Source organism: Caballeronia sp. 11_S32 (assembly GCF_056930355.1).
The window spans coordinates 963,521-1,018,474 of record NZ_JBXOWH010000004.1; the positions used below are offsets into that span (position 1 = coordinate 963,521).

59 protein-coding genes (2 of these 59 only partly in view) are annotated in these 54,954 nt (G+C 63.9%); 30 read left to right on the forward strand and 29 right to left on the reverse strand.

Annotated features, from left to right (window positions below; all coding sequences use genetic code 11):
• The 5 genes in view from AC1Z32_RS30530 to AC1Z32_RS30550 are tightly spaced (at most 58 nt apart) and all read right to left on the reverse strand, a layout consistent with a single transcriptional unit that may run on beyond the window.
• On the reverse strand, positions 1 to 525 hold the beginning of the coding sequence (locus AC1Z32_RS30530) for a cbb3-type cytochrome c oxidase subunit I (RefSeq protein WP_483482561.1). The gene continues 1,101 nt to the left of window position 1, outside the view; only the first 525 of its 1,626 coding nucleotides appear in the window; it begins with the start codon at positions 523 to 525; its stop codon lies off the left edge, out of view.
• On the reverse strand, positions 515 to 1,081 hold the full coding sequence (locus tag AC1Z32_RS30535; RefSeq protein WP_483482562.1) for a cupredoxin domain-containing protein: 567 nt from the start codon (positions 1,079 to 1,081) through the stop codon (positions 515 to 517). The genes AC1Z32_RS30530 and AC1Z32_RS30535 overlap by 11 nt, the downstream gene beginning before the upstream one ends.
• A 19-nt stretch (positions 1,082 to 1,100) precedes the next feature.
• Complete coding sequence (locus tag AC1Z32_RS30540) at positions 1,101 to 1,271, reverse strand: hypothetical protein (protein ID WP_483482563.1); 171 nt, start codon at positions 1,269 to 1,271, stop codon at positions 1,101 to 1,103.
• A gap of 13 nt (positions 1,272 to 1,284) precedes the next feature.
• A complete protein-coding gene (locus AC1Z32_RS30545) occupies positions 1,285 to 2,502 on the reverse strand; it encodes a c-type cytochrome (RefSeq protein ID WP_483483350.1) in 1,218 nt (405 codons plus the stop codon).
• 58 nt (positions 2,503 to 2,560) lie between these two features.
• Positions 2,561 to 3,172, reverse strand: a complete 612-nt coding sequence (locus AC1Z32_RS30550; RefSeq protein WP_483483351.1) for a c-type cytochrome — start codon at positions 3,170 to 3,172, stop codon at positions 2,561 to 2,563.
• Positions 3,173 to 3,475: 303 nt separating this feature from the next.
• Here AC1Z32_RS30550 and AC1Z32_RS30555 point away from each other — a divergent pair, with 303 nt between their 5' ends.
• A complete protein-coding gene (locus tag AC1Z32_RS30555; RefSeq protein ID WP_483482564.1) occupies positions 3,476 to 3,664 on the forward strand; it encodes a hypothetical protein in 189 nt (62 codons plus the stop codon).
• Here the strand turns inward: AC1Z32_RS30555 and norR are convergent.
• Positions 3,657 to 5,249: a nitric oxide reductase transcriptional regulator NorR gene (norR, locus tag AC1Z32_RS30560; protein ID WP_483482565.1), complete on the reverse strand. Its 1,593-nt coding sequence runs from the start codon at positions 5,247 to 5,249 to the stop codon at positions 3,657 to 3,659. The two genes, AC1Z32_RS30555 and norR, sit on opposite strands and share 8 nt — an antisense overlap.
• Before the next feature lie 124 nt (positions 5,250 to 5,373).
• Here norR and hmpA point away from each other — a divergent pair, with 124 nt between their 5' ends.
• The 7 genes from hmpA to AC1Z32_RS30595 all read left to right on the forward strand — a co-directional run bounded on the left by hmpA (position 5,374) and on the right by AC1Z32_RS30595 (position 10,385).
• Positions 5,374 to 6,555, forward strand: a complete 1,182-nt coding sequence (hmpA, locus tag AC1Z32_RS30565; protein WP_483482566.1) for an NO-inducible flavohemoprotein — start codon at positions 5,374 to 5,376, stop codon at positions 6,553 to 6,555.
• 215 nt (positions 6,556 to 6,770) lie between these two features.
• The gene (locus AC1Z32_RS30570) at positions 6,771 to 7,208 is read left to right on the forward strand and encodes a carboxymuconolactone decarboxylase family protein (protein WP_483482567.1); all 438 of its coding nucleotides are present in this window, start codon (positions 6,771 to 6,773) and stop codon (positions 7,206 to 7,208) included.
• Positions 7,209 to 7,218: 10 nt separating this feature from the next.
• Positions 7,219 to 7,629, forward strand: a complete 411-nt coding sequence (locus tag AC1Z32_RS30575; protein WP_483482568.1) for a cupin domain-containing protein — start codon at positions 7,219 to 7,221, stop codon at positions 7,627 to 7,629.
• A gap of 16 nt (positions 7,630 to 7,645) precedes the next feature.
• Entirely contained in the window at positions 7,646 to 8,590 is a 945-nt protein-coding gene (gene tehA / locus AC1Z32_RS30580; RefSeq protein ID WP_483482569.1) for a dicarboxylate transporter/tellurite-resistance protein TehA, read from the forward strand.
• Between the two features lie 7 nt (positions 8,591 to 8,597).
• Positions 8,598 to 9,827, forward strand: a complete 1,230-nt coding sequence (locus tag AC1Z32_RS30585; protein WP_483482570.1) for an NnrS family protein — start codon at positions 8,598 to 8,600, stop codon at positions 9,825 to 9,827.
• A 77-nt stretch (positions 9,828 to 9,904) separates the two neighbouring features.
• Positions 9,905 to 10,048: a hypothetical protein gene (locus AC1Z32_RS30590; protein ID WP_483482572.1), complete on the forward strand. Its 144-nt coding sequence runs from the start codon at positions 9,905 to 9,907 to the stop codon at positions 10,046 to 10,048.
• A gap of 160 nt (positions 10,049 to 10,208) precedes the next feature.
• Positions 10,209 to 10,385, forward strand: coding sequence for a hypothetical protein (locus AC1Z32_RS30595; RefSeq protein ID WP_483482573.1), 177 nt, complete (start codon positions 10,209 to 10,211; stop codon positions 10,383 to 10,385).
• 205 nt (positions 10,386 to 10,590) lie between these two features.
• On the opposite strand, the gene oxlT is transcribed toward AC1Z32_RS30595, so the two are convergent.
• The 7 genes from oxlT to AC1Z32_RS30630 all read right to left on the reverse strand — a co-directional run bounded on the left by oxlT (position 10,591) and on the right by AC1Z32_RS30630 (position 19,362).
• Complete coding sequence (gene oxlT, locus AC1Z32_RS30600) at positions 10,591 to 11,898, reverse strand: oxalate/formate MFS antiporter (protein WP_483482575.1); 1,308 nt, start codon at positions 11,896 to 11,898, stop codon at positions 10,591 to 10,593.
• 350 nt (positions 11,899 to 12,248) lie between these two features.
• Positions 12,249 to 13,664: an OprD family outer membrane porin gene (locus AC1Z32_RS30605; RefSeq protein ID WP_483482576.1), complete on the reverse strand. Its 1,416-nt coding sequence runs from the start codon at positions 13,662 to 13,664 to the stop codon at positions 12,249 to 12,251.
• 229 nt (positions 13,665 to 13,893) lie between these two features.
• Positions 13,894 to 14,877: a murein tripeptide/oligopeptide ABC transporter ATP binding protein OppF gene (gene oppF / locus AC1Z32_RS30610; RefSeq protein WP_483482577.1), complete on the reverse strand. Its 984-nt coding sequence runs from the start codon at positions 14,875 to 14,877 to the stop codon at positions 13,894 to 13,896.
• Positions 14,870 to 15,868 carry an ABC transporter ATP-binding protein gene (locus AC1Z32_RS30615; protein WP_483482578.1) on the reverse strand — a complete coding sequence of 333 codons (999 nt, stop codon included), beginning with the start codon at positions 15,866 to 15,868 and terminating at the stop codon, positions 14,870 to 14,872. The genes oppF and AC1Z32_RS30615 overlap by 8 nt, the downstream gene beginning before the upstream one ends.
• 3 nt (positions 15,869 to 15,871) lie before the next feature.
• On the reverse strand, positions 15,872 to 16,762 hold the full coding sequence (locus AC1Z32_RS30620) for an ABC transporter permease subunit (RefSeq protein WP_483482579.1): 891 nt from the start codon (positions 16,760 to 16,762) through the stop codon (positions 15,872 to 15,874).
• Positions 16,763 to 16,773: 11 nt separating this feature from the next.
• A complete protein-coding gene (oppB, locus tag AC1Z32_RS30625; RefSeq protein WP_483482580.1) occupies positions 16,774 to 17,694 on the reverse strand; it encodes an oligopeptide ABC transporter permease OppB in 921 nt (306 codons plus the stop codon).
• Positions 17,695 to 17,724: 30 nt separating this feature from the next.
• Positions 17,725 to 19,362 carry a peptide ABC transporter substrate-binding protein gene (locus AC1Z32_RS30630; RefSeq protein ID WP_483482581.1) on the reverse strand — a complete coding sequence of 546 codons (1,638 nt, stop codon included), beginning with the start codon at positions 19,360 to 19,362 and terminating at the stop codon, positions 17,725 to 17,727.
• A 470-nt stretch (positions 19,363 to 19,832) separates the two neighbouring features.
• On the opposite strand from AC1Z32_RS30630, the gene AC1Z32_RS30635 reads away from it, so the two are divergent.
• Positions 19,833 to 20,726: a LysR substrate-binding domain-containing protein gene (locus AC1Z32_RS30635; RefSeq protein ID WP_483482582.1), complete on the forward strand. Its 894-nt coding sequence runs from the start codon at positions 19,833 to 19,835 to the stop codon at positions 20,724 to 20,726.
• A 15-nt stretch (positions 20,727 to 20,741) separates the two neighbouring features.
• Here AC1Z32_RS30635 and AC1Z32_RS30640 read toward each other — a convergent pair whose 3' ends face one another.
• Positions 20,742 to 21,209, reverse strand: a complete 468-nt coding sequence (locus AC1Z32_RS30640) for a VOC family protein (RefSeq protein ID WP_483482583.1) — start codon at positions 21,207 to 21,209, stop codon at positions 20,742 to 20,744.
• Between the two features lie 210 nt (positions 21,210 to 21,419).
• Here AC1Z32_RS30640 and AC1Z32_RS30645 point away from each other — a divergent pair, with 210 nt between their 5' ends.
• From AC1Z32_RS30645 to AC1Z32_RS30660, 4 genes are all read left to right on the forward strand, one after another.
• Positions 21,420 to 22,181, forward strand: coding sequence for an SDR family NAD(P)-dependent oxidoreductase (locus tag AC1Z32_RS30645; RefSeq protein ID WP_483482584.1), 762 nt, complete (start codon positions 21,420 to 21,422; stop codon positions 22,179 to 22,181).
• 90 nt (positions 22,182 to 22,271) lie between these two features.
• The gene (gene ggt, locus AC1Z32_RS30650) at positions 22,272 to 24,005 is read left to right on the forward strand and encodes a gamma-glutamyltransferase (protein WP_483482585.1); all 1,734 of its coding nucleotides are present in this window, start codon (positions 22,272 to 22,274) and stop codon (positions 24,003 to 24,005) included.
• A gap of 344 nt (positions 24,006 to 24,349) precedes the next feature.
• Positions 24,350 to 25,756 (forward strand): NCS2 family permease, encoded by a 1,407-nt coding sequence (locus AC1Z32_RS30655; RefSeq protein WP_483482586.1) that lies wholly within the window; start codon positions 24,350 to 24,352, stop codon positions 25,754 to 25,756.
• 304 nt (positions 25,757 to 26,060) lie between these two features.
• Positions 26,061 to 26,960: an IclR family transcriptional regulator gene (locus AC1Z32_RS30660; RefSeq protein ID WP_483482587.1), complete on the forward strand. Its 900-nt coding sequence runs from the start codon at positions 26,061 to 26,063 to the stop codon at positions 26,958 to 26,960.
• Here AC1Z32_RS30660 and AC1Z32_RS30665 read toward each other — a convergent pair.
• Positions 26,957 to 28,030, reverse strand: a complete 1,074-nt coding sequence (locus AC1Z32_RS30665; RefSeq protein WP_483482588.1) for a porin — start codon at positions 28,028 to 28,030, stop codon at positions 26,957 to 26,959. The genes AC1Z32_RS30660 and AC1Z32_RS30665 overlap by 4 nt on opposite strands.
• 457 nt (positions 28,031 to 28,487) lie before the next feature.
• On the opposite strand from AC1Z32_RS30665, the gene AC1Z32_RS30670 reads away from it, so the two are divergent.
• From AC1Z32_RS30670 to AC1Z32_RS30735, 14 genes are read left to right on the forward strand one after another with little or no spacing between them, the layout of a single operon-like run.
• Complete coding sequence (locus AC1Z32_RS30670; protein WP_035500201.1) at positions 28,488 to 28,805, forward strand: non-heme iron oxygenase ferredoxin subunit; 318 nt, start codon at positions 28,488 to 28,490, stop codon at positions 28,803 to 28,805.
• A 1-nt stretch (position 28,806) separates the two neighbouring features.
• On the forward strand, positions 28,807 to 29,115 hold the full coding sequence (locus AC1Z32_RS30675) for a recombinase-like helix-turn-helix domain-containing protein (protein ID WP_483482589.1): 309 nt from the start codon (positions 28,807 to 28,809) through the stop codon (positions 29,113 to 29,115).
• Positions 29,116 to 29,142: 27 nt separating this feature from the next.
• Positions 29,143 to 30,204, forward strand: coding sequence for an aromatic ring-hydroxylating dioxygenase subunit alpha (locus AC1Z32_RS30680; protein ID WP_483482590.1), 1,062 nt, complete (start codon positions 29,143 to 29,145; stop codon positions 30,202 to 30,204).
• Positions 30,197 to 30,943, forward strand: a complete 747-nt coding sequence (locus AC1Z32_RS30685) for an SDR family oxidoreductase (RefSeq protein ID WP_483482591.1) — start codon at positions 30,197 to 30,199, stop codon at positions 30,941 to 30,943. The genes AC1Z32_RS30680 and AC1Z32_RS30685 overlap by 8 nt, the downstream gene beginning before the upstream one ends.
• 33 nt (positions 30,944 to 30,976) lie before the next feature.
• Entirely contained in the window at positions 30,977 to 31,504 is a 528-nt protein-coding gene (locus tag AC1Z32_RS30690) for a cupin domain-containing protein (protein ID WP_483482592.1), read from the forward strand.
• Between the two features lie 7 nt (positions 31,505 to 31,511).
• The gene (locus AC1Z32_RS30695; RefSeq protein WP_483482593.1) at positions 31,512 to 32,381 is read left to right on the forward strand and encodes an alpha/beta fold hydrolase; all 870 of its coding nucleotides are present in this window, start codon (positions 31,512 to 31,514) and stop codon (positions 32,379 to 32,381) included.
• Positions 32,378 to 33,238 (forward strand): IclR family transcriptional regulator, encoded by an 861-nt coding sequence (locus AC1Z32_RS30700; RefSeq protein WP_483482594.1) that lies wholly within the window; start codon positions 32,378 to 32,380, stop codon positions 33,236 to 33,238. The genes AC1Z32_RS30695 and AC1Z32_RS30700 overlap by 4 nt, the downstream gene beginning before the upstream one ends.
• Positions 33,235 to 34,050, forward strand: coding sequence for an SDR family oxidoreductase (locus tag AC1Z32_RS30705; RefSeq protein WP_483482595.1), 816 nt, complete (start codon positions 33,235 to 33,237; stop codon positions 34,048 to 34,050). Before AC1Z32_RS30700 ends, AC1Z32_RS30705 begins: the two co-directional genes overlap by 4 nt.
• Positions 34,043 to 35,710 (forward strand): thiamine pyrophosphate-binding protein, encoded by a 1,668-nt coding sequence (locus tag AC1Z32_RS30710; protein WP_483482596.1) that lies wholly within the window; start codon positions 34,043 to 34,045, stop codon positions 35,708 to 35,710. Before AC1Z32_RS30705 ends, AC1Z32_RS30710 begins: the two co-directional genes overlap by 8 nt.
• Complete coding sequence (locus AC1Z32_RS30715) at positions 35,703 to 36,527, forward strand: aspartate dehydrogenase (protein ID WP_483482597.1); 825 nt, start codon at positions 35,703 to 35,705, stop codon at positions 36,525 to 36,527. The genes AC1Z32_RS30710 and AC1Z32_RS30715 overlap by 8 nt, the downstream gene beginning before the upstream one ends.
• A gap of 15 nt (positions 36,528 to 36,542) precedes the next feature.
• Positions 36,543 to 38,033, forward strand: coding sequence for an aldehyde dehydrogenase (locus AC1Z32_RS30720; protein ID WP_483482598.1), 1,491 nt, complete (start codon positions 36,543 to 36,545; stop codon positions 38,031 to 38,033).
• An 18-nt stretch (positions 38,034 to 38,051) separates the two neighbouring features.
• On the forward strand, positions 38,052 to 39,017 hold the full coding sequence (locus AC1Z32_RS30725) for a VOC family protein (RefSeq protein ID WP_483482599.1): 966 nt from the start codon (positions 38,052 to 38,054) through the stop codon (positions 39,015 to 39,017).
• Entirely contained in the window at positions 39,010 to 40,227 is a 1,218-nt protein-coding gene (locus AC1Z32_RS30730; protein ID WP_483482600.1) for an NAD(P)/FAD-dependent oxidoreductase, read from the forward strand. The genes AC1Z32_RS30725 and AC1Z32_RS30730 overlap by 8 nt, the downstream gene beginning before the upstream one ends.
• Before the next feature lie 19 nt (positions 40,228 to 40,246).
• A complete protein-coding gene (locus tag AC1Z32_RS30735) occupies positions 40,247 to 41,674 on the forward strand; it encodes an MFS transporter (protein ID WP_483482601.1) in 1,428 nt (475 codons plus the stop codon).
• A 103-nt stretch (positions 41,675 to 41,777) separates the two neighbouring features.
• Here AC1Z32_RS30735 and AC1Z32_RS30740 read toward each other — a convergent pair whose 3' ends face one another.
• The 8 genes from AC1Z32_RS30740 to AC1Z32_RS30775 all read right to left on the reverse strand — a co-directional run bounded on the left by AC1Z32_RS30740 (position 41,778) and on the right by AC1Z32_RS30775 (position 46,899).
• Entirely contained in the window at positions 41,778 to 42,215 is a 438-nt protein-coding gene (locus AC1Z32_RS30740) for an SRPBCC family protein (protein ID WP_483482602.1), read from the reverse strand.
• Positions 42,208 to 42,531 (reverse strand): ArsR/SmtB family transcription factor, encoded by a 324-nt coding sequence (locus AC1Z32_RS30745; protein WP_483482603.1) that lies wholly within the window; start codon positions 42,529 to 42,531, stop codon positions 42,208 to 42,210. The genes AC1Z32_RS30740 and AC1Z32_RS30745 overlap by 8 nt, the downstream gene beginning before the upstream one ends.
• A 133-nt stretch (positions 42,532 to 42,664) precedes the next feature.
• Positions 42,665 to 42,814: a hypothetical protein gene (locus tag AC1Z32_RS30750; protein WP_157697420.1), complete on the reverse strand. Its 150-nt coding sequence runs from the start codon at positions 42,812 to 42,814 to the stop codon at positions 42,665 to 42,667.
• Positions 42,815 to 42,923: 109 nt separating this feature from the next.
• Complete coding sequence (locus AC1Z32_RS30755) at positions 42,924 to 43,391, reverse strand: RbsD/FucU family protein (protein WP_483482604.1); 468 nt, start codon at positions 43,389 to 43,391, stop codon at positions 42,924 to 42,926.
• Between the two features lie 59 nt (positions 43,392 to 43,450).
• Entirely contained in the window at positions 43,451 to 44,575 is a 1,125-nt protein-coding gene (locus AC1Z32_RS30760) for a succinylglutamate desuccinylase/aspartoacylase family protein (protein ID WP_483482605.1), read from the reverse strand.
• A gap of 95 nt (positions 44,576 to 44,670) precedes the next feature.
• Complete coding sequence (locus tag AC1Z32_RS30765; RefSeq protein ID WP_483482606.1) at positions 44,671 to 45,459, reverse strand: ABC transporter substrate-binding protein; 789 nt, start codon at positions 45,457 to 45,459, stop codon at positions 44,671 to 44,673.
• Between the two features lie 94 nt (positions 45,460 to 45,553).
• Complete coding sequence (locus AC1Z32_RS30770; RefSeq protein ID WP_483482607.1) at positions 45,554 to 46,648, reverse strand: calcium:cation antiporter; 1,095 nt, start codon at positions 46,646 to 46,648, stop codon at positions 45,554 to 45,556.
• A gap of 38 nt (positions 46,649 to 46,686) precedes the next feature.
• A complete protein-coding gene (locus AC1Z32_RS30775; RefSeq protein ID WP_483482608.1) occupies positions 46,687 to 46,899 on the reverse strand; it encodes a hypothetical protein in 213 nt (70 codons plus the stop codon).
• A 19-nt stretch (positions 46,900 to 46,918) separates the two neighbouring features.
• Between AC1Z32_RS30775 and AC1Z32_RS30780 the strand changes: the two genes are divergently transcribed.
• From AC1Z32_RS30780 to adhP, 3 genes are all read left to right on the forward strand, one after another.
• Positions 46,919 to 47,893: a GGDEF domain-containing protein gene (locus AC1Z32_RS30780; RefSeq protein ID WP_483482609.1), complete on the forward strand. Its 975-nt coding sequence runs from the start codon at positions 46,919 to 46,921 to the stop codon at positions 47,891 to 47,893.
• 264 nt (positions 47,894 to 48,157) lie between these two features.
• Entirely contained in the window at positions 48,158 to 48,358 is a 201-nt protein-coding gene (locus AC1Z32_RS30785; RefSeq protein WP_483482610.1) for a DUF3562 domain-containing protein, read from the forward strand.
• Between the two features lie 336 nt (positions 48,359 to 48,694).
• Positions 48,695 to 49,720 carry an alcohol dehydrogenase AdhP gene (gene adhP / locus AC1Z32_RS30790; protein ID WP_483482611.1) on the forward strand — a complete coding sequence of 342 codons (1,026 nt, stop codon included), beginning with the start codon at positions 48,695 to 48,697 and terminating at the stop codon, positions 49,718 to 49,720.
• 157 nt (positions 49,721 to 49,877) lie between these two features.
• On the opposite strand, the gene AC1Z32_RS30795 is transcribed toward adhP, so the two are convergent.
• The 6 genes from AC1Z32_RS30795 to AC1Z32_RS30820 all read right to left on the reverse strand — a co-directional run.
• Positions 49,878 to 50,795, reverse strand: a complete 918-nt coding sequence (locus tag AC1Z32_RS30795; protein ID WP_483482612.1) for a hypothetical protein — start codon at positions 50,793 to 50,795, stop codon at positions 49,878 to 49,880.
• A gap of 11 nt (positions 50,796 to 50,806) precedes the next feature.
• On the reverse strand, positions 50,807 to 51,682 hold the full coding sequence (locus tag AC1Z32_RS30800; protein ID WP_483482613.1) for a DUF2092 domain-containing protein: 876 nt from the start codon (positions 51,680 to 51,682) through the stop codon (positions 50,807 to 50,809).
• A 46-nt stretch (positions 51,683 to 51,728) separates the two neighbouring features.
• Positions 51,729 to 52,028, reverse strand: coding sequence for a hypothetical protein (locus tag AC1Z32_RS30805; RefSeq protein WP_483482614.1), 300 nt, complete (start codon positions 52,026 to 52,028; stop codon positions 51,729 to 51,731).
• 81 nt (positions 52,029 to 52,109) lie between these two features.
• Positions 52,110 to 52,796 carry a DUF3313 domain-containing protein gene (locus AC1Z32_RS30810; protein WP_483482615.1) on the reverse strand — a complete coding sequence of 229 codons (687 nt, stop codon included), beginning with the start codon at positions 52,794 to 52,796 and terminating at the stop codon, positions 52,110 to 52,112.
• Between the two features lie 251 nt (positions 52,797 to 53,047).
• Positions 53,048 to 54,211 (reverse strand): porin, encoded by a 1,164-nt coding sequence (locus AC1Z32_RS30815; protein ID WP_483482616.1) that lies wholly within the window; start codon positions 54,209 to 54,211, stop codon positions 53,048 to 53,050.
• A gap of 377 nt (positions 54,212 to 54,588) precedes the next feature.
• Positions 54,589 to 54,954, reverse strand: partial view of an FAD-binding oxidoreductase gene (locus AC1Z32_RS30820; RefSeq protein ID WP_483482617.1) — the end only. Its footprint extends 1,035 nt past the window's final position; only the last 366 of its 1,401 coding nucleotides appear in the window; its start codon lies beyond the right edge, outside the window — the gene reads right to left on this strand; the stop codon is at positions 54,589 to 54,591.

A 54,954-nucleotide genomic window follows, 5' to 3' on the forward strand; every position in this document is an offset into this window, starting at 1 on the left:
CCACAGATACGCGCCCGCGACCGTTGCGAACATCGCGAGCGGCACAGGCTTGCCGCGGTTCTCGCGCTTCCACGAAGCGAGATTCACCGACATCAGCGCGACCCAAACCCACGAGCCGACCACGACGAACACCACGCCGACGTAATAGAACACGTTGCCGATCATCGGCGGATAGAAGGTATAGAGCACGGAGGCGAGGCCCATCGCGACGGGCACCGTCGCCGTGACCGCGCCGATGGCCACGAGCCAGAAGCCGAGCCACGCCCAGCGCAGCCCGACGAGCGGGCGCTTGAGCGCGAGCTCGCTGACCGCATAGCCGAAGCCCATCGCGATGAGCGTCGGAAACGCGTAGCCCATCACGGTGCCGTGCTCCGTCACCGAGCGATAGTACAGCTCGGGATTCTGCAGCCACGGATGCAGCGGGCTGCGCACGAGCATCTGCCATGCGCCGAGCAGCAGCGCAACGCCGAAGGCGATGAACGCCAGCCAGAAATGCGCGAGTACGAGGCGCTTGCTATTGAACACAGGACACTCTCCGCGAATTGGCCGGCAGCTTGTCGGCCATCTGCATGAATTCGGCGCGATCCACCACCTTTACATGCGCCCACATGTTCTGATGCCCGGTGCCGCAGTACTCGTGGCAGGGCATCAAATGCTCGCCGGGCTTGTCGAAGGTCGTCTTGAAGGTCGAGACGTAACCCGGCTCCAGCATCGAATTGATGTTGGTGTTGGTGATCAGAAAACCGTGCACGACGTCGGAGCTCGTCGCGCGGAACGTGACCGGCACGCCCGCCGGCACGACGAGGCACTGCGGCGTGAACGAGTACTGCTGCGCGACGATGCGCACCGTGACCGAGCCGTCCGCCTCGGGCGCGCTGCCGAGATTGCTCTCGATGAACTCGCCCGACACGTGCAGCGTTTCGGGGCGAATCGTCTCGACGCGCGAGGGCGGCATCATCGCCCAGTGAATGCCGGTATAGACGACCATCGCGACCAGCACGCCGACGATGACGAGTACGAGAATCGCCCAGCGCCGTTCGACCCGTTCGGCGACGTCGTGCGAGCTTGGATTGATGGCCATATGCGCTTGTCTTAGTGAATCACTGGATCACGCCACGCGGCAGGAACACGGCGAAGTAGAAGATGAACCAGATGCCGATCACGATGGCGGTCGCGATGCCCGCGAGCGCGATCGCGCCCGACGGGCCGCGCTTCACGATCTCGTCGAGCTTCGCGTCATCCTTCGCGATTTCATTCGGGTCTTCGGTCATGGTGTGTCGATGTTCAATAAAGTGGCGCCGAACGCAATTCGTTCACTTCCTTCACGGTCACCGGCGTGCCGCGATTGCCCCACGCGGTGCGGATGTACGTGACCACCGCCGCGACCTCGACATCCGAGAGCGACTGCGCGAACGGCGGCATGCCGTAGGGCTTCGGGTTCTTGAACGTGCCCGGCGGATAGCCGCCGTTCAGCACCATGCGGATCGGGTTCACGGCCGAACTCATCACGATCGACTGGTTGTTCGCGAGCGGCGGGAAATCGGGCGGCTTGCCCTGGCCTTGCGCCGCGTGACATTCGGCGCATTGGGCGTCGTAGATTTTTTTGCCGAGCGGCGAGAGGCTCGTTTTCTGTTCGACGACGGCCTGGCTCGGCGGCTCCGACTTGTCGCCGGACCGCGCGGGCAGCGCCTTCAGATAGACGGACATCGCGCGGACGTCTTCCTCGGTCAGATATTGGAGGCTGTCGTAGACAACTTCGGCCATCGGACCATAGACCGCGCCGCGATTCGACACGCCCGCATGCAGCAGTCCGACGATGTCCTCGATGCTCCAGTCGCCCAAGCCCGCTTCCTTGTTCGACGTGAGCGACGGCGCGTACCAGTTCTGAATCGGGATCAGGCCGCCTTCGAACGCCTTCGACGACACGTTGCCGCCGAGCGCGTTGATCGCCGTGTGGCACATCGAGCAATGCCCGAGGCCTTCGACGAGATAGGCGCCGCGGTTCCATTCGGCCGACTGCTTCGGATCGGGCTGATACTCGCCCTCCTTGAAAAAGAGCGAGCGCCAGCCAAGCAGCAGTTGCCGCTGATTGAACGGAAAGCGCAGCTCATGCGGCCGGTTCGGCTGATGCACGGGCGGCGTGGACATCAGGAACGCGTAGATGGCGTCGGAGTCGGCGCGCGTGACCTTTGTATAGGACGCAAAGGGCATGGCGGGATAGAGCAGCGAGCCGTCGCGGGACTTGCCGGTGTGCATCATCGCGTAGAACTCGTCGGCGCTCCATTGACCCAGGCCCGTCTCTTTGTCCGACGAAATATTGGGCGTATAGAGCGTGCCGAAGGGCGTGTCCATCGGACGGCCGCCGCCGAAGGTCTTGCCCGCGGGCAGCGTGTGGCACGCGATGCAGTCGCCCGCGCGCGCGAGGTATTCGCCGCGCTTGATGGTGGCGGCGTCAGCCGCTTGCGCCGCGGTCGATGCCAAAGGCGCGGCGCACGCCGCCATGAAGACCGCGACGGTCAGCGCTCGGATATGTCGAAAACGGAGCACGTCGGGTCCTCGGTTAGTTGTGAACGCTGCCGCAGGCGAGCGGCATCTTGATCGAACCGGCAGCCACCGGCACCGGATTGGCCGGCGCGGGCAGCGACGCGAGATAGGCGGCGATCGCGGTGATGTCGCGCTCCGAAAGCAGCTTCGCGACCTGCCCCATGCAATCGGGCGGGACGGTCGAGCGCGTGCCGTAGCGCCACGCGCCGAGCTGCGCGCTGAGATAGTCCGCGTGCAGGCCCAGCAGCCCGGGAATGGCGGGCTCCATGCCGGTCATGGCCGCGCCGTGGCAGCTCACGCAGGCAGGCACCTTGCGCGATGCATCGCCCTTCGTGACGAGCGCCTTGCCGAGATCGAGCGTCTTCGCATCGACGGTGACGGCGGCGGGCGGCGGGAACGGCGGGCGCTCGCTCGCGAAATACTCGGCGATCTGCTTCAGATACGCGTCGGGCAGATACGCAAGCAGGTAGTTCATCGGCGGATACTTGCGCCGGCCATCGCGGAACGCGAGCAGCTGGTTGTACAGATAGCCGGCGGGCTTACCGGACAGGCGCGGGAAGTAGTCGTTGTCGGTGCCCTCGCCGTGCGGGCCATGACAGGCCGCACAGCCCATCACGCGGGCCTGCATCGTATCCGGCGCACGTTCGAGCGGTGCGCCCCCGGAGGGCGTTTCCTTCGGGGCGTCTGCCGCGAACGCCGCGATGCTGAAAAAGGCGAAGAGCGCGGACAACATGAAAGCACTGCGCTTTGCCACGTTTCGCACGTAACCCCCGTTGTCGATTTGCCGTTGTTCGATTTGCCGGACGCTTCATGCGTGTCGTCCGACGCGGTTCTTCATGGCACTGCAATGGTCTTGCCGCCGATGGGTTGCGATTGGCTTTTCTGATCTTAGAAGAGACAGCCCGTTTTTCCCAGCTTTGAGATTGTCTCAATGCGTGACATCGATGCGTATGACACACCTGAACGTTTTTTGCGTTCGAACAATGAATCGGATCTTTTTGAGATGAGCAATTGCCTTGTGGCAGCCGGCTGTGGATTATGGAAGGTTGGTTTGCGCCGCCAAACCGATCATTTCGAGATACGCGATGCGCTGCCGGCGCCGCGCGGACCGGTCATTTGAGACCGAGCCGCTTCGCCAGGCGATTGAGATTCGCGCGATCCATGCCGAGCTCGCGCGCGGCCGATGCCCAGTTCTGGTCGTGACGCTTGAGCGCGTCGAGGATGAGCGTGCGCTCGTAGACCGTCACCGCTTCGCGAAAGTCCGCGCCCGGCGCGGGCGATGGCATCGTCGGCGGCGTATCCGGCGCGGTGGCGCCGTCGCCCGCGAGCGTCAGATCAGCGGCCGTCAGCGTGAGGATGCGCGGGCGCTCCCGATGCGCCGCGAGCGCCTTGAGCGCGCTACGTCCGACGAGATGCTCCAGCTCGCGCACGTTGCCGGGCCAGCGATACGCGAGCAGCGCGGCCTGCGCGTCAGGGGAAAGACGCAGGCTGAGCAGGCCGAGGCGCGAACGGTTCTCTTCGAGAAAGTAGCCTGCGAGCAGGAGCACGTCCCGCCCGCGCTCGCGCAGCGGCGGCACGACGAGCGGATACACCGACAGCCGGTGATAAAAATCCGCGCGAAAGCGCCCTTCGCGCACTTCCTCGGCGAGATCGCGATTGGTTGCGGCGATCAGCCGCACATCGACCTTGTGCTCGCTGTCCGAGCCGATGCGCTGCAACTGGCCGTTCTGCAGCACGCGCAGGAGCTTCGCCTGCACGGGCAGCGGCAGTTCGCCCACTTCGTCGAGAAAGAGCGTGCCGCCGTCGGCGAGCTCGAATTTGCCGCGCCGGTCCGACGACGCGCCCGAAAACGCGCCGCGCACGTGCCCGAACAGCTCGCTTTCGACGAGCGTATCGGGCAGCGCCGCGCAGTTGAGGCTGACGAGCGGCTTGTCGGCCCGCGGCGACAGCGCGTGGATTTCGCTCGCGACCAGTTCCTTGCCGACGCCCGTCTCGCCGGTGATGAGCACCGTGAGATCGCTCGACGCGACGATCGCGATTTCTTCCTGCAGACGGTTGTGCGGCCCGCTGCTGCCGATCATCTCGCGCCGGCGCGGCCCGCTCGCCTGCCGGTACACCTCCGCGCGCTGTCGCTCGGCCTCGCTCGTTCGCGCCAGCGTATCGATGCGCTCGGACACGCTCACCGTCGCCGCCGCGAGACTGAGGAACGCCTGGAGGGAGGCCATGTCGATGCCGTCGAAGCGCGCGGGATCGAGCGCATCGAGCGTGAGCAATCCCCACGCGTGCCCTTTGATGATGAGCGGGCAGCCGAGACAATCGTGCACCTCCAGATGTCCGCTCACGCCTTTCACGAGTCCGTCGTAGGGATCGGGCAGATCGGAGCCCGCGGCGAAGCGCGTCGGCTCCTCGCGCGCGAGGATGCGCGCGAACCGCGGATGCTCGCTCACGCGAAAGCGCCGGCCGAGCGTATCGCTCGACAGACCGTCGATGGCGAGCGGCACGAGCGTGTCGCCATCGAGCCGCAAAAGGGCGGTGGCGTCGCTCGGAAACAGCGCGCGCAAGGTGTGCAGCAGACGCCTGTAGCGCTCGGTGTCGGGCATCTCGCTCGACAGGTCCTCGATCAGCGGAACGAGGGCATCGAGCAGCACCCGTGAAGTCATTGCGACTACTTCAGCAGTCTTTTTGACTAGAGTCGAATCGACCATGGCAAACATTAAGCAATTGATTTATCGACGATTCTACCTTGGCACGGTTCGTGTATAAGATTGTGCCGAAGATTTCGACGCGGAAGCGCCCCGCTTCCGCCTTCATCACACGAGGAACCGAAGAATGCTGTCAGCAGAACACCGTGCCATCGTCAAGGCAACCGTCCCTCTTCTCGAAAGCGGCGGTGAGGCGCTCACCAGGCACTTCTACAACAAGATGTTCACCGAGTACCCGGAAGTGCGCGCGATGTTCAACCAGGCGCACCAGGCGAGCGGCGCGCAGCAACGCGCGCTCGCCAACGGCGTGCTGATGTACGCACGTCACATCGACGAACTGGAAAAGCTCGGCGGCCTCGTCGGGCAGATCATCAACAAGCACGTCGCGCTGAACATTCAGCCGGAGCATTATCCGATCGTCGGAACCTGCCTGCTCAAGTCGATCCGCGAGGTGCTCGGCGAGGAAATCGCCACCGACGCGGTCATCGATGCGTGGGCAGCCGCTTACGGGCAGCTCGCCGATCTGCTGATCGGGCTCGAGGAAGGCATCTACAGCGAGCGCGAAAAGGCGCCGGGCGGCTGGCGCGGCACGCGGCGCTTCGTAGTCGCGCGCAAGGAGAAGGAGAGCGATGAAATCACGTCGTTCTATCTCGTGCCCGAGGACGGCGCCGCCCTGCTCGACTTCCATCCGGGCCAGTACATCGGTCTGCGCATGTTCATCGACGGCGAAGAACTGCGCCGCAACTACTCGCTCTCCGCCGCGCCCAATGGCCGCGAATACCGCATCAGCGTGAAACGCGAGACGAACGGCAAGGTGTCGAACTTCCTGCACGAGAACGTGCGCGAGAACGACGTGCTGGATCTCTATCCGCCCGCCGGCGACTTCCGGCTCGAACAGAGCGACAAGCCACTCGTGCTGATCAGCGGCGGCGTCGGCATCACGCCCACGCTCGCGATGCTGCAGGCCGCGCTCGAAACGAAGCGCCCGGTCCACTTCATCCACTCGGCGCGGCACGGCGGCGTGCATGCGTTCCGTGCGGTCATCGAGGATCTGGCGGCGCGTCATCCGCAGCTGAAGCGTTTTTACTGCTACGAGCACAAGCGCGACGGCGATCATGAAGCGCACGGCATCGGCTTCGTCGACGAGAAGCTGCTCGACACCTGGCTGCCGAAGAACCGCGATGTCGACGCGTACTTCCTCGGACCGAAGGCATTCATGAAGGCCGTGAAGAAGCATCTGAAGGCGCTCGGCGTGCCCGACGCGCAGAGCCGCTACGAGTTCTTCGGCCCGGCCACGGCGCTCGACTGATTTTCGCGCGGAACACGGCGCCCTCTCGACCCGCGGCGCATTCGCCCGCGGGTTTTTTTGTGTTCCAGCGTCGCGCGGCAACCGCTTCGAAACGCTTCGCTGGTCACCCAAAATTCCTGAAAACCGGTCATTTCAAATGACCGCTCCGAGGCCTAATCTTCTCTTGCCGCGCCGATGTGGCGCACCTTCCGAAACCAAGCAAAGAGGATACTTCCATGGAACAACGTCTCGATTTCTATAAGGCCAGCCCCGCCGCGATCAAGGCGCTCGTTGGCGTCGAAGAGCGCATCGCCAAGTCGGCGCTCGAAAAATCGCTGACCGAGCTGGTGCGCCTGCGCGCTTCGCAGATCAACGGCTGTGCGTTCTGCGTCGACATGCACACGACCGATGCGCGCAAGGGCGGCGAGACGGACCGGCGTCTCGCAACCGTGGTCGTGTGGCGCGAAACGCCGTTCTTCACCGACCGCGAACGCGCCGCGCTGGAATGGACCGAGGCGTTGACGCTGATCTCGCAAGACCACGTGCCCGATGTCGTATGGGAAGCCGTGAGGCCGCACTTCAGCGACGAGGAAATCGCCGACCTGACGCTGCTCGTGTGCGCGATCAACAGCTGGAACCGCTTCGCGATCGCGTTCCGCAAGACGCCCGCGTGAGGACATCGACATGAGCATTCGCAGCATTCTCCTTGTGGCGGCCGCGCTGACGATCGGTGCGGCGCATGCCTCGGCGCACGACACGAAGGACGCGGAGACCGTCACGCCGGTCATGAAGCAGGCCATTCCCGAAGCAGCCCGCAAGAACGTGCTGATGGCGACGGTCGCGTACAAGCCGGGCCAGGCGTCCGAAGCGCACATGCATCCGGGGTCGATCTTCGCGTACGTCCTCGAAGGCCATGTGACCTCGCAGCTCGAAGGCTCGGCCGCGAAGACCTACGGCCCGGGCGAATCGTGGTACGAGCCGCCGGGCGCGCATCACGTCGTCTCGAAGAACGCGAGCGCGACGAAGCCGGCGAAGCTGCTCGTGTTCGCGCTCGTCGGCGAGGCCGATCCGGTCAAGCAGCCGATTCCTCACTGATCGAGGCGATGAAACCGTGAACCGCTCCCATGTCCCCGCTTCGCTCTTCAGCATCGTGCTCGGCCTGTCCGGGCTCGGGCAATCGTGGCGCGTCGCGGTGCGGCTATGGAACGCGCCGGCCGTGGCGGGCGAAGCGGTGCTCGCCGTCGCGACGCTCGTCTGGGGCGCGCTCGTGCTCGCCTATGGCGCGCATGCGCTGCGCGACCCGGCGCGCGTCGCCGATGAATTCGCGCATCCGGTCGGCGGCGCGACGCCCGCGCTCATCGGCATCTCCACTTTTCTCGTCGCGCAGGCCGTGCTGCCGTATTCGCGCCCGCTTGCATCGCTGCTGACGCTCGCGGGCATTGCGTGGCATCTCGCGTTTTCCGCGTGGCACACCGGCGTGCTGTGGCAAGGCGGCCGCGAAGTCGCCGATACCGCGCCGACGATCTATCTGCCGACCGTCGCCGGCAACTTCACCGGCGCGGCCGCGCTCGGCGCGCTCGGCGCCGCCGACTGGGCGTGGCTGCTGCTCGGCGCCGGCGTCTTCTCGTGGCTCGCGCTCGAACCGCTCGTGCTGCGCAGGCTGTGGCACCGCGAGCCGATGCCGGTCGCGGAGCGTTCGCTCGTCGGCATCCAGTTCGCGCCGCCCGTCGTGTGCGCGGCGGCGGTGCTCGCCGTCGAGCCGGGCGCGGCCAGCCGGTGGCTCGTCATGCTGCTCGGCTACGGACTCTTCCAGTTGCTCGTCGGCTTGCGGCTCAAATCGTGGCTCGGCGCTCAGCCCTTCGCGCATTCGTGGTGGGCATACAGCTTCGGCGCGGCGTCGGGGACGCTCGCGTGCGTGAAGCTCGCGCTCGCCGGCGTGCCCGCCGCGCGCGCGCTCGCGCTGCCGATGTTCGTCGGCGCGAATCTGCTAATCGGTTACTTGTGCGTGCGCTCGCTTGCGCTCCTTGCGCTCGCGCGCACGACGGTTTCATCGTGAGGATGTCATGAAGATCGCAGAACCCAATGCCGTTTTCGTCGCTGCGCCCGAGAGGCGCGAACCGAAGCATCGGCGGCGCCTGGCGCTGCTCAATCTCGGCTTCAGGCCGTTGTATCTGTGCGGCGCGGCCTTCGGCGCGCTCGCGCTGACCGTGTGGATGCTCGTGCTGTCGGGCGTGCCGGTTCGCGGCGGCTACCTGCTGCGCGCGGACCCGATCGGCTGGCACGCGCACGAAATGGTGTTCGGCTTCGCGGCGGCGATCATCGTCGGCTTTCTGCTGACTGCCGTGCGCGCGTGGACCGGCCGCGACACGGCCAAGGGCGCGGCGCTCGCCGCGCTCGTGCTCCTCTGGCTCGCCGGACGCGTGCTCGCGTGGAGCGGCCCGGCGCTGCCCGCCGCGATCGTCGACAGTACATTCCTCCCGGCCGCCGCGCTGTTGCTGCTGCGCGTGCTCGTGAAAGCGGGCAACCGGCGCAACTACTTCATCGCGGTCGTGCTGCTCGCGTTCGGCGCGCTGAATGCCGCATTCCACGCCTTGTCGATCGACGCGGGCCCCGATCTCGCGATGCGCGCCGTGTACGCGTCGGCGGGCATCGTCGTGCTGCTCGTCGGCGTGATCGGTGGCCGCGTGATCCCGATGTTCACCGCCAACGCAATTCCCGGCTTCGTCGCGCGGCGTTGGCGCTTCGTCGAACTGACGATCGCGCCGCTCACGCTCGCGGCGTTCTTCGCGGACGCCTTCGCGCTCGATGGCGCGATCGTCGCGCCGCTCGCCCTCTTAGCGTGCGGCGTGCATCTCGCGCGGATGATCGGCTGGCGATCGTACGCCGTGCGCGGCCGGCCGATTCTCGCGATCCTGCATCTCGCCTATGCATGGCTGCCGGTCGGCTTCGCGCTGCTCGCGCTGTCCGCGCTCGGATGGACGCGCGTACCGCACAGCCTCGCGATGCATGCGTTCGCCACCGGCGCGATCGGCGGCGCGATCATCGCGATGATCACGCGCACCGCGCGCGGGCATACGGGGCGGCCGCTCGTCGCGGACAAACGCGATGTCGCGTGCTACGCGCTCGTGATGGCGGCCGGCGCGCTGCGCGTGCTCGGACCGCTCGCCGCGCCCTCGTGGCACACGACATGGATCTTCGCCGCGGGCATCTGCTGGGCGCTCGCGTTCGCGCTATATGTCGCGGCGTATGCGGCGCCGCTCTTCAGGCCGCGCGAGGATGGCAAGCCGGGCTGAGGCGGCGACTTTTTTTGACATCGGCGCAGGCGTGGTCGGCGAGAATCGCGCCCGCCTTTCCCTATTCCGATGTCGATATGAAGCACTTTCGTTTTCTTCGCGCCGCCGCTGTTCTCGTGGCCGCGTGCCTTGCCCTTTCCGGCTGCGGCCTCTTCGGCTGCGGCCTCTTCGCGAGCAACGGCGGCGGCTTTGGCGGCTGCAGCGTGGGCACGCGCTTCTGAGCGTTCGCCCCTCCGCATGCGGGGCTCGCTTCGTCTGTCTCCTGAATAATCGCGCCGTCCCCGCGCGAGCCGGGTTTGCCCGCCCGCCGCGCACGACGACACTATGTTCATTGTGCAACCGCCGGCGGCATCATCGAACCGGCATCGGATGGAGACAGGCATGAACGCTTATCTGGGTCTGGCACTTCTCGCTCTCGTCGCGCCGGCGTCCGCGTTGGCATTTCGGGCGCGGGCCGCCAGCATCGATGCATGCGTGCCGCGCCTCGCGTATCGCGACGACGAGCGCGGCGCATCCAATCCGAGGCGTCATCTGCTTTCGTTTCGCGCGTCGCCGTAGCGTCCCGGGAGCGCTCGAACCACGGGGATGAATCACGGGATAAGGGAGCGAGGAGACCATCTGCCGGCGGCACGACAAGACGCGCATCCGCGATGCGGCTCACATGCCGCATCATCAGTCGCAAACAGCGGACAAGCGCAAGCTCGATAACTATAAGCGGGCGACACGCCGGGTCGCCCGCCCTGCCTGCGTCATGCCCTCGACGTCATTCCTTCAATGGCGTGTACGGCATGTCCAGCGATGCACTGCGCGCGTGCTTCTGCGAATGTGCATTGCGCATCGGCTTCAGCACGAAGATCGCAAGCAGCGCCGAGATCGCCGCCATGCCCGCCGCGAGCATGAAGACCGCGTGCCAGCTTCCGGTCATCGTCGTGATGACGCTCGAGAACGGCACCAGAAGCGCGGCCGTGCCCTTCGCCGTATAGAGCAGACCCGCGTTGGTCGCCGCGAACTTCGGACCGAAGGTATCGCCGCACGTCGCCGGGAACAGACTATAGATTTCGCCCCACGCGAAGAACACGATGCCCGTCAGCACGACGAACGCGACCGGGCTATGCCCATACTTCGACAACGCGACGATGCCCACCGCTTCGATCGCGAAGGCGAGGAACATCGTGTTCTCCCGCCCGATGCGATCCGATACCCAGCCAAAGAACGGCCGCGTCAGGCCGTTGAGCACCCGGTCGATCGTGAGCGCGAAGGTCAGCGCGGGCAGCGTCAGACCGAGGATCGACACGGGCGAATCGTGCAGACCGAAGTCCTTCGCGATCGGCCCGAGCTGCGCGGTCGCCATCAGGCCGCCGGCGGCCATCATCACGAACATCAGGTACATGACCCAGAAGATCGGCGACTGCAACACCTGTTTCGGGCTCGCGTTGTAGACCGCGGCCTTCACCGTGCTCTTCACCGACGCGATCATCTGCGCGGGCGGCGCAAAGAGCGCCATGCCGAGCAGGAACACGATGAGCCCCTGGCCGAGGCCGAACCACAGGAAGGTCGCTTCGTAGCCGCTCGACTTGATCATGTGCGCGATCGGCACGACGGTCGCGGCCGAGCCCATCCCGAAGCCCGCCGCCGTGATGCCCGCCGCCAGTCCACGCCGCGCCGGGAACCATTTGAGCGCATTGCCGACGCAGGTGCCGTACACCGCGCCCGCGCCCACGCCGCCCACCGCCGCCGCGAAGTACAGGAGCGGCAACGACGACGCCACCGAGTTGATCGCCCACGCGATCGCGCACAGCAGGCCGCCGCCGACCACGACAGGGCGCGGTCCGTACTTGTCGACGAGATAGCCTTCGATCGGCACGAGCCATGTTTCCGTCACGACGAAGATCGTGAACGCCACCTGGATCGCCGCGCGACCCCAGTGATACTTCTCGTCGATCGGATTGACGAAGAGTGTCCAGCCGTACTGCATGTTGGCGATCATCGCCATGCAAATCACGCCGAAAACCAACTGCACCCACGGCGACGCTAGACGCGACGCTCCTTCCTGGCGGTCACTCTGGTTCATTCCCATGCCTGTCTCCTTGGCAACTTTGCCTTGTGTATGCGGACGCCGAACGGCGCCTCCCGCGACGGTTTTCATTCGTCGTCGATATACACAATATGTGATATATCAAGTAAGTCAAGCGAAAGAAACCGCGGGGTTTTCACTTATGAAAGCCGCGTTCGTAAGCGCATGAAAGCTGCAGTGGGTTGCATCGAGCAGACAAAAAAAAGCCCGGCAGAGAAAGGCCTGCCGGGCGATGAGCGTGGGCGAGACATGGCAATCCGCAGCACGCACTCTCTTTATAAATGAAAGATAAACGTAATGTAAATGGGTATTTTTGTAGGGTTTACACTGCGCCGCCTTCGAGAGCTTTAGAAGACGTTCACGGGCACGTTGACCATCAGGCGGTACACGTCGCTCGAACCATCCGGATAGTACGCACTGTTGCTGTGATGGTGCATGTAGTAGAACTTGACCGACGTGTTCTTGAACTTGCCGTCCGGCACCGTGTAGCTCGGGATCACGCCGAATTCGTAGTGCGTGCCGCCGATTGGCTGACCTTCGCCCACCGCGCCGCCCGACCAGTAATGCCCTGCCTGCGAGTTGCCGCTGTAGGCCATCGACGTGCCATCGGCGCCCCAGCCGTAGGCACTCCACATCGTCAGTTTGAGGCCCGGCACACCGTAGTCCTTCATGTTGAGCGTGTACGACAGGCTCACGGATTTTTCGTGCGGCTGGTTGTAGTCGACATCGAGCGAGTTCGACAGATAGTCGCCCGCCGACTGGCCCATGTAGTCGAAGGTCTGGTTGCTCACGATCTGCTGGAACGCGAACTGCAGCGTATGCGCTCCGTGCGTGCCGGCGAACGCGAGCGAATACGCGTTGTTGTTGATCGGGCCCTGCCGCTTGTCGCCGATCGCGCCCGTGTAGTAGTAGTTCAACGCGCCGGTCCAGCGAATCGACTTCGGATCGCCGATGCTCTGCGTCGCGGTCAGGTAATACTGCTGCCACACGTTGTTCGCGACGCTGCCGTAGAGCGACACGGCCGTATCGTCACCGCGCGTCCAGTCGCCGCCGAAGTAGGTGAACTGCGAGACGTGCGTGCCGCCGTACTCGGTTGTGAGACCGGTAACGGTGGTCATGCCGCGCGCAATCACGCCGTCCACCGTGCCGGCCTTCAGCGTGAGGTTCTTGATCTCGTCGCTCGCGAGCGAGAAGCCGCGGTATGTCGGCGGCAATGCGCGGTTGTCATGCGGTACGAGGAACGGATTGTCGAAGAGCTGCTGACCGTACTTGAGCACCGTGTTCGACACGCGCGCCTTCACATCCCACACGCCGGGATACGCCCATGCGAGTTGATTCGATCCGCCGCCGTCCGTGCCCACGTGCACGCGATTGCCCGCTCCGACGCCGCCGTTCAGCTTGAACGCGCCGAAGAGCGACACGTCGCCGCCCAGCCCGATCAGTCCCTTCGTATAACCGGATTCGAACACCGCCTGCGCGCCCAGCACCCACGCGTCCTTCTTGCCCGCGCCCTTGAACTCGTCATGCTCGGTAAACGAGCGCAGCAACAGGTTCAGATGCGAATCCTCGATGAAACCCTTCGACTTCGCCTGGCTGCTCACCGGCGCGTCCGCTTCGGTGTTCGGCGGCGAATCCGGCGGCGCCTCCGTATGGCGCGACGGCGGCTGGGCATCGGTTTCATCGGCGTGCGCGGCGAACGCGGCGGCCATGAAACCGCTGAACAGCAAAATCGATAGCGCGAGTGAACGTTTTTGTTTTTTCACGAAAAAGTATCTCCAATTTTGATTCAACTTCTGACGGCTTGATCGAAACTCAGGATTGCCAAACGCCTCACCTGGCGACGCATGCCGTCGAGGCGTACAGGCGATGTGGCGAACGGAGCGAAAGGCGCGCGGCGCGCGGGGCGCCTGGGTCATCGGGCGGTGTTTATTGCGGGGAAGTCGTGTCCTCGAATGTCATTGATCTTGTTATGGGCGTGAACGCGTTATCGGCTCACGCAAGGAGGCACGCCGCCGCCGCATCCGCTCCGAGCGCGCGCAGCGCGGGCACTTCGCGCGAGCAGCGCGGCTGCGCGATCGGGCAGCGCGTATGGAAGACGCAGCCCGATGGCGGATCGATCGGGCTCGGAATATCGCCCGACAGGATCTGCACGACCTTGCCGCGCTCGACCGCCGGATCCGGCACCGGCACGGCGGAAAGCAGCGCGCGCGTGTACGGATGGCGCGGCGTGTCGTAGAGCGCGTGCTTCTGTGCGAGCTCCATCACGCGGCCGAGATACATGACCATCACGCGATCGGAAATGTGGCGCACCACGGCCAGATCGTGCGCGATGAAGATGAGGGCAAGCTTCATCTCCTTTTGCAGCGACTTGAGCAGGTTGACGATCTGCGCCTGAATGGAAACGTCGAGCGCGGATACCGGCTCGTCGCAGATAACGAGTTTCGGCTCGACGATCAACGCCCGCGCAATGCCGATGCGCTGGCACTGCCCGCCCGAGAATTCATGCGGATAGCGGTTGATCATCTCTTCGCGCAAGCCGACCCTGGCCATCATCGCGCGCACCCGTTCTTCGATGTCGCGCTTGCCCATGCCCGGCCGATGCTCGGCGAGCGGCTCCGCGATGATCTGCCCGATCGTCATGCGCGGATCGAGCGACGCGAGCGGGTCCTGGAAGATCATCTGCACGTCGCCGCGCACGCGATGCCATTCGCGCTTCGATGCGCCCGAGAGCTTCGCACCCATCCACACGATATCGCCGGCGGTAGCGGGAATCAGGTTCAGGATCGCGCGCGACAACGTGGACTTGCCGCAGCCCGATTCGCCGACGACGCCGAGCGTCTCGCCCGCCTTCAGGTCGAAGCTGACGCCGTCGACCGCCTTGAGCGTGCGGCGCGGCGCCCACGGCAGGCGGCTCTTGGCCTTCACCTGAAAATGCACGCGCATGTCGCGCACGGAGAGGATCGTCGCGTCAGACATGGCTCGTTTCCTGATAACGGGTTTTCATCGCCTCGATGGGACGATGGCATGCGCGCAGCCAACGCGTGCCATCGACGGCTTGCAGCGCGGGCGCTTCATGCGCGCATTGGTCGCTCGCATCGGCGCAGCGCTCGTGAAACGGACAGCCCGCCGGAGGGTGCGCCATGTTCGGCGGATTGCCGGGAATGCCGGCGAGCTCGCCGCCGTCGTGATCGAGACGCGGCAGCGCGCGCAGCAGCCCGATGGTGTACGGATGCGAAGGCTTCGCGAACAGCGTGGCCGCGTCGCACTGCTCCATCACGCGGCCGCCGTACATCACCATCACTTGCTCGCACAGTCCGGCCACGACGCCGAGGTCGTGCGTGATCAGCACGATCGACGTGCCGAAGTCATGCTGCAGATTGCGCAGCAGTTGGAGTATCTGCGCCTGCACGGTGACGTCGAGCGCGGTGGTCGGCTCGTCGGCGAAGAGCACTTCGGGCTCGCACAGCAAGGCCATCGCGATCATCACGCGCTGGCGCATGCCGCCCGACAGCTCATGCGGATACTGCCCGATGCGATGCGCCGCCTCGGGAATGCGCACGGCTTCGAGCATCGAGATCGCGCGCTTTTTCGCTTCGCGGCGCGTGACGTTCTTGTGCAGCTCCAGCACTTCCGTCATCTGCCGCTCGATCGTCAGATACGGGTTGAGCGAGCTCATCGGGTCCTGGAAGATCATCGAGAGGCGATTGCCGCGGATGCGGTTCATCGCTTTATGCGGCATGCCAATGAGATTCTCGCCGCGATACAGCGCCTTGCCGCTCGCGCGCCCGTTCGATGCGAGCAGCCCGAGCATGGCGAGCACGCTCTGGCTCTTGCCCGAGCCCGATTCGCCGACGATGCCGAGCGTCTCGCCCTCCTCCAGCGTGAAGTTCACGCCGTTGACGGCGCGCACGGTGGCGTCGTGCGTCCTGAATTCGACCTGCAGGTCCTTGACTTCGAGTAGCGGCATGGCTCACCTGTCCTTCGGATCGAGCGCGTCGCGCAGCCCGTCGCCGACAAAGTTGATGCAATAAAGCGTGATCGACAAAAGCGCCGCCGGAAACAGCAGAATCCACGGCGACGATTCCATCACGCCGACGCCGTCCTGGATCAGCACGCCCCAGCTCGTCATCGGTTCCTGCACGCCGAGGCCGAGAAACGACAGCACCGATTCCGTGAGAATCACGGCGGGCACGGTCACGGTGGTATAGATCGCGACGATGCCGAGCAGGTTCGGCACCACATGCCGCAGGATGATGCGCGAGGTCGGCACGCCGATCGCGCGCGCCGCTTCGACATACTCCTTCGAGCGAATCGAAAGCGTCTGGCCGCGCACGACGCGCGCCATGTCCATCCACGAAAACACCGTGATGGTGACAACGACGAGATAGAACTCGCGCCCGAGCAGCGTCACCATCAGGATCGCGATGAGCAAGTACGGAATCGCGTACATCATGTCGACGATGCGCATCATCGCGTTATCGACGCGGCCGCCGACGAAGCCCGCGATCGCGCCCCACAGGATGCCGAGCGTGACGGATGTCAACGTGGCGAGCGCGCCGATCATCAGCGACACGCGGCCGCCGATCAGGCAGCGCACGAAGAGATCGCGGCCGGTGTCGTCGGTGCCGAAGAAATGCCAGTTCTCGAGCGTGGGCGCAACGCTGGTGGCGTTCCAGTCGGTGGAATCGAACGCGTTCGGCGACAGCCACGGCCCAATGACGCACGCGAGCGTGATCAGCACGAGCAGGACGAGGCTCACGACGGCCGCCTTGTTGCGCAGGAAACGCGCACGCGCATCCTGCCACGGGCTGCGGCCCGCGACCGCCTTGTCGAGCATGGGTGCAAGTGAAGCAGATTTCATCGCGCGCCCTCTCAGTAGCGGATTTTCGGATCGAGCCACGCATACGCGAGGTCGACCAGCAGGTTGAGCAGCACGGCGACCACCGTCACGAGCACGACGAGGCCGAGCACCAGCGTGTAATCGCGGTTCGCGGCGCCGTTCACGATCAGCTTGCCGATGCCCGGCAGCGAGAACACCGACTCCGTGACGACCGCCGCCGTGATCGACGAGATCGCGAGCGGGCCGATCACCGAGACGACCGGAATCAGCGTCGGCTTCAGCGCATGACGCAGGATGATGGTGTGCACGGCCAAGCCCTTCGCGCGCGCGGTGCGAATGTAGTTCGTGTTGAGCACTTCGATCAGGCTCGCGCGCGTCACGCGCCCCACCGTCGCGACGTTGATCATCACGAGCAGCGCGACCGGCAGCACCATGTAGCGCAGCTGGAAGCCGTTCCAGCCGCCCGCCGGCAGCCACTTCAGCAGGATCGCGAACACGAGGATCAGCACCGGCCCGAGCACGAACGACGGAAACACGTTGCCCGCGTTGCTGACGAGCATGAGCGCATAGTCCGCGATGCTGTTCCGATAGAGCGCCGCCGCGATGCCGAGCGCGACGCCGATCACGATGGCGAGCAGCATCGACACGCCGCCGATCGTGAGCGACACCGGCAGCGCGCGCAGCACGAGGTCGTTTACGCTCCAGTCGGCATAGCGGAACGACGCGCCGAGATCGCCGTGCAGAAGGCCGTCGAGATAGAGCAGATACTGCTTCCACAACGGCTCGCCGAGGTGATACTTCGCCTGCATATTGGCGAGCACTTCGGCGGGCACCGCGCGCTCGCCGTCGAACGGCCCCCCGGGCGTGGCGTGCAGCAGCAGATAGCAGACCGTGACGACGATCAGGAGCGTCGGCAGCGTGAGCAGCACGCGACGCAACGTGTAAGACCACATGAGCGTTCCCCTTCGCTTAGGTCAGTAATGTCAGTGCCTGACGATGTAGAGATCCTTGCTGTGGTAGCGATCCATCGGGTTCTTCAGCGAATAGCCGCCCACATAGCTCTTCACGAGGCGCGGCAGACCGTATTGCAGGAGTGGGAGCAACGGGTAGTCGTCCATGATCATATTGGCGGCCTGCGTTTGCAGTTGCGTGCGCTTGCCCTGATCCACGGTCTGGCTGGCTTCCTTGATGAGCGCGTCCGCCTTCGGGTTGCAGTTGAAGTTGTCGTTCTGGTCCGATCCGCATTGCACGAGCTGCAGGAAAGTCGTGGCGTCGTTGTAATCCGCCACCCAGCCGTTGCGCGCGATCTGATAGTCGCCTTCGTGGCGCCTCTTCAGCAGCACCTTGAACTCCATCGCCTCGATATCCGTTGCGAGGCCCAGCTTCGACTTCCATTCCGACGCCACGAAAATCGCCATCTTCTTGTTGTAGTCGCTCGTGTTCATCGCGAAACGAAGCTTGGTGCCGGGCTTCACGCCCGCCTGTTCGAGCAGCTTCTTCGCTTCCTCGACGCGCTTCGCCATGGGCCACGATGCCCATTCGTAGTTCGTCACGTCCGCGCCGACCACGCCCTTCGGCAGCACGGAGTAAAGGGGAATCTGACCATCGGCGGTCACGCGCTGGGCCAGCAGATCGCGGTCGACGACCATCGAAAGCGCCTTGCGCACGCGCACGTCCTTCAGCAGCGGATCGCGATTGTTGAAGCCGTAGTAGCGCGTGCCGAGGATCAGCGAGTTGCGTGCGTCGTTGGGAAACTGCTGGCGGTATTTCGCGTAGGTGCCGGTCGGCATCTGATACGTCATGTCGTTTTCGCCGGACTGGAAGAGCTTCACGTCGGTGTTCTCGTCCTCGACAGGCAAATAGGTGACCTGCGTCAACTGCACGTTGGCCTTGTCCCAGTAGTTCGGGTTCTTCACCATCACGATCTTGCTGTTGACCTGCCAGTCCTTCAGCTGGAACGGACCGTTGCTCACGAGATTGCCGGGTTTCGTCCAGTTCTTGCCGTATTTCTCGACGCTCGCGCGATGCACCGGCCCGAGGTTCGGATTCGACATCAGTTCGGGCAGGAACGGCACCGGGCCCGAGGTTTTGACCTCGACCGTGGACGCGTCGAGCGCGCGCACGCCGATCGCGCTGACCGGCTTCTTGCCCGCGGTGACATCGGCGCCGTTCAGCAGGAACACGCCGAAAACGTTTGCGTAGGACGACGCGGTTTTCGGATCGACGAAACGCTGGATGCCATACACGAAATCGTTTGCGCCGACGGCGTCGCCATTCGACCAGCGCGCATTCTTGCGCAAATGGAAGATCCAGGTCGTCGGATCCTTCTGCTCCCATTTCTCCGCGACGCCCGGAACGACCTTGCCATCGTTGTCGGTGGCGGTCAGGCTTTCGAACAGGTCGCTCGTGAGGTTGTAGGCTCCCACGGATTCCGTCATCGCCGGGTCCAGCGTCTCGGTCTCCGAGCCGTTGTTGCGCACGAGTTCCTGCTTCGCGGCAAGCGTCACACCGGGCGGCACGATCGCCGCCGTGGCGTTCAATGCGGACAGCGCAAGCAAGGCCGCCGCCGCGGCGAGCTTCGTGCGCCGGATCGATGCGTGGGGAACGGCAAAAAACGTCATGGGGAGTCCTCTTCTTTGTCTCGTTTTGTCAATTGTTGTCTTTCGTTATCCTTGCGGTCCGGCTTGTTTATCCTGATCTCGATAAACAAAGCGGCAATCCTCAATTTCGCAAAACTAACGAAATGCTTTCTAACCCGGTCCGGCGCGCGGCGCTGTCTTCGCGCTGGCGCTTCGAACCGGACACATTTAGCTTGCACGAGCGCTTTCAGTCGCGTTCAGGCTGGCGGCGAGTATTTCGCATCAATAAGGCGGATGCCACTCACATGTGCTTATAGTCACTAAATTTTTCGAATACTCGTTCGGTTCCTTGACGCGACGCATGCGGCACGCACTGCCCGCCGTGCGGGTTTGAGGCAGCAAGTATTTGTTTCCTATAAGATCTGCGTCGCCCTATACGTTTCAACAGCCGCTCTAGAGCCGTTAGCACGATGATCCGTTTTCGCCAGATCGAGGCCTTTCGCAGCCTCATCATGACCGGCACCAGTGTCGGCGCAGCAAAAAAGCTACATGTGACCCAGCCCGCGATCAGCCGCCTGATCGCCGATCTCGAAGCCGATCTGGGCTTCAGCCTGTTTTCGCGCATCGGCGGACGCCTGAATCCGACGACCGCCGGCCTGCGCTTCTACAAGTCGGTCGAGGAGAACTTTCTCGGTCTGGAGCGCCTGAAGCAGGTCGCGGACATGATCCGCGAGGAAGCGTCCGACGGCCTCACCGTCGCGTGCACGCCCGTGCTCGCGACGACGCTCCTGCCGCCCGTGCTCGCCGATTTCACCGAGCGCCATCCCGGCGTGCCGATCAAGGTCGATTCGGTGAAAGTGCCCGAAGTGCTCGTCAACCTGCAGAACCACAAGGCCGATGTCGCGCTGAGCCTCGCGTTTCCCGCGATCGCCGGGATCGAAGTGGAGACGCTGCTCAAGGCGCCGGCATCGTGCGCGATGCCCGCCACGCACCGGCTCGCGAAAAAGAAAATCGTGCGTCCGGCCGACTTGCGCGGCGAGAAGCTCATCGGCTGGCTGCCGAATTCGCGCCAGCCTTACGAGGCGGAGCAAACGCTCATTTCCTCCACCGAGGACCGGCCGCGCTACACGGTCTTCACCGACACCGCGCACACGCGCTACGCGATGGTTGCGGGCGGCCTCGGCATTTCGATCGTCGAGCCGTTCGCGGCGAAGGTCTGGCGCCCGCATGGCGTGGTCGTGCGGCCGTTCGAGACCGACATCGAGTACGAGTACGCGCTGTCGTATCCGAGCAGCGGCATCCGCTCGGATCTCGTCGCGGCGTTCCGGAGCTCGGTGAAGCGCGTCGTCGAGCACTATTCGTTCGAAGCGTCCGAGTCCGAGGAAGCGCCGCTGGCGGCGGACTGACGCGCCTCGCGCGCATCAGCCGCCGAAGAGCTTGCGCGCGCGCTCGCGCATGTCGTCGGCCGACACATCCTCGATGTGCGTGGCGATCCACCATACGTGCCCGAACGGGTCGCGCAGCTTGCCGCCGCGGTCGCCGTAGAACTGGTCCTCGACCGGGCGCAGGATGGTCGCGCCTTCGTCGACGGCGCGTTGCGCGACCGCGTCGACGTCCTTCACATAGAGATGCAGCATCACCGGCGTGCCGCCGACCGAAAGCGGGCCGACCGTGCCGTAGTCGGGGAACTCGTCGCACAGATAGATCACGTTGCCGCCGATCGACAACTCCGCGTGGCCGACGCGCCCGTCCGGCTGCTCGATGCGGAACGTTTCGGTCGCGCCGAACACCTTCGTATAGAAGTCGATAGCGCTGGCGCAGCCCGCCACCGCCATGTACGGAATCACGCCGTGACGGTCTTCCGGAATCGGATCGACTTGCGATGCCATGTCTGTCTCCTCGGGAATGGTGCGGGCGCCCTGCCCGCGCCTTCTTCGACACGCACGCGCAGCCGATGGTGCCCGGCCTTGATCCGTCCCCGTATCTCGGCATGCTGTCGCGCACCTTCCGGCGCCCTCGCCGCCGAACGCACTTTCGCGCTTCGCTTCATACTCTCGTTTGTGGCAACCGCTTCAAACTTCATTCCATACGGAGCACTCATGCACGATCTGAAAGGCAAGTCGATTCTCATCACCGGCGCGAGCACGGGCATCGGCGCGGCGGCGGCGCGCGCGTTCGCGCAATATGGCGCGAATGTCGCGGTGCACTACAACAGCTCGAAGGACCAGGCGGAGGAAGTCGCGAAGGACGTGCGCGCGCTCGGCGTCACGGCGATCACCGTCGGCGCGGACGTGCGCGATTCGAAAGCCATCGACGCCGCCGTCGCGCAGGTCGTCGAGACCTTCGGCAAGATCGACGTGCTCATCAACAACGCGGGCAGCCTCGTGAAGCGCGAGCCGATCGCGTCCGCGAGCGACGAGCTCTTCGACGAAATCATGCACATCAACGCGCGCTCGGTCGTCGCGTTCACGCGCGCGGCGCTGCCGTCGCTGCGCTCGGGCGGCGGCGGCTCGATCATCAACGTGACGTCTGTTGCGGCGCGCAACGGCGGCGGCCCGGGCGCGCTGCTCTACGCGGCGTCCAAAGGCTTCGTCAGCACGATCACCAAAGGCATGGCGAAGGAGCTGATGCCGGAGCGCATCCGCGTGAATGCCGTGGCGCCGGGCGTGATCCAGACGCCGTTCCAGGAGCGCTTCACGTCGCCCGAGCAGCTCGAATCCTTCCGCAAATCCATTCCGATGGGCTTCATCGGCGAACCCGACGATTGCAGCGGCGCGTTCCTCTATCTCGCATCGGAAGCGATGTCGCGCTACGTGACCGGACAGATCATCGACGTGAACGGCGGCCAGTTGATGCCCTGATCGCTGCGCCGCGTCATCGGGCGCGCCGCGCTCGTCGTGGTATACAAGCGTCTAGTCTTTCGTCGCACGTAACAAAGGAGATCGCAGGAGATGCTTTTGAAACAAACACCGCGGTTGCGCTCGCTCGCGCTCAGCGCGATCGCCGCGTCCGCGCTCATCACGGCGGGATTCGTCGAGACCGCGCCGGCGTACGCGAAAACCGCGGAGAACCAGCCGCAAGTGCTGACCGCGTCGGCAGTCGCGGTCGCCGATAAATACGCCGCCGACACCGCCGAGCAGATCTTCAAACAAGGCGGCAACGCGGTCGATGCAGCCGTCGCGATCGCTTTCACGCTCGCCGTCACGTATCCGGAAGCGGGCAATATAGGCGGCGGCGGCTTCATGACGCTCTATGTCGATCATCGTCCGTACTTCCTCGATTATCGCGAGCGCGCGCCGATGTCCGCCACGCGCAACATGTATCTCGACGACAAGGGCGAGGTCATCAAAGGCATGAGCCTCTACGGGCATCGCGCGGTGGGCGTGCCGGGCACCGTCGACGGCATGTGGGAGGCGCAAAAGCGCTTTGGCAAGCTGAAGTGGAAGCAGGTGCTCGCGCCCGCGATCAAGTACGCGCAGGACGGCTTCACCGTCGACGATCAACTGATCGCGCGCCGCGACAGGGCATCGAAGGATTTCGCCGGCAAGACCAACTTCGACCTCTATTTCGGCGGCATGAAGGCCGGCGAAGTGTTCAGGCAGCCGGATCTCGCGAAGACGCTGCAACGCATTTCCGACAAAGGCGCGAAAGGCTTCTACGAAGGCGACACGGCCGATCTCATCGCCAAATCGATGGAAGGCCACGGCCTCATCACGAAGCGCGACCTGAAGGACTACAAGGCCGTGTGGCGCCAGCCGATCACCGCGAGCTGGAACGGCTACCGCGTGATCACCGCGCCGCCGCCGAGCTCGGGCGGCATCGGGCTCGTGCAGCTGCTGAAGATGAAGGCCGATCTCAAGGACAAGTTCACCGACGTGCCGCTCGATTCCGCGCAGTACATCCATCTCGTGTCCGAGATCGAGAAGCGCGTGTTCGCGGATCGCGCGCAGTATCTCGGCGATCCGGACTTCTACAAGGTGCCGGTCGCGCAGCTCGTCAACGACGACTACATCCTGAAGCGCGCGCAGGAGGTCAATCCCGATACGCCTTCGGACACGAAGAGCGTGCAGCCGGGCCTCGGCACGTCCATGCCGGAGAAGGCGGAGACGACGCACTTCTCGGTCGTCGACAAATGGGGCAACGCGGTGTCGAACACGTACACGATCAACGGCTACTTCGGCGCGGGCGTGATCGCGGAAGGCACGGGCGTCGTGCTCAACGACGAAATGGACGACTTCGCGTCGAAGCCGGGCGTGCCGAACATGTTCGGCGTCGTCGGCAGCGATGCCAACTCCATCGCGCCGAAGAAGCGCCCGCTTTCTTCGATGACGCCGACCATCCTCACGAAGGACGACAAGGTCGCGATGGTGATCGGCACGCCGGGCGGCTCGCGCATCTTCACGTCGATCTTCCAGGTCATCACGAACGTGTACGACTTCAACATGCCGCTGCCCGAAGCCGTGGGCGCGACGCGCTTTCATCATCAGCTGTTGCCGCCGAACACGATCTATCAGGAGCCGTTTCACCAGCTCGATCCCGAAGTCGTGAAGCAGCTCGAAGCGAAGGGCTACAAGTTCACGATGCAGGGCTTCAACGGCGACATCCAGGCGATCCGCATCGACGGCGACAAGCCCGAACCGATGTCCGACCCGCGCGGACGCGGCGTATCGCGCGTCATCCAGTAACACAGTAATGCGCCGCACAACGGCGAGCGGGTAAAATAGCGGCCCTGGCCGGACTAGGCGTTTGCCCTAGTCCGGCCGTTTTCCGGTCCTGCCGGAGCCCCGTTTCATGGGGCATTCGCGGCATATAAGCCCCTTGGCATGACCGGCATGTTTTTCATGGGATTGGACCCCGCGTTCTGTTCCCCTAGTCTCTGTCCTGACCGAGTGCAGCCGCGAGAGCCCGTCACTCGGCATCATCCAGAACTACAGACGAGACGACCCTGACGACGGACCCCGCAGTGCCGGGCGTGTTCCACACGCTGCGCACGGATTTCCGTTTCAGCGTGCTGATAAAGGAGCAGCTCATGTTGGAATCCTCCGCCCAGCAGCTTGGCGACATCGATATCACCCCTTCGGAGCGTGAAGAAAGCGTTCAGACCGCCAGCGGCGGCTTTCTCGACCGCTATTTCGGCATTTCGCAGACCGGCAGCACCCAGAAGCGCGAAGTCGTCGCGGGCATCACGACGTTCCTCGCGATGGTCTATTCCGTGTTCGTCGTGCCGGGCATGCTCGGCAAGGCGGGCTTCGACACGAGCGCGGTGTTCGTCGCCGTGTGTCTCACGACCGCGTTCGGCTCGCTGCTGATGGGCGTGTGGGCGCGTCTGCCGATCGCGATCGGCTGCGCGATCTCGCTGACCGCGTTCACGGCCTTCGGCCTCGTGCTCGGCAAGGGGCTCACGCCCGCCATCGCGCTCGGCGCGGTGTTCCTGATGGGCGTCGTGTTCACCGCGATCTCCGTCACCGGCGTGCGCTCGTGGATCCTGCGCAATCTGCCGACGGGCGTCGCGCACGGCACGGGCATCGGCATCGGCCTGTTCCTGCTGCTGATCGCGTCCAACGATGTCGGCCTCATCATCAAGAATCCCGCGCCGGGCATGCCGGTGTCGCTCGGGCATATCACCGCCTTTCCGGTGCTGATGTCGGTACTCGGCCTCGCCGCGATCTTTGGCCTGGAGCGCCGGCGCGTGCCGGGCGGCATCCTGCTCGTCGTGATCGGCCTCTCGGTGATCGGCCTGATCTTCGATCCGTCGGTGCGTTTTCATGGCGTGTTCGCGCTGCCGTCGCTGTCGGCGCCGGGGCATTCGTCGCTGATCGGCGCGATGGACATCAAGGGCGCGCTCTCGATGGCCGTGCTGCCGAGCGTTCTTGCCCTCGTGATGACCGCCGTGTTCGACGCGACCGGCACGATCCGCGCCGTGGCCGGCCAGGCGGGCCAGATCGACAAGAACGGGCGCATCGTCAACGGCGGCCGCGCGCTGACCGCGGATTCGCTCAGCTCGATCTTCTCGGCCTGCTTCGGCGGCGCGCCGGCGGCGGCGTATATCGAATCGTCGGTGGGCGTGGCGGCAGGCGCGAAGACGGGGCTGGCGGCAACGGTCGTCGGCGTACTCTTCCTCGCGGTGATGTTCCTCTCGCCGCTCGCCGCGCTCGTGCCTTCCTACGCGACGGCGCCCGCGCTGATGTACGTCGGCCTGCTGATGCTCGGCAATGTCAGCAAGCTGCATTTCGACGACACCGTCGATACGATGTCAGGCCTCGTGTGCGCGGTGTATATCGTGCTGTCGGCGAATATCGTGACGGGCATCATGCTCGGCTTCACCACGCTCGTGATCGGCCGTATCGTGGCGGGCGAATGGCGCAAGCTGAATGTCGGCACGGTGGCAATCGCTGTCGTGCTCGCGGTGTTCTATCTCGGCGGCTGGGCGATCTGATCGGCCGGGCGCTCTCTTCACCGCCATGTGGCATGAAAACAATGCTAATTGACGCGTGAGGCAGTGCCGGCAACGCATGGCGCCGCTTCTGTTTCCAGTGAGTCCACTGATGGCCGCAGCCACTGCTGCGGCCATTTTTCGTCTGGCGGCCAGTTGCGGCAGCAGGTGTCAGGCGCCGGCGGGAAAACGGCCGAAGCAGCCAGGGCCTGTCGCACCTCGATGATCGTGACAAAGCCACGAGCGTATGGACCCCGATCGTCTCGCGCTATCATTGTTCATTGCCCGATCACAAAGATTGCCGAACATGGCCCGACGAAGCAAACAGGAAGACACTCCCGCAGAGAATCTCGACACCGCGGACGAAGACGCATCGATCGCCGGCGGTTCCACCTATCTCGTGCCGGGGCTCGAGCGCGGCTTGCGCATCCTCGCCGAGTTCTCGGCGCGCGAGCCGGTGTTGGGGGCGCCCGAGTTGTCGCGGCGCATCGGCATTCCGCGCACGACGACTTTTCGCTTGCTCCAGACGCTCGAATCGCTCGGCTTTCTCGAACGCGTGAACGGCGACCGCAATTTCCGGCTGGGCGTCGCGGTGCTGCGGCTTGGCTTCGAATACGTGAATTCGCTCGAACTGACCGACTTCGGCACACCGATTCTCGAGCGCCTGCGCGATGCAACCGGGCTCTCCACGCATCTGTTGATCCGCGATCAGCGCGATGTCGTCTTCGTCGCGAAAGCGCAAAGTCACGAGCCGCTCTTCAGTTCGGTGAAAGTGCACGTCGGCACGCGCCTGCCCGCGCACGCGACCGTACACGGGCACGTGTTGATGGGCGATCTGTCGCTCGCCGCGCTCAGGGCGCTCTATCCCGAGGCGCAACTGGAAAAGTACACGGAGCGCACGCCCGCGACCGTCGACGAACTTTACGAACGCGTGCAGGAATGCGCGACGCTCGGTTATGGCCTGAGCGAGGCATCGTTCGAGCGCGGGATATCCGTCGTCACCGCGCCGGTGCGCGACCACTCCGGCGCGATCGTCGCGGCGGTCGCGGCAACCGTGCCGCGCTCGGACATTGGCGCTGACGACGAGAAATCGCAGCTCGTCGAAACGATCTGCGCCGCGGCACTGGAACTCTCGACGCGCCTGAACTATCGCGCATCCATCGCCGATCCCACCGCCGCGCTCGCCGCGCGCAAGATGCTCGCTTAAAACGAGTGGTGAATGCCTGCGAGCACGATGACCTGATTCGCCGTGCTCGACACGCCCGCCGTGAAGAACGCCGCTTTCGCGCCGCCCGTCGCGTGTTCATAGAGCGCGTTCACATAGAGTTGCGTCGACTTCGACAGCATGTAGATATCGCCGATCTCGAACTGCGTCCAGCGTCCGCCCGCGAAGCTCGTCGTGGCTGCGCCGCCCGCAATCCAGTTCCATGCCACCGGCTTGAACGTCACGCCCGCGTCGTATGTCTGGTAAGTATCCGACTGGCCGTTCGATTGCAGCTTCACGCGCGTATAGAGACCGTGCACGACGAACTTGCCTATCTCATACGCCGCGCCCGCCCCCATCACTTCCTGCTTCTCCGCCATGTACGTCGCCGCGGGCTGGCCCTGGAACGTGGAGAGGCCCATCGTCACGATCGCGGGATTGCGGTTGTGCTCGTTCGAGTACGTCGCCGCCGCCTTGAACGGGCCGTTCGCATAGGAGAGGCCGAAGCCGTAATTGCGGCCCGTCGAAAAGTTCGTCGTGTTGCCGAGGCCCATCATCGCGCCAAGCGAAAACCCATAGAAGCTCGCCGAGCGGAACTTGACCGAGTTGTCGTACGGCACGACGCCGGTATCCGCGAGCTCATCGATATTGCCCGGATGAAACGCGTACCAGCTCGCCGCGAGATAGCCGGTCGAGAGCGGCCCGAGCATGTCGAAGCTGAATGGCGTCTGATGACCGAGCGTCAACGTGCCGACGTTTTCCTGATCCAGTCCGAGATAAGCCTGCCGGTTCCATAACGTGCCGGCCTTGGCGAAGTTGCCGGTGTTCGTATAGAAGCCGTTTTCGAGTTGCGCGACGGTCTTCAGCCCGCCGCCCAGATCCTCGACGATGCGAAAGCCCCAGCGGTCCGGCTGCATGTTGCCCTGCTCCTCCATCCACTTCGGATGGCCGCCGACATTGTTGATGTATGCGATGCCGGCGTCGAGGCTGCCGTAGAGCGTCACTGTGCTTTGCGCCGCCGCGCCGGTCGCGACGCCCGCTCCGATGAGCCCCGCTGCGATGATGTGCTTCACCCTTCGTTCTCCTAACCGTATGGTTAAAGGCGGACCCCGTCCGCGTCTCCTGTACTGCCGTCGTCACTTTTTTCGGGCTGGACGGCCTGATTCGGCCCATCCCTATGGCGTTCCGTTGATCACGCTTTATGTTCCATATATGGATCAACGTACTGCCTATGGAAAGTATAGTGAGATTTGTCCCGTCAAAAAAACAAAATCGAGATGACCCCGGGAAGACCCTGAGACAGCAGGACATTTCATGTATCGGCATGAAAAACGCTTACGAATCAATATCGATCGGTCGTGATTACTTCGGATCAGAAACGCAAAAGCGCTTTTAAACGTGCCCGCTTCAGTGTTTTCACCTAGAGATTCAGATTTTTGTTTTTTCCCGCCGGGACCACTCCTATAATGCCCATACACGAACTGATGTTCCTTTAGTGGAACACAGACGAACCAGAGGAAAGGGTGAAAGATGTCTGAACAATGGCGCTGCGCCGGGCATGCCGGCGATCTGTCGGAAGACGCACCGATCGAATTCAAGCTCGATGACGGCGCGGAAATCGGTATCTACAAAGTGGGCGACGAGCTGTATGCGCTCGAGAACGTCTGCCCGCACGCATATGCGCTGCTGACGCAGGGTTTCGTCGATGGCGACACCGTCGAGTGCCCGCTGCATGAAGCGGTGTTTCACATCCCCACGGGCAAATGCCTGAAAGAGCCCGGCGGCCGCGACCTGAAGACGTATTCGGTGCGCCTTGCCGGCGAGGAAATCCAGATCAAGGTGGCGTGACATGGAAAAAGTCGTGAACTTCAACCCGCATCTCAAGCCGTGGCTCGCGCCGCAGCCGAACAACGTCGCCGGAAAGGGCGTGATCGAGAAGCCAGGTCAGACCGAGAACTTCATCTGGCAGACGCGCAAGGCCGAGCCGACGCAATACGAAAACGACCTCGGCGATGCGCTCGAACGCGTATTCGAAGCAGGCGCGCTGGAGCTCGAGCAAGTGGTCGCGGGCCTGAACAAGGACGGTTTCCGCACGCCGGAAGGCACGACGTGGACACCCGAGCGCCTCGCCACCGAGCTGCGCACGCTCGCTGACTAACGCACAAGAGAATCCGGAGCACTCCCCATGACGTCCCCTCAGCAATCCATAAACGCCGCCGATCCCGTTCAGGCCTATCTCGATCGCGGCTTGCGAAACTACTGGTATCCCGTCGCGCCGAGCTGGCAAGTGGCGAATGCGCCCATCGGCCTGACGCGCCTCGGCGATCAGATCGTGCTCTGGCGTGACAACGAAGGCAAAGTGCACGCGCTCGAAGACCGTTGCCCGCACCGCGGCGCGCGTCTGTCGCTCGGCTGGAACCTCGGCGGCAGCGTCGCGTGCTGGTATCACGGCGTCGAAGTCGACGGCAGCGGCACCGTGCAGCGCGTGCCAGCCGTTTCCGCATGTCCGCTCGAAGGCCAGAAGTGCGTCAAGTCGTATCCCGTCGAGGAGCACGCGGGCGCGATCTTCCTGTGGTTCGGCGATGACGCCAATAAAGAACCCGCGCCGCTCGTGCTGCCGGAAGAACTCGTCGGCGACGAATACGCGAGCTTCCTGTGCATGTCGCACTGGAAGTGCAATTACCAGTACGCGATCGACAACGTGATGGACCCGATGCACGGCGCGTATCTGCACGCGACATCGCATTCGATGGCCGAAGGCGACAAGCAGGCCGACATGCGCGTGCGCAAGACCGACACGGGCCTCATGTTCGAAAAGGTGAATCAGCGCGACGTGAACTTCGACTGGGTCGAGCTCGGCGAAACCGGCTGCCTGTGGATGCGTCTCGCGATTCCGTACAAGAAGAAGTTCGGCCCGGGCGGCAACTTCGGGATCATCGGGTTCGCTACGCCCGTCGATGAGGACAACTGCCAGGTCTATTTCTGGCGCACGCGCAAGGTTTCCGGCTGGCAGCGCGATGCGTGGCGCTTCCTGTATCGCAATCGTCTGGAAGGGCTGCACTGGGCCGTGCTGGAGCAAGACCGTTACGTGCTGGAAAGCCTCGCGCCGAACGCGCGCAATCATGAATTCCTCTATCAGCACGATGTGGGCATGACGCGTGTGCGCCGCATGCTGAAGCAGCGCGCTCAGCAGCATCTCGCCGCGCTCGAAGCGCTCCCGAAGAACACGGAGCACGCTCATGCGTGACGCGCTCGATGGCCGCCGCGTGCTCGTGACGGGCGGCGCTCGCGGACTTGGCGCGGCGTTCGTGCGCGCGCTGGTCGAGCAAGGCGCGCACGTCGCGTTCGGCGATGTGCTGCATGAAGAAGGCGACGCACTTGCGCGGTCGCTCGAAGGCGCTGCGCATTTCTTCCCGCTCGATCTGAACGATCCGCGAAGCATCTCCGAATTCGTCGCGCAGGGCGTGAAAGCGTTGGGCGGCCTCGATGGCCTCATCAACAACGCGGCGATCACGAACTCCGGCGGCAAGTTTGCCGATGAACTCACGCCCGACACGTGGGACGCGGTCATGAACGTCAACGTGCGCGGAACATGGCTGATGAGTGTCGCGTGCCTGCCGCATCTGAGGGACTCGGGACGCGGCGCGATCGTGAACATCGCATCGGATACGGCCATGTGGGGCGCGCCGAAGCTGCTCGCCTACGTCGCGAGCAAGGGCGCGGTGATCGCGATGACGCGCTCGCTCGCCCGCGAATTCGGCGGCGGCAATGTGACCGTCAACGCGATTGCGCCCGGCCTCACCGAAGTGGAAGCCACCGCCTACGTGCCCGCCGAACGCCACGAGTACTACCTCAAGGGCCGCGCACTCACGCGCGCGCAAGTGCCCGACGACGTGAACGGTCCCGTGCTGTTCCTGCTCTCGGACGCGGCGCGCTTCGTGACGGGCCAGTTGCTGCCCGTGAACGGCGGCTTCGTGATGAATTGATTCGCTTTATTTGAATAGAACCTGGAGAAAGCAATGGCCGATGCAGACATCGAACGCAAATCGTGGGATCAGCCCGCCGACGCGAGCTTCGAGCAATGGATGGACTCGCGCGTCGCACGACTCGAATCACGCCGCTATGACTGGGACGCGCTCAAGTTCCAGGCCGACTATGACCCGAAGTATCGCCGCGCGCAGATGCGCTATGTCGGCACGGGCGGCACGGGCGTCGCGAAAGATATGAACACGATTCCCGCGGGCAGTTTCACGTTTTCGACGATGGTGATTCCCGCCGGCAACATCGGGCCGAGCCATATTCATACCGACGTCGAAGAGATCTTCTTCGTGCTGCGCGGAAAGATGAAGGTGATCTGCGAGAAGGACGGAAAGACGTGGGAAGCCGTGCTCGGCGAGCGCGATCTCATTTCCGTGCCGCCGGGCGTGTATCGCACGGAGATCAACATCGGCGAGGAAGACGCGCTGATGTGCGTGATGCTCGGCGCAGCGAAGCCCATCACGCCGACGTACCCGCCGGAATCGCCTTTGGCCAAGCTGAAGCGCTGAGGCTGCGATGAACATCGAGACGCTCGCGTGCTTTCCAGACATGCAAGTCCATACCGCGCACGGCACCACGGGTTATCGCGAGGCAGGTGCAATGCATCTGCGCACCCTGCCCGTCGTGTTGCTGCACGGCATCGGGTCGGGCGCGGCGTCGTGGGTTCGGCAACTCGACGTGCTCGGTTCGAAGCGTCGCGTGCTTGCCTGGGATGCGCCGGGTTACGGCATTTCGACTGGCGTAGCGAGTGAAGCGCCGATTGCGCCCGACTATGCACGAGCGTTGAGTGCGTGGCTCGATGCGATCGGCGTCGATCGATGTGTGCTCGTCGGCCATTCGCTCGGCGCGATCATCGCGGGTTCGTTTGCTGCGAGCGCGCCGGAGCGTGTCGCGGGCTTGTTGCTGGTATCGCCTGCCGCGGGGTATGGCGCTGCACCGAAGGAAGTACGCGAATCGAAACGCGATGCGCGTTTGAAGATGCTGCATGAACTCGGCCCGCAAGGACTCGCACGCGAGCGCAGCGCGAACATGGTCTCGCATCATGCCGACGAAACCGCGCGCGAATGGGTCCGCTGGAACATGGCGCGCATCGTGCCGGAAGGCTACGCGCAAGCGACGCATCTTCTGGCGAACGCGGATCTCGCCGCTGACATCGCGCGGTTCCACGGACGCATCGCCGTTGCTGTGGGCGCGGAAGACGCGGTCACGCCGCCCGCCGCATGCGAGCGCATCGCGCAAGCCGCGCACGTCAGTCTGCAAGTGATGCCGCGCGCGGGCCACGCGGGTTATGTCGAATCGCCCGCCGCCTATACGGCGTTGATCGAATCGTTTTGCCGGGGCATCGAATGTCACATGAGTCACACGAAAGACGGAGTATCGCAATGACATCCCCCGTCATGGAAGAAGCCGACAAGGGCGAACCGACTTATATCGTGCCGGGGCTCGAACGCGGTCTGAAGATCCTCACCGAGTTCTCGCCGCGCGAGCCCGTGCTGGGCGCGCCCGAACTGTCGCGGCGCCTCGGCATTCCGCGCACGACGGTTTTCCGCCTGTTGCAGACGCTCGAATCGCTCGGCTTTCTGGAACGCGCGGACAAGGATCGCAACTATCGCCTGGGCGTAGCCGTATTGCGTCTCGGCTTCGAATACCTGAGCTCACTCGAACTGACCGACCTCGGGTTGCCGATCATCGAGACATTGCGCGATGCAACCGGTCTCACGAGTCACATCCTGATTCGCGACGGCCGCGATGTCGTGTTCGTCGCGAAGGCGCAGAGTCACGCGCCGATCTTCAGTTCGGTGAAGGTCAACGTCGGCACGCGCCTGCCCGCGCACGCGACCACGCATGGCCACGTTCTGATGGGCGATCTCTCGCTCGATGAACTGCGCGCGCTTTATCCCGAGCCGCATCTCGAACGCTTCACGAAGTCCACGCCCGAAACGGTGGAAGAACTCCATGAACGCGTGAAGGAAGACGCCGCGCGCGGTTATGCGACGAGCCAGTCGTCGTTCGAGCGCGGCATTTCGGTCGTCACTGCACCGGTTCGCAACGACACCGGGCGCATCGTCGCTGTCATCACGACGACGATTCCGCGTCCGGAGATCGATGCCGCACTGCTCGAAAGCGGTCTCATCGACAAGGTTCGCGAAGCAGCCGATGCGCTCTCGATGCGTCTCAACTATCGTCCGGCCGCGCGCGCTTCAGCGTCGAGCCGCTATATGAAGTCTCTGGGGTTGCAATGATTCAAATCGATCTCGCAGGACAGGTCGCGGTCGTTACGGGCGGCTCGTCGGGCATCGGCTTCGCGACGGCGCGATTGTTCCTGCAAGCAGGCGCATCCGTTGCGATTTGCGGACGCGATTCAGACCGGCTCAACGCCGCGCAAGCATCGCTCGCAGAAGAATTCCCGCAGGCGCAACTGCTCGCCGCATGCTGCGATGTGCTCGACGCGGAACAGGTGAACGCATTCGCCGCGCGCGTGATGCAACGCTTCGGCCGCGTGGACATGCTCGTGAACAACGCGGGCCAGGGCCGAGTGTCCACGTTCGCCGATACCGCCGACGACGCCTGGCGCGATGAGCTGGAGCTGAAGTACTTCAGCGTCATCCGCCCGACGCGCGCCTTTCTGCCGATGCTGAAGGACGCGCCCTCGCCCGCGATCGTCTGCGTGAACTCGCTGCTCGCGCTGCAACCCGAGCCGCATATGGTCGCGACTTCATCGGCGAGAGCAGGCGTGTTGAGTCTCGTGAAATCGCTCGCGACCGAGCTCGCGCCGCAACGCATCCGTGTCAATTCGATTCTGATCGGCATCGTGGAATCGGGGCAATGGAAGCGTCGCTATCAAAACTATCTGAACGAAAACGCCAGTAACACCGAGCGCCAGAGCTGGGAGCAATGGACGGCCGAGCTCGCGCGCAAGAAGAACATTCCGCTCGGACGCTTCGGCCTTCCCGAAGAAGCGGCTCAGGCGCTCTTTTATCTCGCAACGAAGCTGTCGTCGTACACGACCGGCAGCCATATCGATGTTTCCGGAGGCTTTGCTCGTCATGTCTGAAAAAACCACCGTCGGCGAACTGATCGCCGCGTTTCTCGAACAATGCGGCGTGCGCACGGCGTTCGGCGTCATCTCGATTCACAACATGCCGATCCTCGATGCGATCGGCCGTCGCGGCAACATCCGCTATGTCGGCGCGCGCGGAGAAGCAGGCGCATTGAACATGGCCGATGGTCTCGCGCGCGTGTCGGGCGAACTGGGCGTCGCATTCACGTCGACGGGCACGGCTGCCGGCAACGCTGCGGGCGCAATGGTCGAAGCGTTGACCGCCGGCACCGCGCTGCTGCACGTCACGGGTCAGATCGAAACCGAATATCTCGATCAGGACCTGGCGTATATCCACGAAGCGCCGGATCAATTGTCGATGCTGCAATCGATCTCCAAGGCCGCATTCCGCGTGCGCACGATCGACACGGCATTGCCGACGATCCGCGAAGCCGTGCGCGTCGCACTGACCGCGCCTGCGGGCCCGGTGAGCGTCGAGATTCCGATCGACATTCAGGCCGCCGAAATCGAATGGCCCGCTGATCTCGCCGCGCCGCACGTGAACACGCTCACGCACGACAGCCTGCGCGTGAAGCAGCTGGCCGATGCACTGACGCAAGCGAAGCGTCCGCTGCTGTGGCTGGGCGGCGGCACGCGTCATGCGCGCAGCGCGGTCGAACGTCTCGTGAAGCTGGGCTTCGGCGTCGTGACGAGCGTGCAAGGCCGCGGCGTGCTGCCGGAGGATCATCCGGCGACGCTCGGCGCGTTCAACGTGCATCCGTCCGTCGAAGCGTTCTATAAGACGTGCGATGCGCTCGTCGTCGTCGGCTCGCGTCTGCGCGGCAACGAAACGCTGAAGTACAAGCTCGCGCTGCCGCAACCGCTCTATCGCGTCGACGCCGATGCGCTCGCCGACAACCGCGGCTATCGCAACGAGCTCTTCGTGCATGGCGACGCATCGCGCGTGCTCGACGAACTCGCGACCCTGCTCGAAGGACGCATCCGCATCGATGCGTCGTTCGCCGGCGATCTCGCCGCCGCGCGCGAAACGGCGGTCGCGGAAGTATCGAAGGGACTCGGACCATACAAGCGTCTCGTCGATTCGCTGCAACGCGCGGTGGGCCGAGACTACAACTGGGTGCGCGACGTCACGATCTCGAACAGCACGTGGGGCAATCGCCTGCTGAAGATCTTCAATCCGCGCGCGGGTGTGCATGCGCTTGGCGGCGGCATTGGGCAAGGCATGCAGATGGCGATCGGCGCGGCGCTCTCCGGTGCTGCGAAGAAGACCGTGGCGCTCGTCGGCGATGGCGGTCTGATGGTGAACGTCGGCGAACTCGCGACCGCCGTGCAGGAAAAAGCCAACGTGATGATCGTGCTGATGAACGATCAATGCTATGGCGTGATCCGCAACATTCAGGACGCGAACTACGGCGGGCGCCGCATGTTCGTCGATCTGCATCAGCCGGATTTCGCGCAGTTCTGTGCAAGTCTCGGGCTGGCACATCGCCGCATCACGTCGCTCGATCAGGCCGATGAAATCGTGCGCGAAGGGCTTGCCATCGACGGTCCGGTGCTCGTCGAAGTAGACATGCTGTCGGTCGGCTCGTTCGCGACCGCGTTCGCGGGCCCGCCCGTGAAGAAGGAAGAGCCGAAGGAGCCGGAATATGCGTGATCCACGTCACGTCAATCACGCGATCGATGTCGCGATGATCGGCTTCGGCGCGATCGGCTCGGCGGTGTATCGCGCGCTCGACAACGATCCGCGCGTGCGCATCTCGCATGTGATCGTGCCGGAGCGCGACCGCGATCAGGTGCGCGCTGCCCTGGGTGATCGCGTCGATGTCGTATCGCGCGTCGATGCGCTCGCGAGCCATCCGGAATTCGCGCTCGAATGCGCGGGGCATGCGGCGCTCGTCGATCATGTCGTGCCGTTGCTGAAGTCGGGCACGGATTGCGCGGTCGCATCGATCGGCGCGCTGTCGGAAGCGGGCTTGCTCGATGCGCTGTCCAACGCCGCCGATGAAGGCGCCGCCACGCTCACGCTTTTGTCGGGCGCGATCGGTGGCGTCGATGCGATCGCATCGGCGAAAGAAGGCGGCCTCGACGATGTGCAGTACACCGGCCGCAAGCCGCCGCTCGGCTGGCTCGGCACGCCCGCCGAAATGCTGTGCGATCTGAAGTCGCTGACCGAAGAGAAGGTCATCTTCGAAGGCAGCGCGCGCGATGCGGCGCGGCTCTATCCGAAGAACGCGAACGTCGCGGCGACGATCGCGCTCGCGGGCCTCGGCCTCGATGGCACGCGCGTGCGTCTGATCGCCGATCCTGCGGTCGAGCGCAACGTGCATCGCATCGTCGCGCGCGGCGCGTTCGGTGAGATGTCGCTCGAAATGTGCGGCAAGCCGCTGCCCTCGAATCCCAAGACATCCGCGCTTACCGCGTATAGCGCGATCCGTGCGTTGCGCAATCTTGCGGCGCGCTGCGTCATCTGAAGGAGCTTTAGAAAGATGAATCATCCCGACACTTCGCTCGTGACATCCGGCGATATTTTCCTCGGCGGCGAATGGCGCAAAGGACGCGGCAATCCGTATGCGAGCATCTATCCCGCCGACCAGAGTGTCAACGCGGAGATCAGCACCGCCAATGCCGACGATGCGCGCGAAGCCGTCGAGATCGCGGATCGTGCCTATAGGAAAGCCGATTGGGCCGGATTGAAGCCGCATCAGCGCGCCGCCGTCTTGCATCGCATTGCGAGTCTGATCGAAGCCCGTCATGAATCGCTCGCGCAACTTCAACGCCGCGACAACGGCAAACCGATCAGCGAAACGCGCGCATTGGTGACGAGCGCGGCGAACACGTTCCGCTATTTCGCGGCGTGCCTCGAAACGCTCGAAGAAGAACTCACGCCCTCGCGCGGCGACTATCTGACGATGAGCGTGCACGAACCGCTCGGCGTCATCGCGGCGATCACGCCGTGGAACTCGCCGATCGCGTCCGACGCGCAAAAGCTCGCGCCCGCGCTCGCGGCAGGCAACGCGGTCGTGCTGAAGCCCGCTGAAGTCACGCCGCTCGCATCGCTCGCACTGGCGCGCATCTGCGAGGAAGCGGGCGTGCCGAAGGGCGTCGTGAGCGTGCTGCCCGGCAAAGGCTCCGTGATTGGCGATGCGCTCGTGCGCCATCCGCTCGTCAGGAAAGTCGCGTTCACGGGCGGCACGGAAGTGGGCCGCGGTATTGCCCGGCTTGCCGCGGAAAAGCTGATGCCGGTGTCGCTGGAACTCGGCGGCAAGTCGCCGACCATCGTCTATGCCGATGCCGATCTCGATCATGCGGTCAACGGCGTGCTGTATGGCATCTTCAGTTCGTCGGGGGAATCGTGCATCGCGGGATCGCGTCTCTTCGTCGAGCGCAAGGTGTATGGCGAGTTCATGGCGCGTCTCGTCGCCGGCGCGCGCAAGTTGCGTGTCGGCGATCCCACGCGCGAGAACACGCAGATGGGTCCGCTCATCACGGGACAGCATCGCGAAAGCATCGAGCGCTATGTCGCGCTCGGACTCGAAGAAGGCGGCGCGCTGTTGTGCGGCGGCGAACGTCCCACCGGCGATGGCCGCGAGAAGGGCTTCTTCTATCTGCCGACGATCATCGAAGGTCTCACGAACGACGCACGCATGTGCCAGGAAGAAATCTTCGGCCCGGTGCTCGCCGCTCTCCCCTTCGACGATGAAGCCGCACTCATGCAGCAGGCGAACGACAGCGTGTTCGGCCTCGCAGCGGGCATCTGGACGCGCGACTACAAGCGCGCATGGAACGTCGCGCGCGCGCTGAATACCGGCACGGTCTGGATCAACACCTACAAGCAATTTTCGATTTCGACGCCCTTCGGCGGATGGAAGGACAGCGGCATGGGACGCGAGAAAGGCCGTCTGGGCCTGCGCGAATACATGCAGCAGAAGAGCCTGTACTGGGGCTTGAACGATGCCCCGCTGCCGTGGGCGAACTGAGCTAAAGACGAGGCAGTGATGACGATTCTCGGCATTGAACGAATCACCTACGGCGTGACGGACCTCGACACCTGCCGGCGCTTTTTCGCCGACTGGGGTCTGAAGGAAGTCGCGCACGACGAGACGCGCGCGCGTTTCGAAACGCTTAACGGCTGCGAAGTGCTGCTTGCGCTTGCGAGCGATCCCTCGCTGCCGCCCGCTTTCGAAGGCGGTCCGACGTTGCGCGAAGTGACATGGGCCGTCGCGACACGCGCCGAACTCGATGCATTGCGCGGACGCTTCGCGGGCCAGCCCGGCCATTACGAAACCGATGAAGCAGTCGGTTGCATCGATCCGAACGGCATGGCGATTCGTGTCGAAGTAACGAAGAAGCGCGACATCGATGTGAAGGGGTCGCCCTCGAACGTGTGGGGGCAAACCTTGCGCGTCGATACGCCGAGCCCGGTCTATGAACGCGCGGAGCCCGTGGAAGTGGGTCATGTCGTGTTCTTCACGAACTGTGTCGCGGAGCAGGAGAAGTTCTATCACGAACTGCTCGGCTTCGAGACCTCGGATCGCTATCCGGGACGCGGCGCGTTCATGCGCTGCGCGCCGCACGGCGGGCATCACGATCTGTTTCTCCTGCAACTGCCCGATGGCAAGCGCGGTTTGAATCACGTCGCGTTCACCGTGCGCGATATCCACGAAGTATTCGGCGGCGGTCTGCACATCAGCCGATGCGGCTGGACCACGCAACTCGGACCGGGACGTCACCCCGTTTCGTCGGCGTACTTCTGGTACTTCAAGAATCCGGCGGGCGGCCTTATCGAGTATTACGCCGATGAAGACGTGCTCACGCCCGAGTGGCAGCCGCGCGAATTCGAACCGGGTCCGACCGTGTTCGCAGAATGGGCCGTCGATGGCGGTCTCGACGGCAACACGCGCCGCCAGAAAGACGCGAAAGCACCGGAAGGCAAGTTCATGACGGAGCGCAAAAATGGCTGATCTTCAAACAGTCGTGGTGATCGGCGGCGGACAGGCTGCCGGATGGATCGTCAAGACCTTGCGCCGCGAAGGTTTCGACGGGCGGCTCGTGATGATCGCCGATGAGATCCATCTTCCTTATGAGCGCCCGCCTCTGTCGAAGGCCGTGCTCGCGGGCGAAGCGGATATCGATACCGTGCGTCTCGTCGATCACGATGCCTTCGCCGAACTGAACGTCGAAGCGTGGCAGCCGGAATGCGCGGCATCGATCGATCGCGAAGCGCGCATCGTGCGTACCGTGAGCGGCCGCGAAGTGCAGTACGACCGCCTCGTCATCGCGACGGGCGGCGCCGCGCGGCGGCTGCCGGAAGCAATGGTGAAGACTTCGCATCTCGCTTACCTGCGCACGCTCGACGACGCGGTTCACATCGGCAAGCGCCTTCGTGAAAGCCATAGCAGGCGGCTGCTCGTGATCGGCGGCGGATGGATCGGCCTCGAAGTCGCGGCGACCGCGAAGAAGCTCGGCGCCGACGTGACCGTGATCGAAGGCGCGCCGCGTCTGTGCGGACGCTCGGTGCCTGAGAGCGTGTCCGGTTTCCTGCTGAAGCTGCATCGCGATAACGGTGTCGATGTGCGTCTCGATGCATCGCTCGTTTCGCTCGAAGACTTCGGCAACGGCGTACGCGCGCAACTCGCGGACGGCACGACGCTCGACGCGGACTTCGCCGTCGCGGGCATCGGTCTCACGCCGCATACGGCGATCGCGGAACGCGCCGGTATCGAAGTGAGCGACGGCATCGTCGTCGATGAATTCGGCGCGACCAACGATGAGCGCGTGTTCGCTTGCGGCGATGTCGCCAATCATCCGAACGCGTGGCTGAAGCGGCGCGTGCGCCTCGAATCGTGGGCGAACGCGCAGAACCAGGCGATCGCCACCGCGCGCGCGGTGCTCGGCGTGCGCGCACCTTACGCGGAGATTCCGTGGTTCTGGTCCGATCAGTACGACGTGAACCTTCAGATCCTCGGCGACATTCCGCCGGGCGCGACGCCGGTGGTGCGCGGCGATCTGGAGGCGCGTCGCGCGTCGCTGTTCTTCTTCGATGGCACTGCATTGCGCGGCGTCATCGCGATCAACGCAACGCGGGATCTGAAAGTCGCGAAGAAATGGATGAGCCAGGGGCGCGCGGTCGATATCGCGACGCTCGCCGATACGGCGAAAGCACTCGCATAACACACAGACGGGAGCAGGCATGAGGAGCATGGGCAATACGATTGTCGAACACGGCGGCACCGCTACACCAGTGGCCGACGCGGCGAGTGCCGCTCACGCGGTCACGAAAGGATCGATCATCGCGCGCATCGAGCGGCTGCCCGCCAACGCGATGCAGGTGCGTGCGCGTATCCTGATCGGCGCGGCAACTTTCTTCGATGGCTTCGATGTCATCGTCATCGCGGCGACGCTGCCGCTGCTCATCCACAAGTGGGGACTCACACCCGGTCAGGTGGGATTTCTGATCGCGTCGGGTTCCATCGGACAGCTGATCGGCGCGTTCCTCTTTCCGTCGCTTGCGGAACGCTTCGGGCGCGTGCGCTCGATCGCGTGGAGCTCGGGCATCATTGGTCTCACGAGCATCGCGTGCGGCTTCGCGCCATCGTTCGCGGTGTTCGTCGCGCTGCGCATCGTGCAGGGGCTCGGGCTCGGTGGTGAGTTGCCCGTTGCGGCGACGTACATCAACGAGATCACACGTGCGCATGGACGCGGCCGCTTCGTGCTGCTCTACGAGATCGTGTTTCCCATCGGCCTGCTCGCATCGAATGCGCTCGGCGCGTGGATCGTGCCGCGCTTCGGCTGGGAAGCGATGTACTTCATCGGCGGCATTCCGCTCGTGCTGTTCTTCCTGCTGCGCACGCTGGTGCCGGAGTCGCCGCGCTGGCTCGGCGAACGCGGCCGCATGAGCGAAGCGGGCAATGCCCTCGCCGCGTTCGAAGCGACCGTGAAGCAACCGTTGCCGCCGCTCGGCAATCTCGCCGAGTTCGAAGAGATGGCGAGCCGTCATCCGAAACGCCGTCGTCTCGATCTGATCGGACCTGCTTATATCAAGCGCACGATCGCGGTCGCGCTCCTGTGGATGACATGCGGCGTGCTTCAGTACGGCCTCTCGACGTGGCTGCCGACGATCTACCAGACCGTCTATCACGCGCCCTTGCAACTCGCGCTGAATCTCGCGGTGGCGGCATCCGTGCTCGGCGTGCTCGGCTCGCTGACCTGTGCGTTGATCGTCGACAAGATCGGGCGCAAGCCGGTCATCAACTGGTCGTTCGTGCTGTGCGCGGTGTCGCTCGTCTGTGCGGGCGTGTTCGTCACGCAGTCGGTGTATGTCGTTGCAACGTTCTGCGCGCTGGCGCTCGGCTTCATGGCGTGTGGCTTCATCACCGCTTATGTCTATACGCCCGAGTTGTATCCGACGAGCATCCGTGCGTTCGGATGCGGCCTCGGCGGCGCATGGCTCAAGATCGCGGCGATCTTCGCGCCGGCGCTGGTCGGCAAGACGTTGATGGGCGGGAACATGAACATCGCGTTCTATGCGCTCGCTGTGGTGCCCGTCGTAGCGGCCGCCGCGGTGCATTTCATGGGCATCGAGACGAAGGGCAAGGTGCTGGAGCAGCTCGAAGCTTGACGTGATTTCACCTCAGGCCCGGCGCATCGTGCTGCCGGGCCTGCGCTTTTGTTGCATCACTGGACATTCATGGGCATTGCGGGCGCGCTCGTGGCGCGGCTCATCATTTCGTCGCCAGCGCGACGGCACCCGTCTCCAGCAGCGACTTGAGATTCGAGAGAATCTTGGGCCACCCGCCCGACACGGCTTCGATGAACTTCTTCCCCTCGCTCACGTGCGTAACCGTGAGCTTGACGGCTCCGTCGAGCGCCTCGATGTCGTACGTGCAGCGCGACCAGCCTTCGTCTTTCAGATCGTCGCGAAATTCGTTGCGCCACTTCAGCACGAGCCGCCTGCCCGGCTCGGCTTCGAGCACTTCGCCCGAGTCGGCGACGCGTCCATCGGAAAACAGCATCTTCCACGCCGATCCGGCTTTCCAGTCCGACTCCTGATGCATGCCGAACCAGTATTGCCTGACGAACTCCGGGGTTGTCAGCGCATTCCACAGCTTTTCCGGCGTCGTGCGGATGTAAGTGACATACACAAAGGTCTCGCTAGCCATGATCGTCTCCTTCGAGCGTGCGTTTCAGGTCGGACAGAGCGTCGAGGCGCGGACGCTCGAACTTGTTGATCCAGCGTTGCGCGATCTCGTGGATCGGCACCGGATTGAGGAAATGACGCTTCTCGCGGCCCTGACGCTGCGTCGACACGAGATTCGCGGCTTCCAGCACGGCCAGATGCTTCGACACGGCCTGGCGCGTCATGCGAAGGCCGTCGCACAGATCGCCAAGCGTCTGGCCGTTCTGTGCGTGCAGCCGGTCGAGCAATTGCCTGCGGCTCGCATCCGCGAGGGCGCGGAACACTGAATCGTCATCCATGGACGCATTATGCAACCATTTGGTTGCATGTCAAGCCTCGCCTTTGTCGTTTCGATCCGCCAAAACGACAACACCCCGGAAGCCGTGGGCTTCCGGGGTGTTGTCCTGATGCTCGAGACCGGGATGCTGTCGCTTACTTGCGGCGATATGCTTCGACCATGATCTCGCAGTTCTGGAGGTGCAGCGTCAGTGCACGGTTCCACTCGCGACGCACCGCAGCCTTTGCCGCGCGCAGCCAGGAACCGAACGAAACGACCAAGGATTGTTGTGCGGTGGTTTTCATGAGCGTCTCTCAGGGTAAGTAGCTAGGGGATAACCCTGACTATACGCCTTTCACGCTGCATTGCAACAACTTCTCAAAAAAGCAACAGGGTAATCCCTAGGTCTTCCATTCAATTTTGCTGCGGAGCATCCGGCGCCAGTTGCACGCCCTTCTTGAAAATGAAGCAGCCGTAGCCGCGTATCTCGCCCGTCGCGATCACGCAATACGCCTTTTTCGCGCGCTCGTAGAAGGCGAAACGCTCGATCGATGCAAATGGCATGGCGCGGCCCTCGGCAGCGTCTACTTCGCGCTGGGCCTCGCGCTGCACGGCGGGCAGCGCGGCCGCATCGCCGACGACTTCCATGCGCTCGGCGGGATGATCGACGAAGCTATCGAGCGGCAGCACCGAGAGCACCGCCCGCACCGCGCGCGGCGAATTCACGCCGTCGAGGCGCAGCACGCGGCCGAGCACGGTCTGGCGCGCGACGGAATCGGCGGGAAAGTTGGCGTCGCAGATCACCACTTCGTCTCCGTGGCCCATCGCGCAGAGGGCATGCAGGATGTCGGCGTTGAGCAGCGGATCGATGTTCTTCAGCATGTTTTCTTGTTCTCCATGACGTAAGGCCGTTTGAATCCATAGTACCCGCCGCGGCGCGGCTAAGGCACGAGCAGGTCGCCCGTGCGCGCGGCGTGTCTGCCCGCGATGCGCGCGACCAGCATCCCCGCCGTCGCGAAGCGCGTCCAGTGGCGCGCGTACAGCACGCCGTCCGTCCGGGCGACGAGCGGCACGAGCCTATCGGCGAGCGGATCGAGCACGTCGGCGATGATGTCCCCCGCGCGCACCGTCTCGCCGGTTTCCCGCCGATGCAGGATCACGCCCGACACCGGCGCATGCACATACTCGCAGCCGGCGAGCGGCGTCGCGGGATGGAGCAGCGGCGGCGGCTCGGGCGCGTCGCCCGCGATCATGCCGATATGCGTCAGATAATCGACGATCGCCTGCGCATCGCGCGCCGCCGTCTCGTGCGACACGTCGCGCACGCCGCGCAATTCCAGCGTGACGGGCGTGAGGCCCATCGGAATCGGGAAACGCTCGTCGAACGCGCCGCGCAGATAGCGCCACGCCGAAGCGCACGCCTCGTCGAACGGCTCGCCGCCCGACACCTCCGCGAGCAATTGGGCCTCGCTCCCGAGATAGCGCGCGAGCGGCTCGATCGCGGGCCATGCGTCGGGCGTCGTGTAGAGATGCGCGACGGCTTCCCAGTCGCAATGCAGGTCGATGACGAGATCCGCGTCGCACGCGAGCTTCAACAACTCGATGCGTTGCGATTCGAGCTCGCTGCGCGCCTGCAGCGCCGCGAAATGCTCGCGCAACGCGGCGCGGATGAGCCGCGCGTTATGCTCGGCGTCGCCCGTCAGACGGGGCTTCAGAGCGAGCGCCAGCGCGGGCCCGGCTTCGGGAAAGCGCCGGTTGAAATCCTGACCCGAGCCCGTCTCGAAGCGGCCCATCTGCGTGCCGAACCAGTGCTGATTCAAACCCGCCGGATTGGCGACGGGCACCAGCACGACCCGCGCCTTGAGCCGCCCTTGCGCTTCGAGTTCCGCGAAGCGCCGCTTGAGATACCACGCGACGACCATGCCGGGCAGCTCGTCCGCATGCAGCGAAGCCTGAATGTAGACCTTGGGCGACGCATCGCCGTTGTCCGGGCCGAACCGGTAGCTCGTGAACGCGCGCCCGGTGCCGAGCGACGCGCCAACGAGCGGATGATGTCGAACCTGCATCGTCGATCAGTCTCTCATCGAAAAGGAAAAGCGAAAGCGAAAAGAAAAGGCACCGCGAGCGATGCCTTTTTCGGTCGAAAGCGTCGTTCGCCGCTTTACTGGATCGAGATATCGGTCTCGAAGTACTTCGCCATGATGCGCTTGAACGTGCCGTTCTTCCGGATCTCGGCGAACGCGTTGTTCAGGCCGTTCTTCAGATCGGCGTCGCCCTTGCGCAAACCGATGGCCGTGCCCGGACCGATGATCGCGCGGTCCTCGACGATCGGACCGACGAGCGCGAACGGCTTGCCCTGCGGCTTCTTCAGAAAGCCGATGGCGGCCTGCGCGGCGTCGGTGAACATCGCGTCGATGCGGCCCGCGACGAGATCGGCCTCGACCTGCTCCTGATCGCCATACGCGACCACCGTCACGCCCTGCGGCTCCCACTTCACCTTCGCGTAGCGCTCCTGCACCGTGCCCTGCTCCACGCCGACGCGCTTGCCCTTCAGCGCCTGCGCCGTCGGCAGGATGCCCGAACCGGCGCGCGCGACGAGTTGCGCGTGCGTGTCATAGAGCGGATCGGTGAAGTCGATCTGCTTCAGGCGCTCTTCGGTGATACCCATGTCGGACAGCACGGCGTCGAACTTGCGGGCCTTCAGGCCGGGAATCATGCCGTCGAAATTGTTTTCGACCCACACGCATTTGACCTTCATCTGCGCGCAGAGCGCATTGCCGAGGTCGATGTCGAAGCCGGCGAGCTTGCCGTCGGCCTGCTTCGATTCGAACGGGGGGTAGGACGGATCGACGGCGAAGCGGATTTGCGTGATCTCTTTGGCGTGCGCCGTGAACGACACGGCGGCGAATGCGGCAAGCATCGCGAGCGACGCGGACTTCTTCAATGACATGCTTTTCCTTCGGGACTTTCGATGAACCATCGCACGAGATCGCGCGACAAACCGCGAATGGTAACAAAATCGCACGATCGAACGCAGACGTTCATCAAGGCACGACCGAAAGGAACAGAAAAGCCGCGAAGATCACGAAATGCACGACGCCTTGCAGGACCGTCGAGCGCCCGGTGCCGAGCGTGATGACCGAGACGAGGAGCGTCAGCGCCAGCATCACGATTTCCTTCGGCGCGAGCCCGAGCTCGATAGGCTGGCCCATGACGATCGACACGACCGCGACCGTGGGAATCGTCAGGCCGATGCTCGCGAGCGCCGAGCCGAGCGCGAGGTTCAGGCTGGTCTGCAGGCGGTTCAGACGCGCCGCGCGCAGCGCCGCGAGGCCTTCGGGCAGAAGCACGAGCGCGGCGATCACGATGCCGACCACGGCTTCCGGCGCCCCCGCTGCCGCGACGCCCGCCTCGACCGCCGGCGACAGGAGCTTCGCGAGCCCGACCACCGCCACGAGCGACAGCAGCAGGAACAGAAGCGCGACCCACGCCTCGCGGTTGCTCGGCGGCGGCGCATGCGGCGCGTCGTCTTCCGCGTGCGCGCCCGATGCGGCCGGCGGCGTGAACGGCAGAAAGTAATCGCGATGACGGATCGTCTGCACGAACACGAAAGTCACGTACAGCACGAGCGAGATCACCCCGACGAAGATGAGTTGCGATGTCGACAGCGTCGGACCGGCGATCGTGCTCGTGAAATTCGGCAGGACGAGCGTGAGCACGGAGAGCGCGCAGAGAATCGCGAGCGCGGCGCTCGCGCCTTGCAACTGGAAGTCCTGCACGTGATGCCGCAGGCCGCCGACCAGCAGACACAGGCCGACGATGGCGCCGCTGCAGATCATGATCGCGGCGAATACCGTGTCGCGCGGCAGGCCCGCTTTGTCGGGGCCGCCGGAGAGCATCACCGAGACGATCAGCGCGACCTCGATCACCGTGACCGCGATCGCGAGCACCAGCGTGCCGAACGGCTCGCCGACGCGATGCGCGACCACTTCCGCGTGGTGCACCGCGGCGAACACGGCGAACGCGAGCGCGACGGCCGCGAGCACGGTCAGCACGCCGGTGTGGATGAACGCGGCCGCGCCGAGCACGACGAGCGCCAGTATGGGTGTGACGAGGGTCCAGTCCAGCTTGAATTTCATCGGCGCTCCGGGCGGATCGGGTGAATGGGATCGTCGGCTCATGCGATGGGGCCGCAAGCTCGCTGCAAAATCGCGCCGAATGCATCGGACCCGATCGGGCGCCGGGCGTGCGAAGAAATTGCCGTGACAAAGGGCCGCAGACCATCGGCATGATAGCGAAAACGCGGCGCCGCGCGTTCGCCCGCGCGCGTGGGCGCGAACGGGCTGAATTGTTTGCGCAATTGTCGGAAAATAATGCCTTCAGTGGTCACATAACGGATCCGGAGGCACATGCTCGTCGCACCGAAACCCGAAAACGAACCCGCCCGCCTGGCGACGCTGCGCACGCTCGGCATCCTCGATACGCCGGCGGAGGAACGCTTCGACCGGTTGACGCGCCTCGCGCGGCGCCTGTTCGATGTGCCGATCGCGCTCGTGAGCCTCATCGACGAAAACCGGCAGTGGTTCAAGTCGTGCGCGGGCCTCGACGTGCAGGAGACCGCGCGCGACGTGTCCTTCTGCGGACACGCGATCCTGCACGACGACGTCTTCATGATCCCGGATGCCCGCGCCGACGTGCGCTTTCACGACAATCCGCTCGTCACGGGTGATCCGGGCATCCGCTTCTACGCGGGCCAGCCGCTCACGGTGCCCAATGGATCGAAGCTCGGCACGCTGTGCCTCATCGACATGCGTCCGCGCGAGCTCGATACCGAGCAGCGTGGTTTGTTGCGCGATCTCGCGCACATCGCGGAGCAGGAGATCGCGGCGATCGAGCTCGCGACCGTCGACGAACTGACGCTCATCGCGAACCGCCGCGGCTTCGAGGCGCTCGCGCAGCATGCGCTGAACGTGTGCAAGCGCATGGGCCGCGACGCGTCTCTGCTGTTCTTCGATCTCGACGATTTCAAGCGCATCAACGACACCTTCGGCCACGCAGAAGGCGATCGCGCGCTCGCGACCTTTGCGGCCGCGTTGCGCGAGTCCTTGCGTGAGAGCGATGTGATCGGGCGTCTGGGCGGCGACGAGTTCGTCGCGCTTTTGACCGACGCCCGCGACGACGAAACGCGCCACGCGCTCGACCGTTTGCGCCTCGCGCTGGCGGCGAGCAACGCAACATCGTCGCTCGGCTATCAGATTCGCTTCAGCGTCGGGCAGACGCAGTTCGAAGCGGCGCGGCATGCTTCGATCATCGATCTGCTCGCGTCGAGCGACAGCAAGATGTACGCGCACAAGGCCGCGCGGAAACATGGCCAGGAGCGCTGAGCAATTCGCTCGCTGCCGCTTTCCGCGTTCTGTCGGCCGCGACACTTTTGGCTGCGCCATCTCACGTTGGGGCGAAACGACATTCATTCCCACGAGATGTGCCGCAACCCGTGCCGCCGGTTGCGATCCCGTCCACTCATCGGCACGTCCGTTCGCACCCCGAAGCACTCACCGATAGCGCAATTCAATTGGCTCGGATATCGGGCGGCCTGTGTAATTGAAACCGTTCCCGCGCGATTCGTTCACGTCAGCCCGGAGCCTGCCATGGCCACGCCCAATATCGACAAGGAGATCGTCGAGAAGATCGCCATCGACACCAACACCCCCGTGGAAACAGTGTCAAGGATGTTCGAAGAGACTTGGGCCGAGTTCAGCGAAGGGGCGCGAATCATGGACTTTCTGTCGGTCCTCGTGGCGCGCCGCGTACGCGACAATCTGCACAACTGGAAACAGGACGTACATTGACGGCTGGTGCTCGATTCATGGGCGAAAGCGCACCGCGAATCACACGATCAGCCATCTCGCCCGAACGGGCTCTTCCCCGAACCATGGCAGCGTCGCGCGGAAGAACCGGACGCGCGGTCACTGATGCTGTAACCAGTGCTGTAGCGAGTTGAAGGTAGTCCGATAGCGTGACAGTCGCGTGACTTCCCTCATGCCGTGCACGCCGGCCCGGGTCCATTTACGGCCTGCCAGAGACATTCGCTTGACGTGAGTCAAAATCCGATGTCCGCCAGCGCGGATACTGGACGTTCGGCGATCGATGCGTTCGCCGTTGTCCAACGTCTACGGAAGGCGACCATGGCTACGTTCATGAAGGCTGCTGTCGTACACGCTTTTGGGGAGCCCTTGCGCCTCGAAGAGGTTCCGGTGCCTTCGCCGGGCCGCGGAGAGATTCTCGTCAAGATCGCCGCGTCAGGTGTCTGCCACACGGATCTGCATGCGGCTGACGGCGATTGGCCCGTGAAGCCAGCGCTACCGTTCATTCCCGGCCATGAAGGTGTGGGCCATGTCGCGGCGGTCGGAGCGGACGTGCGCCACGTGAAAGAAGGCGATCGTGTGGGCGTGCCGTGGCTCTATACGGCTTGCGGCCACTGCGAACATTGCCTCTCCGGGTGGGAAACGCTTTGCCTGGCGCAAAAGAACACGGGCTACTCCGTGAACGGCGGCTATGCGGAATACGTCGTGGCCGATCCGGACTATGTCGGGCATCTGCCGAAAAACGTCGAATTCGACGAGATCGCGCCCATTCTGTGCGCAGGTGTGACGGTCTACAAAGGCATTCGCGTCACGGATACGAGGCCGGGCCAGTGGATAGCCATTTCGGGCATCGGCGGACTTGGGCACGTCGCCGTTCAATATGCGATCGCCATGGGCCTGCATGTCGTCGCGGTGGACATCGATCCTGGAAAGCTCGCGCTCGCACGCGAACTGGGCGCGAAATTCACGATCGACGCTTCGCAGGATGATCCTGCCGCGGTCATCCAGAAGGAGATCGGCGGCGCGCATGGCGTGCTCGTCACCGCCGTATCGCGCAGCGCGTTCGCACAGGCACTCGGCATGGTGCGCCGTGGCGGTACCGTCTCGCTCAATGGGCTTCCTCCCGGGGATTTTCCGCTGCCGATTTTCTCGACGGTGCTCAATGGCGTCACGGTCCGCGGTTCGATCGTGGGCACGAGGCGCGATCTGCAGGAAGCGCTCGACTTCGCTGCCGAAGGGAAAGTTCGTGCACGAATTCAGCGCGAGAGACTCGAGAACATCAACGCGGTACTCGCGAATCTCAAGAGTGGCAAGGTGGACGGGCGCGTCGTCATGACCCTCGATTGAAGATCCACGAGCCGCGCGTGGGGACGAGCGTTCATCGGCGCATCGTTCGATCGGCCGTGATTCGACCGATGCGCCCGAGCGCACAGTCAACGCTCTTGGCGCGCCGTTCTCTTGCTGACTTCGCCTGTCGCCATCACCCGCGTTGCCACGATGCCCGTCAGGGCGCGGCAACCACGCGGTAGTAGACGCCGTTCGCGCCGTAGGAAGGCTTGAACCACGTATTGCCGCACAAGTAGTACGTGCCGCCCTGAACCGGGGGCTTGGTACAGCCGGCGGGCAGCGTCGCGTAAATCGCGCCCATGGCGAAAGTTGAACTGCCCGGGGCGGGCGCAGGCGGAGCGTTGGTCGCGCCCGCGGCGTAGCCGGCGTTATAGGCATTCGCCGCGACTGTTTGCGTATTGGCCGATGCGACCGCGGCGCCTGCCGCCGCACCCACTACAGCGCCCGCGGCAGCGGCGCCCGCCGTGGACCAACCGCCGCAGTTGTAGCACCCGGACCCGTAGACATTCACCGTCGTCGGGGGATGATAGGCCGCCTGCGTCGTTCCGTAATAGTTGCTGTGATACGCCGTCGTGCCCGACGCACTCGTGTATGTCGTGTAGTCGGATCCCGCGGCATGTGTCGCCGTCCCCCCTGACGCATTGGTCGCGGTCGTGCCTTGGCCATAGGTGTGCGTGGCGGTTGCGCCAGACGCGTTCTTGTAAGTGGTCTGCCCTGACCCCGCCTGATGCGTGGCAGTGCCGCCGTATGCATTGCTTGCCGTGGTGCCCTGCCCATACGTGTGGGTCGCGTTTGCGCCATATGGCGTACTGACGCTCGTCTGCCCCGAACCTTGCGTGTGCGTGGCCGTGTCGCCGTAGCGGCCGGTCGCGGTCGTGCCTTGCCCGTAGGTGTGCGTTTCGCTGCCGCCGTAGGCGCTGGTGCGGGTTGTCGAACCGGAACCGGCCGCATGATAGGCCGCTCCGCCGGCAACGTTCTCGTGTGACCAGCCGCCCGCATGCTCCCACGCGCAAACAGGACCCGAAGCGAACGCATGAATCACGCAACCGGCCGCGTAGAGCGTGACTGTCTTCATGATGTGCCTCCTCATTGAGGATGGGCGGTCCTGACCTTCGGCGGCGGTTGCATGCCAGGCGAGCTCGTCGAGTCGGGACGCTCGAAAGCAATCTGTGCCGCGCCGGAGATGTCGGCAGGTCTGAAGCTGTCCGCGGGAACGGGCGAATCCAGCACCCAGTCCGACAGCGCGAGCACGTGACGCAACCGGGCGGGATCGTTCAGATAGACCGCGTAAATGCGGCGTGGCAGTTTGTCTTCCGTGCCGATCCAGACCTGAACGAACACGTCGCCGCTCACGTACGCGACCATATCCGTCTTGGTGTCGCCAACCACGCTCGACTGGCCGATGTAAAAGGCAACTTTCAGCCCGTCTGCCAGATCCTTGTATGGATCCGCGACGATCACATCGGTGAACGGGAAATAGATCGCGCCGATATCGTAGGCCTTCTCGAGCGCCGCATCGAGCGTAGGCGGCGCATCGGCGACGGCGACCAGGTTCTCCGCCGGTTCGAACGCCGTCATCGTCTTGCCATCGTAATAGAACTCCGAGCGCGGACCATCGCCAACGGTGATCACCCTGAGCCGGTCCGGCCGCTGCATGACGATTTCCGATTTTGTCGAGTAGATGAGCGGAGGCCCGAGACGGCTCGGATTCTCGTAGGAAACGATGGCGGTGAAGCTCATCGACTTCGCGGCGGCAAGGCGCGTGCTGGTTGCCTTGAGAATGTCGATCGCGCGCGACTCGACGCCAGGCTGATAGTCGGGCACGACGGACTTCTTGATGTGTCCGGCAGGCGCCTTCTGTCCGCGCTTCGGAGACGACGCCTGCTGCGCCCCCACGTGCGCGGCGAAGCACACAGCCAGTGCGACGCCCAATGAACGCCATGCCATGTTGCAGGAATTCATCGCAACCTCACGGTTCAGGCAAGACGTCGAAGCGTCTGGCGGGCGTTCAGGGAATCATCCCGCATTCGAACATCTTGTCGGCGATCGGCGCCGCGACCCGATTGATAAACTCGGCGCGCATTTGCGGATCATTGCGCATTGCCTGAATCACCTTCTGCTCGCCCGGCGACGCGGGAGCGCCTTTCTTCGCTGCACGCTCTTGCCACAACTGCTCACAACTCGATTGCTGGTACTTTTGAACCAGACGGCCAGCGGCCGCGTCGAGCATCGGATACTGCTGTGAGTAGGCCATATTCGAAACCATCAAAGCGGACACGAGTGCAATCCGCTGGACGCGCTTGTTCATGACTTGTCCTCGTTTCGTCGGGATCAGTCGGGCATGGATGCTCGCCGGCTGGTTGACCCAGCCCGGGTTGCATTGGTCGAGCTATCGCGGCCTCACGAATTGCGCGACCGTTCTGGAAACCGAGTCGCACCACTCGTCCATGATCGGCTTGACCGACTCGAACGTGATCACGGGCATATTCGACGAAACCCGCTGCAGCTTTGCGCCCGTATGTGTGCGCACGACCTTGGACAAGACTTCTCCCGAGACGCTGTCCGTGCCACGCGCCTCGACGAGCAGCTTCGCCTGCTGCGGCGCGCCCGCCACGGTATCGACAGCCATTGTCGCGACGAAGGCCATCGGCACGACCTGATATGGCTTGAGCCCTTCCGCCGTGCTGGCGACGCCGGTTATGGCGACCTGCAGCCTGACCACGCCCGGACCGGGCGTCTCCACGACTCGCACTCTGGAGCCGATTGCCTGCTTCAGACACGTGGTGCCGTAGCCGCGTATCTGATCGATCGTCGCCTGACTGAGTTGAGCTGTCGGCTCGGCTTTCGGATACATCGTGAGAGGTTCGACAATGACCGCGCTATAGTTCGCCGGATTGAGCTTGGGATTGACATACCTCAGGAACGTTTCCCCGTTGGGATCCTGAGTTTGCTGCAGGTTGGAATAGTCTCCCAAATAGCCTGAGTACTCCGATTTCGTCGGCGCATTGTCGCTCGCGCATCCCGCAACGAGCATGACTGCGATCGCAATCGCAGCGGCACTAGTCTTCTTACGCATGGCCTCGTCCTCGCTTCTTGGCTACATCGTTGGACCGGGATTGACCCCTCCGTATGCGCAACCGGGCAAACTGCCAAAATTGCGCTTCGGAGTGATCTGCCGCGTAAGTTATTCCGAAAGCCAGGGCGCACGCTTTACAGTAGGTTGATATCTACCAATTAACAAGACTGTTTTTCGTAGTGCGAACTTATGTATGGAAGCGCTATTTAAACGTCGCGCGCACGGGTTAGCAGTCTTGTCATGCGATCGCGTCAGAATCGATGCCTCATCCCGACAGTCGCCTGAACCTGGTTGCTCGTGGAGGATGGCGCGCTGACACCGTTGATCCACGCGACGCCAAGTGGCGAACTGCTGCTCGCGCTAATGCCCTGCCATGCGCCCTGGAGATAGACGTCGGTGCGTCGCGAGAAGCGATAATCGGCCATGGCGCTTACCTGATTCCAGTGCGGACTGCCGCCGCCTGCATTGCCGCCTGCGCGCGAATAGGTGTACGCGGCCGAGAGCTGGACTGCCGGCGTAAGCGCATAGCGGAAGTTGCCTTCGAAGTTCTGGAAATGAGTACTGAAGCCCGTTTGAAATAGCTCCGTCAGATTGGTCTGCGTGTAGACGAACCCGGCCACCGCCGGGCCGAATGCGTAGTTCACGCCCGCCCCCCAAGTCTGTTGACGGCTGGCCAGCGCGCCGAGGGGAACGCCGTTGGAAAGGGAGGAGCCAAGTGTATCGGTGACCGCGCCGTTCGTATTGAGCTGGCCGGGCGTCTGCGCGGCGCCGTTCAATTGCAGGAATCCGGCACCGAAGTTGAGCGGCCCCCACAGATACGACAAGCCGAAGCTGTAGGCGCGATTGTTCGCGAAGCCGCCAGCCTGATTGGAAAATCCGTATAACGCACCAAGCTTGAATCCAGCGTAGTCGGGACTTAGATACTTCACCGAGTTATTGATCTGGAATGAATCGTTCAAATTGTCGACATCGAACGGATGTGCGAAATGCGTGCCGCCGTATTCCGTGCCGGTCAATGAGAGCGGCGCAACGAAGTCGACCATTCCATCGGTCTGCCGGCCGAACGTGAGTGATCCGTAATCGCGGCTCGACAACCCGACATAAGCCTGGCGATTGAAGATCCGATTGCTCGACGAGTATTGTCCGTTGTTGAGATTGAAGCCGTTCTCAAGGGTGAAGATGGCTTTCAGTCCACCGCCGAGATCCTCTGCCCCGCGCAAACCCCAGCGACTGTATTGAACCGCGCCGCTCGTCATCTGCCAGTTGCTGTGTCCGCCGCCCGTTCCCGTGATCTGGTTGTTCGTGTAGGTCAGGCCTGCGTCGATCAGGCCGTAGAGGGTGACACTGCTTTGCGCATGTGCCAATCCCGACACCGCGAGCATCGTCGCCGTGCTCATCATAAGCAACTTCTTCATTCGTTTGCTCCAGTCGTGATCATCTGACAGAATCGCCGCGAAAATAGCGCGACACCGGATCAACGCATAAAGTGCACAGTCATGCTAAGCAAATCGGCAATATCTATACGACGATCTCACTTTAATGCAAACGCAGCGGGAATTGGCAATCCAGGAAAAATGTGGCCGAGATGCAACGTCGTCGGCGGGTAGATGCGCGTCGTCGTTCGTTATTCGCGCCATGTTGAAGAGTCGCGTAGAAATGCCAATCATCCTCAACAACGGAATGTGGATCTATTGATCGTGCGGACCTGATCTAAGCCGCTTGCAGAATTTCGGCCCATGCGAGCACATGCATTGCGTGCGTGACAGCCAGCGACCGCTTCTTGCAGAAGCAATCACCCCTTCGATTCGTGCGCGCCCGGCGCGGGCGCGATATTCGGGTTCTGTCGAAACAGGTTCGCCGGGTCGTACTTCGCCTTGATCGCGGCGAGGCGCTCCAGTTTGGTTCCGTATGCAGCCTGAAGGCCAGCGCTTCCTTCGTCGCCGCCGAGATAGTTCACATACGCGCCCGGCGCTCTGTACGGCAGCAGTGCATCCAGCAGTTCACGCGTCCAGGCGATGTTCCGTTCGGCATCTCCGGCGTCGGACCACGCGGACGTGACGACCATATTCCACGGCCATTCGCGATGTCCGAACGCAGTCGCCGATTCGGAAACGCGACTCCACGCGCTGTTCCCGTAGTGCTCCAGGACGATCACCGT

Bases quoted from the DNA above. Each gene is read 5' to 3' on its own strand.
- AC1Z32_RS30535 (WP_483482562.1), bottom strand. From the start codon at position 1,081: ATGGCCATCAATCCAAGCTCGCACGACGTCGCCGAACGGGTCGAACGG.
- AC1Z32_RS30540 (WP_483482563.1), bottom strand. From the start codon at position 1,271: ATGACCGAAGACCCGAATGAAATCGCGAAGGATGACGCGAAGCTCGAC.
- AC1Z32_RS30545 (WP_483483350.1), bottom strand. From the start codon at position 2,502: ATGGCGGCGTGCGCCGCGCCTTTGGCATCGACCGCGGCGCAAGCGGCT.
- AC1Z32_RS30550 (WP_483483351.1), bottom strand. From the start codon at position 3,172: ATGCAGGCCCGCGTGATGGGCTGTGCGGCCTGTCATGGCCCGCACGGC.
- AC1Z32_RS30555 (WP_483482564.1), top strand. From the start codon at position 3,476: ATGCGTGACATCGATGCGTATGACACACCTGAACGTTTTTTGCGTTCG.
- norR (WP_483482565.1), bottom strand. From the start codon at position 5,249: ATGGTCGATTCGACTCTAGTCAAAAAGACTGCTGAAGTAGTCGCAATG.
- hmpA (WP_483482566.1), top strand. From the start codon at position 5,374: ATGCTGTCAGCAGAACACCGTGCCATCGTCAAGGCAACCGTCCCTCTT.
- AC1Z32_RS30570 (WP_483482567.1), top strand. From the start codon at position 6,771: ATGGAACAACGTCTCGATTTCTATAAGGCCAGCCCCGCCGCGATCAAG.
- AC1Z32_RS30575 (WP_483482568.1), top strand. From the start codon at position 7,219: ATGAGCATTCGCAGCATTCTCCTTGTGGCGGCCGCGCTGACGATCGGT.
- AC1Z32_RS30585 (WP_483482570.1), top strand. From the start codon at position 8,598: ATGAAGATCGCAGAACCCAATGCCGTTTTCGTCGCTGCGCCCGAGAGG.
- AC1Z32_RS30590 (WP_483482572.1), top strand. From the start codon at position 9,905: ATGAAGCACTTTCGTTTTCTTCGCGCCGCCGCTGTTCTCGTGGCCGCG.
- AC1Z32_RS30595 (WP_483482573.1), top strand. From the start codon at position 10,209: ATGAACGCTTATCTGGGTCTGGCACTTCTCGCTCTCGTCGCGCCGGCG.
- oxlT (WP_483482575.1), bottom strand. From the start codon at position 11,898: ATGAACCAGAGTGACCGCCAGGAAGGAGCGTCGCGTCTAGCGTCGCCG.
- oppF (WP_483482577.1), bottom strand. From the start codon at position 14,877: ATGTCTGACGCGACGATCCTCTCCGTGCGCGACATGCGCGTGCATTTT.
- AC1Z32_RS30615 (WP_483482578.1), bottom strand. From the start codon at position 15,868: ATGCCGCTACTCGAAGTCAAGGACCTGCAGGTCGAATTCAGGACGCAC.
- AC1Z32_RS30620 (WP_483482579.1), bottom strand. From the start codon at position 16,762: ATGAAATCTGCTTCACTTGCACCCATGCTCGACAAGGCGGTCGCGGGC.
- oppB (WP_483482580.1), bottom strand. From the start codon at position 17,694: ATGTGGTCTTACACGTTGCGTCGCGTGCTGCTCACGCTGCCGACGCTC.
- AC1Z32_RS30630 (WP_483482581.1), bottom strand. From the start codon at position 19,362: ATGACGTTTTTTGCCGTTCCCCACGCATCGATCCGGCGCACGAAGCTC.
- AC1Z32_RS30635 (WP_483482582.1), top strand. From the start codon at position 19,833: ATGACCGGCACCAGTGTCGGCGCAGCAAAAAAGCTACATGTGACCCAG.
- AC1Z32_RS30640 (WP_483482583.1), bottom strand. From the start codon at position 21,209: ATGGCATCGCAAGTCGATCCGATTCCGGAAGACCGTCACGGCGTGATT.
- AC1Z32_RS30645 (WP_483482584.1), top strand. From the start codon at position 21,420: ATGCACGATCTGAAAGGCAAGTCGATTCTCATCACCGGCGCGAGCACG.
- ggt (WP_483482585.1), top strand. From the start codon at position 22,272: ATGCTTTTGAAACAAACACCGCGGTTGCGCTCGCTCGCGCTCAGCGCG.
- AC1Z32_RS30655 (WP_483482586.1), top strand. From the start codon at position 24,350: ATGTTGGAATCCTCCGCCCAGCAGCTTGGCGACATCGATATCACCCCT.
- AC1Z32_RS30660 (WP_483482587.1), top strand. From the start codon at position 26,061: ATGGCCCGACGAAGCAAACAGGAAGACACTCCCGCAGAGAATCTCGAC.
- AC1Z32_RS30670 (WP_035500201.1), top strand. From the start codon at position 28,488: ATGTCTGAACAATGGCGCTGCGCCGGGCATGCCGGCGATCTGTCGGAA.
- AC1Z32_RS30675 (WP_483482589.1), top strand. From the start codon at position 28,807: ATGGAAAAAGTCGTGAACTTCAACCCGCATCTCAAGCCGTGGCTCGCG.
- AC1Z32_RS30680 (WP_483482590.1), top strand. From the start codon at position 29,143: ATGACGTCCCCTCAGCAATCCATAAACGCCGCCGATCCCGTTCAGGCC.
- AC1Z32_RS30685 (WP_483482591.1), top strand. From the start codon at position 30,197: ATGCGTGACGCGCTCGATGGCCGCCGCGTGCTCGTGACGGGCGGCGCT.
- AC1Z32_RS30690 (WP_483482592.1), top strand. From the start codon at position 30,977: ATGGCCGATGCAGACATCGAACGCAAATCGTGGGATCAGCCCGCCGAC.
- AC1Z32_RS30695 (WP_483482593.1), top strand. From the start codon at position 31,512: ATGAACATCGAGACGCTCGCGTGCTTTCCAGACATGCAAGTCCATACC.
- AC1Z32_RS30700 (WP_483482594.1), top strand. From the start codon at position 32,378: ATGACATCCCCCGTCATGGAAGAAGCCGACAAGGGCGAACCGACTTAT.
- AC1Z32_RS30705 (WP_483482595.1), top strand. From the start codon at position 33,235: ATGATTCAAATCGATCTCGCAGGACAGGTCGCGGTCGTTACGGGCGGC.
- AC1Z32_RS30710 (WP_483482596.1), top strand. From the start codon at position 34,043: ATGTCTGAAAAAACCACCGTCGGCGAACTGATCGCCGCGTTTCTCGAA.
- AC1Z32_RS30715 (WP_483482597.1), top strand. From the start codon at position 35,703: ATGCGTGATCCACGTCACGTCAATCACGCGATCGATGTCGCGATGATC.
- AC1Z32_RS30720 (WP_483482598.1), top strand. From the start codon at position 36,543: ATGAATCATCCCGACACTTCGCTCGTGACATCCGGCGATATTTTCCTC.
- AC1Z32_RS30725 (WP_483482599.1), top strand. From the start codon at position 38,052: ATGACGATTCTCGGCATTGAACGAATCACCTACGGCGTGACGGACCTC.
- AC1Z32_RS30730 (WP_483482600.1), top strand. From the start codon at position 39,010: ATGGCTGATCTTCAAACAGTCGTGGTGATCGGCGGCGGACAGGCTGCC.
- AC1Z32_RS30735 (WP_483482601.1), top strand. From the start codon at position 40,247: ATGAGGAGCATGGGCAATACGATTGTCGAACACGGCGGCACCGCTACA.
- AC1Z32_RS30740 (WP_483482602.1), bottom strand. From the start codon at position 42,215: ATGGCTAGCGAGACCTTTGTGTATGTCACTTACATCCGCACGACGCCG.
- AC1Z32_RS30745 (WP_483482603.1), bottom strand. From the start codon at position 42,531: ATGGATGACGATTCAGTGTTCCGCGCCCTCGCGGATGCGAGCCGCAGG.
- AC1Z32_RS30750 (WP_157697420.1), bottom strand. From the start codon at position 42,814: ATGAAAACCACCGCACAACAATCCTTGGTCGTTTCGTTCGGTTCCTGG.
- AC1Z32_RS30755 (WP_483482604.1), bottom strand. From the start codon at position 43,391: ATGCTGAAGAACATCGATCCGCTGCTCAACGCCGACATCCTGCATGCC.
- AC1Z32_RS30760 (WP_483482605.1), bottom strand. From the start codon at position 44,575: ATGCAGGTTCGACATCATCCGCTCGTTGGCGCGTCGCTCGGCACCGGG.
- AC1Z32_RS30765 (WP_483482606.1), bottom strand. From the start codon at position 45,459: ATGTCATTGAAGAAGTCCGCGTCGCTCGCGATGCTTGCCGCATTCGCC.
- AC1Z32_RS30770 (WP_483482607.1), bottom strand. From the start codon at position 46,648: ATGAAATTCAAGCTGGACTGGACCCTCGTCACACCCATACTGGCGCTC.
- AC1Z32_RS30780 (WP_483482609.1), top strand. From the start codon at position 46,919: ATGCTCGTCGCACCGAAACCCGAAAACGAACCCGCCCGCCTGGCGACG.
- AC1Z32_RS30785 (WP_483482610.1), top strand. From the start codon at position 48,158: ATGGCCACGCCCAATATCGACAAGGAGATCGTCGAGAAGATCGCCATC.
- adhP (WP_483482611.1), top strand. From the start codon at position 48,695: ATGGCTACGTTCATGAAGGCTGCTGTCGTACACGCTTTTGGGGAGCCC.
- AC1Z32_RS30795 (WP_483482612.1), bottom strand. From the start codon at position 50,795: ATGAAGACAGTCACGCTCTACGCGGCCGGTTGCGTGATTCATGCGTTC.
- AC1Z32_RS30800 (WP_483482613.1), bottom strand. From the start codon at position 51,682: ATGAATTCCTGCAACATGGCATGGCGTTCATTGGGCGTCGCACTGGCT.
- AC1Z32_RS30805 (WP_483482614.1), bottom strand. From the start codon at position 52,028: ATGAACAAGCGCGTCCAGCGGATTGCACTCGTGTCCGCTTTGATGGTT.
- AC1Z32_RS30810 (WP_483482615.1), bottom strand. From the start codon at position 52,796: ATGCGTAAGAAGACTAGTGCCGCTGCGATTGCGATCGCAGTCATGCTC.
- AC1Z32_RS30815 (WP_483482616.1), bottom strand. From the start codon at position 54,211: ATGAAGAAGTTGCTTATGATGAGCACGGCGACGATGCTCGCGGTGTCG.